This window comes from Massilia scottii (genome assembly GCF_030846495.1).
Taxonomy (GTDB): domain Bacteria; phylum Pseudomonadota; class Gammaproteobacteria; order Burkholderiales; family Burkholderiaceae_D; genus Telluria_A; species Telluria_A violaceinigra.
The window spans coordinates 170411-226447 of the sequence record NZ_JAVCWM010000006.1 but is presented as its reverse complement, the minus strand read 5'-3'; the positions used below and the strand labels follow the sequence as shown (position 1 = coordinate 226447).

At 62.8% G+C, this 56037-nt stretch carries 56 protein-coding genes and 1 pseudogene (2 of these 57 only partly in view); 31 read left to right on the top strand and 26 right to left on the bottom strand.

Annotated features, from left to right (window positions below; genetic code table 11):
- Positions 1–153, top strand: partial view of a TfoX/Sxy family protein gene (locus RBA41_RS10540; protein WP_306623624.1) — the 3' end only. The gene continues 408 nt to the left of window position 1, outside the view; 153 of the gene's 561 nt are visible here — the last part of the coding sequence; the start codon falls outside the window, past its left edge; the stop codon is at positions 151–153.
- A gap of 58 nt (positions 154–211) precedes the next feature.
- Here the strand turns inward: RBA41_RS10540 and RBA41_RS10535 are convergent, their stop codons facing one another.
- From RBA41_RS10535 to RBA41_RS10525, 3 genes are all read right to left on the bottom strand, one after another.
- Complete coding sequence (locus RBA41_RS10535) at positions 212–985, bottom strand: BPSS1780 family membrane protein (RefSeq protein WP_306623623.1); 774 nt, start codon at positions 983–985, stop codon at positions 212–214.
- Positions 982–1941, bottom strand: a complete 960-nt coding sequence (locus RBA41_RS10530; protein WP_306623622.1) for a homoserine kinase — start codon at positions 1939–1941, stop codon at positions 982–984. The genes RBA41_RS10535 and RBA41_RS10530 overlap by 4 nt, the downstream gene beginning before the upstream one ends.
- A 78-nt stretch (positions 1942–2019) precedes the next feature.
- On the bottom strand, positions 2020–2448 hold the full coding sequence (locus tag RBA41_RS10525) for a hypothetical protein (RefSeq protein WP_306623621.1): 429 nt from the start codon (positions 2446–2448) through the stop codon (positions 2020–2022).
- 432 nt (positions 2449–2880) lie between these two features.
- Here RBA41_RS10525 and polA point away from each other — a divergent pair, with 432 nt between their 5' ends.
- From polA to RBA41_RS10495, 6 genes are all read left to right on the top strand, one after another.
- Positions 2881–5625 carry a DNA polymerase I gene (polA, locus tag RBA41_RS10520; RefSeq protein ID WP_306623620.1) on the top strand — a complete coding sequence of 915 codons (2745 nt, stop codon included), beginning with the start codon at positions 2881–2883 and terminating at the stop codon, positions 5623–5625.
- Between the two features lie 34 nt (positions 5626–5659).
- Positions 5660–6916: a DUF4382 domain-containing protein gene (locus RBA41_RS10515; RefSeq protein WP_306623619.1), complete on the top strand. Its 1257-nt coding sequence runs from the start codon at positions 5660–5662 to the stop codon at positions 6914–6916.
- 198 nt (positions 6917–7114) lie between these two features.
- Complete coding sequence (locus tag RBA41_RS10510; protein ID WP_306623822.1) at positions 7115–7864, top strand: ZIP family metal transporter; 750 nt, start codon at positions 7115–7117, stop codon at positions 7862–7864.
- A 219-nt stretch (positions 7865–8083) separates the two neighbouring features.
- A complete protein-coding gene (locus tag RBA41_RS10505) occupies positions 8084–8350 on the top strand; it encodes a beta/gamma crystallin-related protein (protein WP_306623618.1) in 267 nt (88 codons plus the stop codon).
- A gap of 79 nt (positions 8351–8429) precedes the next feature.
- Entirely contained in the window at positions 8430–8702 is a 273-nt protein-coding gene (locus RBA41_RS10500; protein ID WP_306623617.1) for a beta/gamma crystallin-related protein, read from the top strand.
- Between the two features lie 116 nt (positions 8703–8818).
- Positions 8819–9598, top strand: coding sequence for a UCP032817 domain-containing protein (locus tag RBA41_RS10495; RefSeq protein WP_306623616.1), 780 nt, complete (start codon positions 8819–8821; stop codon positions 9596–9598).
- 54 nt (positions 9599–9652) lie between these two features.
- Here RBA41_RS10495 and RBA41_RS10490 read toward each other — a convergent pair whose 3' ends face one another.
- Genes RBA41_RS10490 through RBA41_RS10475 form a run of 4 tightly spaced genes read right to left on the bottom strand, consistent with a single transcriptional unit; the run spans position 9653 to position 13472 of the window.
- Positions 9653–10504, bottom strand: a complete 852-nt coding sequence (locus RBA41_RS10490; protein ID WP_306623615.1) for a sulfurtransferase — start codon at positions 10502–10504, stop codon at positions 9653–9655.
- 8 nt (positions 10505–10512) lie between these two features.
- Positions 10513–11439: a DMT family transporter gene (locus tag RBA41_RS10485; protein ID WP_306623614.1), complete on the bottom strand. Its 927-nt coding sequence runs from the start codon at positions 11437–11439 to the stop codon at positions 10513–10515.
- A 7-nt stretch (positions 11440–11446) separates the two neighbouring features.
- Positions 11447–12361, bottom strand: coding sequence for a DMT family transporter (locus RBA41_RS10480; RefSeq protein WP_306623613.1), 915 nt, complete (start codon positions 12359–12361; stop codon positions 11447–11449).
- Positions 12362–12371: 10 nt separating this feature from the next.
- Entirely contained in the window at positions 12372–13472 is a 1101-nt protein-coding gene (locus RBA41_RS10475) for an aromatic ring-hydroxylating oxygenase subunit alpha (protein ID WP_306623612.1), read from the bottom strand.
- Between the two features lie 314 nt (positions 13473–13786).
- Here RBA41_RS10475 and RBA41_RS10470 point away from each other — a divergent pair, with 314 nt between their 5' ends.
- The 5 genes from RBA41_RS10470 to RBA41_RS10450 all read left to right on the top strand — a co-directional run bounded on the left by RBA41_RS10470 (position 13787) and on the right by RBA41_RS10450 (position 18240).
- The gene (locus tag RBA41_RS10470; RefSeq protein ID WP_054266369.1) at positions 13787–14047 is read left to right on the top strand and encodes an exodeoxyribonuclease VII small subunit; all 261 of its coding nucleotides are present in this window, start codon (positions 13787–13789) and stop codon (positions 14045–14047) included.
- The gene (locus RBA41_RS10465) at positions 14044–14937 is read left to right on the top strand and encodes a polyprenyl synthetase family protein (RefSeq protein ID WP_306623611.1); all 894 of its coding nucleotides are present in this window, start codon (positions 14044–14046) and stop codon (positions 14935–14937) included. Before RBA41_RS10470 ends, RBA41_RS10465 begins: the two co-directional genes overlap by 4 nt.
- Positions 14938–16806 (top strand): 1-deoxy-D-xylulose-5-phosphate synthase, encoded by a 1869-nt coding sequence (dxs, locus tag RBA41_RS10460; RefSeq protein WP_306623610.1) that lies wholly within the window; start codon positions 14938–14940, stop codon positions 16804–16806.
- 217 nt (positions 16807–17023) lie between these two features.
- Positions 17024–17845, top strand: a complete 822-nt coding sequence (locus tag RBA41_RS10455; RefSeq protein ID WP_306623609.1) for an MBL fold metallo-hydrolase — start codon at positions 17024–17026, stop codon at positions 17843–17845.
- Between the two features lie 2 nt (positions 17846–17847).
- On the top strand, positions 17848–18240 hold the full coding sequence (locus tag RBA41_RS10450; protein ID WP_306623607.1) for a nuclear transport factor 2 family protein: 393 nt from the start codon (positions 17848–17850) through the stop codon (positions 18238–18240).
- Between the two features lie 17 nt (positions 18241–18257).
- Here RBA41_RS10450 and RBA41_RS10445 read toward each other — a convergent pair whose 3' ends face one another.
- The 6 genes from RBA41_RS10445 to RBA41_RS10420 form a co-directional block, all read right to left on the bottom strand.
- Positions 18258–18416 (bottom strand): uracil-DNA glycosylase family protein, encoded by a 159-nt coding sequence (locus RBA41_RS10445; RefSeq protein ID WP_306623605.1) that lies wholly within the window; start codon positions 18414–18416, stop codon positions 18258–18260.
- A 44-nt stretch (positions 18417–18460) separates the two neighbouring features.
- Positions 18461–18637, bottom strand: a complete 177-nt coding sequence (locus RBA41_RS10440) for a DUF488 family protein (protein WP_374709529.1) — start codon at positions 18635–18637, stop codon at positions 18461–18463.
- Positions 18638–18739: 102 nt separating this feature from the next.
- A complete protein-coding gene (locus RBA41_RS10435) occupies positions 18740–19672 on the bottom strand; it encodes a hypothetical protein (protein WP_306623603.1) in 933 nt (310 codons plus the stop codon).
- Positions 19673–20035, bottom strand: coding sequence for a DUF5329 family protein (locus RBA41_RS10430; protein ID WP_306623601.1), 363 nt, complete (start codon positions 20033–20035; stop codon positions 19673–19675).
- Positions 20032–20592: a hypothetical protein gene (locus RBA41_RS10425; protein WP_306623599.1), complete on the bottom strand. Its 561-nt coding sequence runs from the start codon at positions 20590–20592 to the stop codon at positions 20032–20034. Before RBA41_RS10425 ends, RBA41_RS10430 begins: the two co-directional genes overlap by 4 nt.
- Positions 20593–20598: 6 nt before the next feature.
- A complete protein-coding gene (locus tag RBA41_RS10420) occupies positions 20599–21153 on the bottom strand; it encodes a cob(I)yrinic acid a,c-diamide adenosyltransferase (RefSeq protein WP_306623597.1) in 555 nt (184 codons plus the stop codon).
- Positions 21154–21226: 73 nt separating this feature from the next.
- On the opposite strand from RBA41_RS10420, the gene RBA41_RS10415 reads away from it, so the two are divergent.
- From RBA41_RS10415 to glcF, 3 genes are read left to right on the top strand one after another with little or no spacing between them, the layout of a single operon-like run.
- Positions 21227–22708, top strand: coding sequence for an FAD-linked oxidase C-terminal domain-containing protein (locus RBA41_RS10415; RefSeq protein ID WP_306623595.1), 1482 nt, complete (start codon positions 21227–21229; stop codon positions 22706–22708).
- Position 22709: 1 nt separating this feature from the next.
- Entirely contained in the window at positions 22710–23777 is a 1068-nt protein-coding gene (gene glcE, locus RBA41_RS10410) for a glycolate oxidase subunit GlcE (RefSeq protein ID WP_374709527.1), read from the top strand.
- Entirely contained in the window at positions 23777–25003 is a 1227-nt protein-coding gene (gene glcF, locus RBA41_RS10405) for a glycolate oxidase subunit GlcF (RefSeq protein ID WP_306623591.1), read from the top strand. The genes glcE and glcF overlap by 1 nt, the downstream gene beginning before the upstream one ends.
- Before the next feature lie 2 nt (positions 25004–25005).
- Here glcF and RBA41_RS10400 read toward each other — a convergent pair whose 3' ends face one another.
- The 4 genes from RBA41_RS10400 to RBA41_RS10385 all read right to left on the bottom strand — a co-directional run bounded on the left by RBA41_RS10400 (position 25006) and on the right by RBA41_RS10385 (position 28171).
- Positions 25006–25227 (bottom strand): hypothetical protein, encoded by a 222-nt coding sequence (locus tag RBA41_RS10400; RefSeq protein WP_306623589.1) that lies wholly within the window; start codon positions 25225–25227, stop codon positions 25006–25008.
- Between the two features lie 265 nt (positions 25228–25492).
- Positions 25493–25978, bottom strand: coding sequence for a glutathione peroxidase (locus RBA41_RS10395; RefSeq protein WP_306623587.1), 486 nt, complete (start codon positions 25976–25978; stop codon positions 25493–25495).
- Positions 25975–27111, bottom strand: a complete 1137-nt coding sequence (locus RBA41_RS10390) for a PilT/PilU family type 4a pilus ATPase (protein ID WP_306623585.1) — start codon at positions 27109–27111, stop codon at positions 25975–25977. Before RBA41_RS10390 ends, RBA41_RS10395 begins: the two co-directional genes overlap by 4 nt.
- 16 nt (positions 27112–27127) lie before the next feature.
- The gene (locus RBA41_RS10385) at positions 27128–28171 is read right to left on the bottom strand and encodes a type IV pilus twitching motility protein PilT (protein WP_099874375.1); all 1044 of its coding nucleotides are present in this window, start codon (positions 28169–28171) and stop codon (positions 27128–27130) included.
- 91 nt (positions 28172–28262) lie between these two features.
- Here RBA41_RS10385 and RBA41_RS10380 point away from each other — a divergent pair, with 91 nt between their 5' ends.
- From RBA41_RS10380 to RBA41_RS10365, 4 genes are all read left to right on the top strand, one after another.
- Complete coding sequence (locus RBA41_RS10380; RefSeq protein WP_306623583.1) at positions 28263–28964, top strand: YggS family pyridoxal phosphate-dependent enzyme; 702 nt, start codon at positions 28263–28265, stop codon at positions 28962–28964.
- A 35-nt stretch (positions 28965–28999) separates the two neighbouring features.
- Positions 29000–29815 carry a pyrroline-5-carboxylate reductase gene (proC, locus tag RBA41_RS10375; protein WP_306623580.1) on the top strand — a complete coding sequence of 272 codons (816 nt, stop codon included), beginning with the start codon at positions 29000–29002 and terminating at the stop codon, positions 29813–29815.
- A gap of 194 nt (positions 29816–30009) precedes the next feature.
- Positions 30010–30597 carry a YdcF family protein gene (locus tag RBA41_RS10370; protein WP_306623578.1) on the top strand — a complete coding sequence of 196 codons (588 nt, stop codon included), beginning with the start codon at positions 30010–30012 and terminating at the stop codon, positions 30595–30597.
- 457 nt (positions 30598–31054) lie between these two features.
- Positions 31055–32020, top strand: coding sequence for a peptidylprolyl isomerase (locus tag RBA41_RS10365; RefSeq protein WP_306623575.1), 966 nt, complete (start codon positions 31055–31057; stop codon positions 32018–32020).
- Positions 32021–32152: 132 nt separating this feature from the next.
- Here the strand turns inward: RBA41_RS10365 and RBA41_RS10360 are convergent, their stop codons facing one another.
- The 7 genes from RBA41_RS10360 to RBA41_RS10330 form a co-directional block, all read right to left on the bottom strand.
- A complete protein-coding gene (locus RBA41_RS10360; RefSeq protein WP_306623574.1) occupies positions 32153–32455 on the bottom strand; it encodes a hypothetical protein in 303 nt (100 codons plus the stop codon).
- Positions 32448–32825, bottom strand: a complete 378-nt coding sequence (locus tag RBA41_RS10355; RefSeq protein WP_306623573.1) for a phage holin family protein — start codon at positions 32823–32825, stop codon at positions 32448–32450. The genes RBA41_RS10360 and RBA41_RS10355 overlap by 8 nt, the downstream gene beginning before the upstream one ends.
- 5 nt (positions 32826–32830) lie before the next feature.
- Positions 32831–33151: an ElaB/YgaM/YqjD family protein gene (locus RBA41_RS10350; RefSeq protein ID WP_306623571.1), complete on the bottom strand. Its 321-nt coding sequence runs from the start codon at positions 33149–33151 to the stop codon at positions 32831–32833.
- A 106-nt stretch (positions 33152–33257) separates the two neighbouring features.
- Positions 33258–34112: a 4-hydroxybenzoate octaprenyltransferase gene (gene ubiA / locus RBA41_RS10345; protein ID WP_306623569.1), complete on the bottom strand. Its 855-nt coding sequence runs from the start codon at positions 34110–34112 to the stop codon at positions 33258–33260.
- Between the two features lie 104 nt (positions 34113–34216).
- A complete protein-coding gene (locus tag RBA41_RS10340) occupies positions 34217–36232 on the bottom strand; it encodes a hybrid sensor histidine kinase/response regulator (RefSeq protein ID WP_306623567.1) in 2016 nt (671 codons plus the stop codon).
- A gap of 7 nt (positions 36233–36239) precedes the next feature.
- Positions 36240–37388, bottom strand: coding sequence for an acyl-CoA dehydrogenase family protein (locus tag RBA41_RS10335; protein ID WP_306623565.1), 1149 nt, complete (start codon positions 37386–37388; stop codon positions 36240–36242).
- Positions 37389–37669: 281 nt separating this feature from the next.
- Entirely contained in the window at positions 37670–38626 is a 957-nt protein-coding gene (locus tag RBA41_RS10330) for a hydrogen peroxide-inducible genes activator (protein WP_306623563.1), read from the bottom strand.
- 153 nt (positions 38627–38779) lie between these two features.
- Between RBA41_RS10330 and RBA41_RS10325 the strand changes: the two genes are divergently transcribed.
- The 7 genes and pseudogenes from RBA41_RS10325 to RBA41_RS10295 all read left to right on the top strand — a co-directional run bounded on the left by RBA41_RS10325 (position 38780) and on the right by RBA41_RS10295 (position 45713).
- A complete protein-coding gene (locus RBA41_RS10325) occupies positions 38780–39958 on the top strand; it encodes a PilT/PilU family type 4a pilus ATPase (RefSeq protein ID WP_306623561.1) in 1179 nt (392 codons plus the stop codon).
- Between the two features lie 144 nt (positions 39959–40102).
- Positions 40103–40576 (top strand): D-glycero-beta-D-manno-heptose 1-phosphate adenylyltransferase, encoded by a 474-nt coding sequence (gene rfaE2 / locus RBA41_RS10320; protein WP_306623559.1) that lies wholly within the window; start codon positions 40103–40105, stop codon positions 40574–40576.
- A 25-nt stretch (positions 40577–40601) separates the two neighbouring features.
- On the top strand, positions 40602–41633 hold the full coding sequence (locus RBA41_RS10315; protein ID WP_306623557.1) for a nucleotidyltransferase family protein: 1032 nt from the start codon (positions 40602–40604) through the stop codon (positions 41631–41633).
- A gap of 161 nt (positions 41634–41794) precedes the next feature.
- Positions 41795–42118 (top strand): HD domain-containing protein, encoded by a 324-nt coding sequence (locus RBA41_RS10310; protein WP_306623555.1) that lies wholly within the window; start codon positions 41795–41797, stop codon positions 42116–42118.
- Positions 42119–42189: 71 nt separating this feature from the next.
- Positions 42190–43605 (top strand): annotated as a pseudogene (locus RBA41_RS10305) (IS1182 family transposase); the annotation flags it as partial.
- Between the two features lie 225 nt (positions 43606–43830).
- The gene (locus tag RBA41_RS10300) at positions 43831–44118 is read left to right on the top strand and encodes a hypothetical protein (protein ID WP_306623553.1); all 288 of its coding nucleotides are present in this window, start codon (positions 43831–43833) and stop codon (positions 44116–44118) included.
- Between the two features lie 170 nt (positions 44119–44288).
- Positions 44289–45713, top strand: coding sequence for an ankyrin repeat domain-containing protein (locus RBA41_RS10295; protein WP_306623551.1), 1425 nt, complete (start codon positions 44289–44291; stop codon positions 45711–45713).
- A 75-nt stretch (positions 45714–45788) separates the two neighbouring features.
- On the opposite strand, the gene RBA41_RS10290 is transcribed toward RBA41_RS10295, so the two are convergent.
- Together RBA41_RS10290 and RBA41_RS10285 are read right to left on the bottom strand one after the other, a co-directional pair.
- Positions 45789–46802: a LacI family DNA-binding transcriptional regulator gene (locus RBA41_RS10290; protein WP_306623549.1), complete on the bottom strand. Its 1014-nt coding sequence runs from the start codon at positions 46800–46802 to the stop codon at positions 45789–45791.
- 10 nt (positions 46803–46812) lie between these two features.
- A complete protein-coding gene (locus RBA41_RS10285; RefSeq protein ID WP_306623547.1) occupies positions 46813–48360 on the bottom strand; it encodes a tryptophan halogenase family protein in 1548 nt (515 codons plus the stop codon).
- A gap of 184 nt (positions 48361–48544) precedes the next feature.
- Here RBA41_RS10285 and RBA41_RS10280 point away from each other — a divergent pair, with 184 nt between their 5' ends.
- The 5 genes from RBA41_RS10280 to RBA41_RS10260 all read left to right on the top strand — a co-directional run.
- Entirely contained in the window at positions 48545–50962 is a 2418-nt protein-coding gene (locus RBA41_RS10280) for a TonB-dependent receptor (RefSeq protein WP_306623545.1), read from the top strand.
- A gap of 104 nt (positions 50963–51066) precedes the next feature.
- Positions 51067–52389, top strand: coding sequence for a GH1 family beta-glucosidase (locus RBA41_RS10275; RefSeq protein WP_306623543.1), 1323 nt, complete (start codon positions 51067–51069; stop codon positions 52387–52389).
- Between the two features lie 26 nt (positions 52390–52415).
- Positions 52416–53486 carry a glucokinase gene (locus tag RBA41_RS10270; RefSeq protein WP_306623541.1) on the top strand — a complete coding sequence of 357 codons (1071 nt, stop codon included), beginning with the start codon at positions 52416–52418 and terminating at the stop codon, positions 53484–53486.
- On the top strand, positions 53473–54807 hold the full coding sequence (locus RBA41_RS10265) for an MFS transporter (protein ID WP_306623539.1): 1335 nt from the start codon (positions 53473–53475) through the stop codon (positions 54805–54807). Before RBA41_RS10270 ends, RBA41_RS10265 begins: the two co-directional genes overlap by 14 nt.
- A protein-coding gene (locus RBA41_RS10260) for a glycoside hydrolase family 9 protein (RefSeq protein ID WP_306623536.1) crosses the window boundary here: on the top strand, positions 54804–56037 show its 5' portion. The gene runs 503 nt beyond the window's last position; 1234 of the gene's 1737 nt are visible here — the first part of the coding sequence; its start codon is at positions 54804–54806; its stop codon lies beyond the right edge, outside the window. Before RBA41_RS10265 ends, RBA41_RS10260 begins: the two co-directional genes overlap by 4 nt.

Here is a 56037-nt window from a genome sequence, read left to right as displayed (position 1 = left end):
GCCAAGCGCTCGGGAGCACGTGTCAGCCTCAATCTCTTGTGGGCAATAGAAGGAGCCTTGACTGGCGAATCCTGGCAAACAGTATCGCGTGAGCACAGGGCCAGCCTTTTGCTGGCGCTCGATTCATATGAGACTGGCGGTCAGCGGCAGTAGCAGCGGCTCCGGCTTTCTTCCTCGCAGCGCCGACTAGCTTGCGTCCGTGTTTGGGTTTCTACTTGAGCGCCGCCTCTTTCGGCAGCAGCGACGGGTCGCCGAAGATCTGCCGGTAGCTGCAGAAAATCGCGCACTGCAGCAGCAGCACGAACTGCAGCATCAGCCAGATGACGGCAATCCGCCCGCCCTGGCTGTCGCCGAGCAGCAGCATGACCCCGATCGAGGCGCCGAAAAACATGGCGCTCCACGCCAGCAGCATCACCATGAACGGGCGGATTGCCCCGAAGATGCCGAAGATGCTGTAAAAGATCGCTTTGCCCGGTGACATCTGCTGCCAGTACGTCAGCGGCGGCGCGAAGCACAGCGCCAGCAGCGCCAGGCTTTGCAGCAGGCCCGTCAGCAGCACCGCCTGCATGTCGGCGGCGCTGATTTTTTGCGCGGCGCGTTCGGCCAGCGGCACGCTCATCTGCTTGATGAATTCGGGCGAAATCATCAGCGCCAGCATCACGCCGAGCAGGATCGACAGACCCAGGTAGATCAGGCCCAGCTTGCACAGGCGGCGCAAGGCCGGCTGGCGAAATCCGGTCAGCAGCACGCCGGGCGTGACCGGCTGGTCCTGCCCGATCAGGTTGCAGGCTTGCAGGATCGCCATGCTGAACGAGGGAACCAGCACCATCGTGATCATCTGTCCGAGCAGCGGAATGGCGCTCAGGGTCAGGCTGAACAGCAGGGTGGCGAACAGCAGCATGGTGAGGATCGCCGGCTGCTTGCGGAACAGGGCGAATCCCTGCTTGATCCAGAGCCATCCGGTGATGGCGGGAAGGCGGCTCATGCGAACAATTCCGGGGCAGGGGTGGCGATGCGCTCGCGCAGGATCCGCTCGAAATGGGTCGGGTCGTGCGGGGTCAGCATTTCGGCTTCGCGCGGCAGGTAGAGGTCGTACAGGCGCGAGAGCCAGAAGCGCAGCGCGGCGGCGCGCAGCATGGGTTGCCAGGCGGCCTGCTCGTCGGCCGTGAACGGGCGTACCGCGTGATAGGCGTCGAGCAGGGCGCGCACGCGGCGCGCATCGAGCACGCCGGTGGCGAGGTCGATGCACCAGTCGTTGACGGTGACGGCCACGTCGAACAGCCAGGTGTCGCAGCCGGCGAAATAGAAATCGAAGAACCCGGTCAGGCGCTCGCCGACGAACATCACATTATTGCGGAACAGGTCCGCATGGACCGGGCCGCGCCCGAGCCGGTGGTAATGGTCGCAGGCCGCAAACGCGCTCTGGAAATGCATCTCGGCGCGCAGCAGGTGGGCGTTGTGCTCGTCGAGGAAGGGCAATACCAGCGGCGTGGTGTCGTTCCACCAGTCCAGGCCGCGCAGATTCGGCTGCTGCAGCGGGAAGTCGCGCGCGGCCAGATGCATCTTCGCCAGCATCGCGCCGACGGCCGCGCAATGGACCGGCTGCGGCGCCATTTGCGAGGTGCCTTCGAGTTTGCTGACGATGGCGGCCGGCTTGCCGTGCAGCGGCACCACCAGCTCGCCCGACTCGTCCGGCACCGGGGCCGGCACCAGCACGCCGCGCTCGGCCAGATGGCGCATCAGCTGCAGATAAAACGGCAACTGCGCAAAACTGAGGTTCTCGAATATCGTCAGCACGTACTCGCCGCGCTCCGTATCGATGAAGAAATTGCTGTTTTCGATGCCGGAACTGATCCCTTTGATGGCGATGGCGTTTCCTAATGGAAACTTCTTCAACAGCAAGGTGAGGTCATCCAGGCTGACCGCGGTAAAAACTGCCATGTGCAAGCGAAGGGTAAGGTGAGTCGATCGATATCGGTGCGCGCGCGCAAGGGGATGCGCGCGGGCGGATGGGGCGGATTACTTGGCTGGAGCGGGCGGTGGCGGCCCCGGGGCCGCCTCGGTGTCGGCGGCGGCCTCGCTGGCGGCTTTTTTCTTCTTGTTCAGGTCGAATTCACCGACCGTCCATTGGGGCGCACGCAGGGTCGAGCCGCTGGCGTCGCCGGTCGAACTGCCGCCGGCGGGATTGGTGCCCTTCATCGTATAGCTGCTCTTGCCGGTTTTGACCTTGACTTCCGTGGTCCGGCCGCCCTCGCGTTTTTCGGTGATCTTGGGCTCGTTCGCACGCGGCGCGGGGGCTGCCGGGGTGACTGGCGCCAGGTTGCCGTCGTCGATGCGTTCGAGCTTCGGCGGCGCGTCGCTCGGTTTGGATTGCTGGGCCCCGGCCAGGGTCGCGTGGGCCAGCAGGCACAGTGCCAGGGTCTTGCAGAGAGAAGAAGTGCGCAGCATGATTGGGTCGCCTTTTGATCGTGTGGACCATTGTAACAAACCCCCGCCCCACCTGTGGAAACACATCGACCAAGTCAGTGCAATTCCTACCGCCCAAGTCCGCCGCCTACAACCGGGGTCAGAGCTCTGATTAGCAACAAATGCCCTTGAACCTCGCAAAACCGCGGTCGGGCCCCGGTTTCTCCGGTTTTGCAAGGAACTGTGCCCCAAAAGTTGCCTAACCGGGGTCAGACCTCCGACTAGCAACAAAAATGTTTCGATTCGGAGGTCTGACCCCGGTTAGGCAATAAAAAAGTTGCGAGTCAGAGCTCTGACCCCGGTGGGGTGATATTTACAGGCGCTTCGCGCTTCGGGCCAGCCGCGCTTTCTGCGATAATGACCGGTACGCTGCCGCGCCCGCTCCTGTCCCGGCTCAACCTCATTTTTGGCACTATGCAAAATACCCTGCTGTTAGTCGACGGTTCCAGTTATCTTTACCGTGCTTTTCACGCCCTGCCCGACCTGCGCAGCCCGGACGGCCATCCCACCGGCGCCATGCACGGCATGGTCAATATGCTGCGCCGCCTGCGCCAGGATTATCCGGCCGCTTTCATCGCTTGCGTGTTCGATGCCAAGGGCAAGACCTTCCGCGACGATATGTACCCGGAATACAAGGCCACGCGCGCGTCCATGCCGGACGACCTGCGCCTGCAGATCGAGCCGATCCACGAAGTGGTGCGCCACATGGGCTGGCCGATCCTGATGGTCGACGGCGTCGAGGCCGACGATGTCATCGGCACCCTGTCGGTCCAGGCGTCAAGCCTGGGCATGAACACCGTCGTTTCCACCGGCGACAAGGACCTGGCGCAGCTGGTCAACGACAAGGTCACCCTGATTAACACGATGAGCAACGAGAAGCTCGATGAAGCCGGCGTGCTGGCCAAGTTCGGCGTGCCGCCCAAGCGCATCATCGATTACCTCACGCTCATCGGCGACACCGTCGACAATATCCCGGGCGTGGCCAAGTGCGGCCCCAAGACCGCCCTCAAGTGGCTGGCGCTGCACGACAGCCTCGATGGCGTGATCGCCAACGCGGCCAGCATCGGCGGCGCGGTCGGCGCGAATCTGCGCCAGGCGCTCGACTGGCTGCCGCAGGGCCGTGCCCTGATCACCGTCAAGACCGATTGCGACCTGGCCGCGCACATGGTGTCGATCGCCGACACCCTGGTGGCCCAGCCGGAAAACAAGGACGGCCTGAAAGCCTTCTTCGAGCGTTACGGCTTCAAGACCTTGCTGCGCGAAGTGATCCAGCGCGACGACGAAGGCGCTCCGCGCGCACTGCTCAATTCCCCCGAGGGCGACCTGTTCCCCGGCGCGGTGGTGCCGGTCATGCGCGGCGAGTACGAGACCGTGGTCACCGAGGCCGACCTGGAACGCTGGCTGGCGCTGGTCGATGCCGCCGAACTGAGCTCGGTCGATACCGAAACCACCTCGCTCGACCCGATGACGGCCCAGATGGTGGGCATTTCGCTGTCGGTCGAAGCAGGCAAGGGCGCTTACATCCCGCTGGCGCACCGCTACGCCGGCGTGCCCGAACAATTGAACCGCGAGGCGGTCCTGGCGCGCATGAAGCCCTGGCTGGAAGATGCGTCCAAGCCGAAGGTCGGCCAGAACCTCAAGTACGACAGCCATATTTTCGCCAACCATGGCGTGACCCTGCGCGGCATCATGCACGACACCCTGCTGCAGTCGTACGTGTTCGAGTCGCACAAGCCGCACGACATGGACAGCATGGCCCTGCGCCACCTGGGCTACACCACGATTCCGTTTACCGAGGTATGCGGCAAGGGCGCCGGCCAGATCTGCTTCGACCAGGTGGAACTGGGGCGCGCGACCGAATACGCGGCCGAGGATTCCGACATCACCCTGCGCCTGCACCAGGCCATGAAGGGCCATGTCGAGAGCGACGAGAAGCTCAATTTCATCTACCGCCAGATCGAGCTGCCGACCTCCGTGGTGCTGCACAAGATCGAACGCAACGGGGTGCTGATCGACGCCGAGCTATTGAACGTGCAGTCGGGCGAACTCGGTGCGCGCATCATGGAGCTCGAGCAAAAAGCCTACGAGCTGGCCGGCGGGCCGTTCAACCTCGGTTCGCCCAAGCAGATCGGCGAGATCTTCTTCGGCAAGCTGCAGCTGCCGGTGATCAAAAAAACCCCGAGCGGGGCGCCGTCGACCGACGAGGAAGTGCTGCAAAAGCTGGCCGAGGACTTCCCGCTGCCGAAAATCCTGCTCGAGTACCGCGGCATGTCCAAGCTCAAGTCGACCTACACCGACAAGCTGCCCAAGATGGTCAACCGCGCGACCGGCCGCGTGCACACCAACTACGCGCAGGCGGTCGCGGTGACGGGGCGCCTGTCGTCGAACGAGCCGAATCTGCAGAACATCCCGATCCGCACCGCCGAAGGACGCCGCATCCGCGAAGCCTTCATCGCCGGGCCGGGCAATGTGATCGTGTCGGCCGACTATTCGCAGATCGAGCTGCGCATCATGGCCCATATTTCGGAAGACGCGGCCATGCTGCGCGCCTTCGCCGAGGGCGAGGATATTCACCGCGCCACCGCCGCCGAAATCTTCGGCCTGCCTCCGGCCGAGGTGCAGGGCGAGCAGCGGCGCTATGCGAAGGTCATCAACTTCGGCCTGATCTACGGCATGAGCGCCTTCGGGCTGGCCGCCAACCTGGGCATCGAGCGCTCGGCGGCGCAAAACTATATCGACAAGTACTTCGCGCGCTTTTCGGGCGTGCGCCAGTACATGGAAGACACGCGCATGCAGGCCAAGGCGCGCGGCTACGTCGAAACCGTGTTCGGACGGCGCCTGTGGCTGCCGGAGATTAATTCGCCGAACGGGCCGCGCCGCCAGGGTGCGGAACGGGCCGCGATCAACGCGCCGATGCAGGGCACGGCGGCGGACCTGATCAAGCTGGCCATGATCGCGGTACAGAACTGGCTGGAGACGGACAAGCTGGGCACGCGCATGATCATGCAGGTGCACGATGAACTGGTACTGGAAGTGCCGCAGGCGGAACTGGAGCTGGTCAAGGCCACGCTGCCGCAATTGATGGCGGGCGTGGCGGCCCTGAAGGTGCCCCTGCTGGCCGAAGTGGGTATTGGCAAAAACTGGGACGAAGCACACTAAAAATTTATATAAATACCTACTGAAAGAGGGAACGATGAAGAGCACATTTATCCGCCTTGGCACGGCATGCACCGTATTCGCCGCACTGGCGCTGACTGCCTGCGGCGGCGGCGGCGGCAACCCCGGCATCAACCGCCCTGGCGGCAGCGGCAACGGCACCACCACCCCGCCGGCGCTGGGCGGCACGTCGGGCACCCTGAACGTGTCGCTGACCGATGCGCCGGCTTGCGGTTTCGATGCCGTCAACGTCACCATCAGCAAGGTGCGCGTGCACCAGAACGCCAGCGCGGCCGATGCCGACGCCGGCTGGTCCGAGGTGGTGCTGGCTCCGCCGCGCAAGATCAATCTGCTCAATCTGACCAACGGCAAGCTCGATCCGCTCGGCTCGACCCCCGTGCCGGCCGGGCGCTACAACCAGGTGCGCCTGGTGCTCGACCCGAACACCGGCGCCGGCATGGCCAACACGGTCACGCCAACCGCGACCAAGGCCGAAACGACCCTGGAAACCCCATCCGCCATCCAGTCCGGCGTGAAGATCGCCAGCAATTTCGAGGTCGTGGCCGGCCAGGCCTACGGCCTGGTGCTCGATTTCGACGCCTGCCGCTCGGTCATCACCAAGGCCGCCGGCGGCTATCTGCTGGCCCCGGTCGTGACCGTCGTGCCCGGCACGGCGAACGGCATCACCGGTTATGTCAGCACCACCTTCGCACGCGATGGCGTGGTGGTCAGCGCGCAGCAGAACGGCAACGTGATCGGCAGCACCGTCGCCGACCCGGCCACCGGCGCGTTTTCGCTCAGCCGCCTGAACCCGGGCGCCTACGATGTGGTCCTGGTCGGCACCGGCCACGCCGCAGCCGTGATCGGCGCCGTGCCTGTGGCCAGTACTTCCGGCACCACGGCGGTCAGCACGGCGGCCGCGCCGATCAACATGCCGGCCAGCCTGATGCGCACCATCAGCGGCACCGTCACCCTGCTGCCGGCGAAAGAGGCCGTGACGCCGTTCGTGAAAATGGTGCAGACGATCTCGGGCGGCAAGAACGTGGTGATCCAGGCGCGCGATACCGGCGCCGGCGGGGGCTACGCGATCAACGCGCTGCCGGTCGCCGCGCCGCAGTACGCCAATTACGGTGCATCCCTGCCGCTGACGTTCAGTCCGGTCACCCCGGTCCAGGGCGTGGGCGGATATCGCGTGGACGCGCTGGCCACCGGTTATGCCACCAAGTCGGTGGCAGTGGTCGATGTGTCGGCCGCCAACCAGGCCAACGTCAACCTGCAGCTGACGACGCCGTAAGGCGACGGCCATCCCGTCCCGCGGCGCGCCATGCCGGCGCCGCGGGCGCGGTGGCGCCTCCGGAGCCGGCCTGCCTGGTTTGGTCCTGATGAGGCCGAACCGGGCGGCTGGCGGCCCGGAGCGGTACAATGCCCGGCTTGCGATCAGCGCAAGTGTCGTTCAAGAGGCTTCAAAATCGATTCAACCCTCATTTCCATCCTGCTGGCAACCACCATCGGGGGTGTGCTCAGCATTTCCGCCGCTGCCGTGTTTTCGTTCGCCCTGCTCTCGAAAATGGTCGAGCGCATGGTCAGCCTGTCGGTCGGGATCATGCTGTCGACCTCGCTCCTGCACGCCTTGCCGGAAGCGTTCGAGTCGGGCGCCGATGTGCGCAGCCTGTTCGCCACCTTGCTGGGCGGCTTGCTTGCATTTTTCATGCTGGAAAAGTTCGCCATCCTGCGCCATTCGCACCATCACGAAGGCGATGGCCACCACCATGCCCACGGGCACGACAAGCGCGAAGCCGGCAAGGCCGGCTGGATGATCCTGCTCGGCGACGGCATGCACAATTTTACCGATGGCATCCTGATCGCCGCGGCCTTCCTGGCCAATCCGGAACTGGGCATCGTCACCGGGCTGGCCATCATCGCCCATGAAATCCCGCAGGAAATCGGCGACTTCATCGTTTTGCTCAACGCCGGCTTTTCGCGCACGCGCGCCTATCTGTTCAACCTGCTGTGCAGCCTGATGGCCGTGGCCGGCGGTTTGCTCGGCTATTTCACCCTGGACCGCGCCAGCGGACTGATTCCGTATGTGCTGGTGTTTGCCTCCTCGGGCTTCCTGTACATTGCCGTCAGCGATTTAATGCCGCAGATGCAACGCCGCGCCACTGTGCGCGAATCCGTTCCGCAAGTATTGCTGATCGGCGTAGGCGTGCTGATCGTGCTGTTTCTCACGCGCGGAACTTAGGCATCGCGGCGGCAATCTTGCCGCTCGCAATAGATATTATTCCGGTCCGGATATTTCATTTCCCTCTGTTATGCACCAGGCGCTGGAATGCGCATGGCATTTAGTCCCCGTCAAACCCGCGCTATTGTTTAGCTCGCCAGCCTCTTTATACTACAAGCCTGAAGCAGGAAAGCGGTGAAGCGAGACCACCTTTTGCCTCGCAACCAGTCTGGAGGATATATGGCTGAAGTCGTGCTATTCCAACATGCCAATTTTCACGGTGCGCATAAACATCTGTTTCGCTCGGAATCGAACCTGAATGCGCCTGATGATAATGCTTTCAATGATCAGGTATCGTCGTTCGTGGTCTTGTCGGGCCGCTGGCAGTTTTTCCGCGATAGCAATTTCCAGGGACCATCGTCCCAGGTATTCGGGCCGGGACTGTATAACTGGGTCGAAGCGGTAAATATTCCGAACGATTCCATTTCGTCGGTGCGGCTGACCTGAGCCGCGGCCGCTAAGGGCGGCGTGCGCGTCGACGCGACATAGGGCGCGCCCGCCGCCTGCAACTCAGTAAGGAGGATATATGGCTGAAGTCGTGCTATACCAACATATCGATTTTCGTGGCCGGGAAAAGCATCTGTACGGCTCGGAACGGAATCTGAACGCTCCCGACGATCATTTTTTCAACGATAAAGTATCGTCGTTTGTCGTGGTATCGGGCCGTTGGAAATTTTACCGCGACAGTGGGTTTCGCGGGCCGGGATCGCGGGTCTTCGGACCCGGGCGTTATCGCTGGGTCGAAGCGGTGGATATTCCGAATGATTCCATTTCGTCGGTGCGCCTGATTGCGGCCTGAGCGGGCCGCGATCCATGACAAGCGCATGCCTGATCATTTCACGCGCTTGTCATCAAGCTGTCACATATCCATGCGAGGCTATGCTCACCATAAAAACAAAAAAGGGGAATATGACCATGCTCAGCAACGTAGTTAATCACATCGACACCTATCGCGCCGCCCGCATCAAGCATCAATCGCCGTACCGGGCCGAAATGGCCGATCTCCCCGCGACGCTGTATCCCTTCTGGAAACGCATCGCGCAGCATGAATTCAAAGGCATCCCCCAGGATGCCTTTTTTTTCGCCCGCGCCGCCGAAGGCTTGATGGCGTTTTTCGACTGCGTGCGCGACAGCGGCATGCCGTGCGGCTTGCCGTCGATGGCGGCCGATTCGGTGTGGCACGCCTGGATGCGCCTCTCGCCCACCGGCCTGAACGCCTTTTGCCGCAAGCACTTCGGGCGCGTCATCCCGCACGTGGAAGCGCTCGACATGGCCGGCGGCATGGAAGGCGCGCTGGCCGCGTGCCTGGTGCGCGCGCGCCGGATCGAGCGCATGCCGGTGGCCGGGCCCAACCTGCCGCGCCTGTTCGCACTGGACCGCATGCTGGCCATGCCCGGCGCTTGCGGCTACCTGCTGTTCAACGGCCAGGTGGCGTCGCTCGCGCTCGACGCGCGCGGGAGCGCCGTCGGCGTGCCGGCCTATGTCGACAGTCTGTGTCCGGAGCGATTGCTGGGGGCTGGCCTGATCAGTGAAGACGAGTACCGCCGCTACGCGCGCAAGGCCGGGCCGGCCGCCAGGGGTGGGCGCGGCACCAGCGAGCGCCATTCCCCCTGCGGCACCGGCGCCTGGGAGGGCCCGAGCGAAGCCGCGGGCGATGCGGGCTGCGGTGGCGGTTGCGGCGGGGGCGGCGATTGAGCGGCGCAGCGCTGGCAATCGCTGCTTCTTGTCAGCCCGCGCCGCGCAGGCGTTTTACGTTCCGGTGGCTACCGGGCGTGCCGGATCGGCGCACCATTCGCTCCACGAGCCCGGGTACAGCGCGGCGCCCGGCAGCCCGGCCACTTCCAGCGCCAGCAGGTTGTGGCAGGCGGTCACGCCCGAGCCGCACTGCATGATGGCATCGGACGGCTTGCCCACCAGCGGCGCCAGTGCCGCCTTGAGCTGGGCGGCATCCTTGAAGCGTCCGTCCGGTCCCAGGTTATCCTTGAAGAAGTGGTTCTTCGCGCCCGGAATATGGCCGCCGACCGGATCGATGGTTTCGTTCTCGCCGCGGAAGCGGTCGGCCGCGCGCGCGTCGAGCACGACGCGCTTGCCGCCGTCGATATTATCGAGGACATCGGCCGCAGAGACGGTCGTCACCAGCGGCGCGCGTTCCGTGATGCCGCCGCTGCGCGATGGCGGCGCGGCCGTCGACAGCGCCAGTCCGGCCGCCTGCCAGGCCGCCAGGCCGCCATCGAGCACCGCTACCGCCGGATGGCCGACCCAGCGCAGCATCCACCACAGGCGCGCCGCGAACATGCCGCCGTGCGCGTCGTAAGCGACCACCTGGCTGTCTTCGTCGATGCCCCAGCTGCGCAGGGTGGCGATCAGGTCGGCGCGCTCCGGCAGCGGATGACGTCCGCGGAAAACGCCGTCGGCGCCGCGCTTGGCGCCCGACAGTTCCGTTTCAATATCGGCAAACAGGGCGTGCGGCAGATGGCCGGCGGCGTAGGCTTCGCGCCCGGCGGAGGGGTTCATCAGGTCGTGGCGGCAGTCGACGATGACCCAGGCCGGGTTGTCGATATGGCCGGCCAGGTCGGCTGCGGAGATCAGTGTCGTGTACATGGGCGTCCTTAAAGTTCGCTTGCGATGGGATCGGTCTTGCTGACGGCGGCGCCGCGCGGTGTGCTTTGCGTATTGTAAAACGTCGCGGCGATACCCGACACAAGAATCACCGCCATCCCAAGCCAGACGTACCAGGTAAATTTGTCTCCCCACAGCAGCATGCCCCACAGGCTGGAAAAGACGATGCCGGTGTACTGCAGGTTGGCCACCACCAGCACCTTGCCGATGCGGTAGGCGCGCGTCATGGCGATCTGCGCGAACAGGGCGGACACGCCAATGGCCAGCAGCAGCGCGGCGCCATGCAGGTTATGCGCGGTGAATAAGGGCGCGCCGGCGCCGCGCCCTTCGAGCAGGGTGCCGGCCAGGCCGGCCGTGGCGGTCATCGCGGAAAAATAGAACACCACGCGGAATTCCGGTTCGCCCAGCTGGCCCAGGCGCCGCACCTGCATGTACGCCATTGCCGACAGCACGCTCGAGAGCAGGCCGACCACGCCGCCGAGCCATTGGTTGGCCGCGATGGCCGGCTGCAGCACCAGCGTGACGCCGACGAAGCTCATGATCACGGCCACCACCAGCGGCCACTCGACGTGGTCCCTGGCGTGCCACCAGCCGGCGCAGAACAGGAAGGCGGCGATCCAGATCGGCGCCATGTAGTTGAGGGTGACGGCGGTGGCCAGCGGCAGTTTGCCGATCGCGAAAAACCACATCCACAGCGACACCACGCCCACGACACTGCGCCACAGATGGTCTTTCACGAACACGGTGCGCAGGCTCAGGCCCTGGTGCTTGACCATGACGAGCAGCATGACGGTACCGATCAGGCCCCGGTACATGACGATTTCGGACGTCGAATACACGCTCGATGCCAGTTTCACGGCCGCGCCCATGGCGGCAAAAGCGAAGCTGGCAAATAACATCCACAGTGCTGCTGCCATGGTTTCCTTAGTGGTCGACGCCGGCCGATGCGGCCGCGGCGGCGCGTTTTTCAGTAACGGTGTTGTAGAACGTGGCGGCGATGCTGGATGCGAGGATCAGCCCCATGCCGAGCCAGACATGCCAGTCGAAGACATCGTGCCAGATCAGGATGCCCCACACGCTGGAGAACACGATGCCGGTGTACTGCAGGTTGGCCACCACCAGCACCTTGCCGGTGCGCCAGGCGCGCGTGAGGGCCATCTGGGCGAACACGCCGGAGGCGCCGATGAACAGCAGCAGGGCCGCGCCGCGCGGCGAATGCGCATGCCAGGCGGCGCCGTCGGGCGAGCCGCCCGGCAGCAGGCTGCCGGCCAGGCCGGCCGCGATGTTGACCGCCAAAAAGTAGAACACCACGCGGTATTCGGGTTCGCCGGCGCGGCTCAGGCGCCGCACCATGGTGTAGGCGACGGCGGCCAGCACGCCGGACAACAGCGCCATCAGCGCGCCGAACCACTGCTGCGCTTCGAAGGCCGGACGCAGGGCCAGTATCACGCCGCCGAAGCTGACGCCGATGGCGGCCAGCAGGGGCAGGGCGATGCGCTGCCTGCCCTGCCACCAGGCGAAGGCGATCACCGCGACCGCGGTCCAGATGGGCGACATGTAATTGAGGGTGACGGCGGTGGCCAGCGGCAGCTTGGTGGCCGCGTAAAACCACATCCAGAGCGACACCACGCCGATCGAACCGCGCCACAGATGCCCGCCCAGGTGTTCGGTGCGCAGCCTGCCGCCCTGGTGGCGTATGAAAAAATACAGGAGGATGATGCCGACCAGGCCGCGGTAGAACACGATTTCGGCCACCGAATACTCGCTCGAGGCCAGCTTCACGGCCGCGCCCATGAGCGAGAACAGGAAGCTCGCTACGAGGATCCAGAGCGCGGCCATCGGTCGGCGCCTACAGCGCCAGGTTGCTGCGGTACCACTCGTGGAAGTGCTGCATGCCGTCTTCCATCGGCGACTGGTACGGCCCCACCTCGTTGACGCCGCGCGCCATCAGGATGCGGCGGCCGGCGTCCATGCGCTGGGCGATTTCATCGTCCTCGATGCAGGTCTCGAAGTAGGCGGCGCGTTCGGCCTCGATGAAGTCGCGCTCGAACAGCACGATCTCTTCGGGGTAGTAGAACTCGACCACGTTGCGCGTCTTTTGCGGGCCGTCCGGCCACAGGGTCGAGACGATCAGCACGTGCGGATACCATTCGACCATGATGTTCGGGTACAGCGTGAACCAGATCGCGCCTTTTTCGGGCGGCACGCCGCCGCGGAACTTGAGCACCTGTTCCTGCCAGCGCTGGTAGATGGGCGAACCGGCCTTGCCCAGGCCGCGGTTCACGCCGACCGTCTGCACGCTGTAATCGCGCCCGAATTCCCAGCGCAGGTCGTCGCAGCTGACAAAGCCGCCCAGGCCCGCGTGGAACGGCTCGACGTGGTAATCCTCCAGGTAGACTTCGATGAAGGTCTTCCAGTTGTAATGACAGGTCTGCACCTCGACGTGGTCGAACATATAGCCCGAAAAATCGAAATCCTTCGTCACCGACAGGGCGGCCAGTTGTTCCATGACGTTGTAGCCGTTCTGCTCGAACAGCAGCCCGTTCCACTCCTGCAGCGCCGTCTTGGACAGGTTCAGGCACGGCGTTTCCGGGAAGTGCGGCGCACCGATCAGCTCACCCTTGAGGTCGTAGGTCCAGCGGTGCAGCGGGCAGACGATATTGTTCGCATTGCCGCGTCCGTTGAACATCAGCGCCTGGCGGTGGCGGCACACATTGGACAGGACTTCGATCCCGTTTGCGTTGCGCACCAGCATGCGGCCCTCATTCTCGGAAGCGAGCGTGGCAAAGTCTCCCGTTTCGGGCACCATCAGCGTATGGCCGACATAGCGCGGGCCATGCTGGAACAATTGCTGCATTTCGCGCTTCAACAGCGCTTCATCAAAGTAAGCATCTACCGGAAGCTGCGCGCATGAGCGCGCCAGCTTGGCGTGGGTAGCCAGATCGGACATCCCAACCCCCCTTTTATATGTGCATCAGCCAAAGAAGAGAAAGAATCCAAAGACCAGTATTTTTAAGTGCGGAATACGGTATTTCGGACAGAACCGGCGATTATAGCGCGGAACGGGCCCTACCGTCTTGGTCCGGCGCGGGAATGTGGTGTGGGCGAATGTAAATGTTGAGGGAAAAACATGGTTTTCATCGATCCAGCCTCAATGCGATAAAATGCCAAATCGCCACCCGTCAGGATGGATTGTTCTAGAATAAGCGATTAGACTGGCCCGCCGCGCAAAAGTTGCATGCTGCGGACTCACATAAAGTAACTATGGCAAAGAAATTAATAGCGGAAAGCGCAGCTGCGCCGGAATCGTTCGAACAGGCCATGGCCGAACTGGCCCAGCTGGTGACCCAGATGGAAGCCGGCCAGTTGCCGCTGGAGGCATCGGTGGCGGCGTACGCGCGCGGCTCGGAGCTGGTGCGCTATTGCGCGGCGCAGCTCGAAAAAGTCGAGTCCCAGGTCAAGGTACTCGAAGGCGACATGCTCAAGCCCTTCGCGGCCGATGGCGCCGGCGAGGGCATGCAATGAGCGGCGCGGCTTTCGGTGACTGGATGAAAACCGTGCAGGCCGGTGTCGAAGAGGCGCTGGGCGCCTTGTTGCCGCCAGCGGGCGCGGTGCCGCACAAGCTGCACGAGGCGATGCGCTACACGGTGCTCGGCGGCGGCAAGCGGGTACGCCCGCTGCTGGTGTTCGCCGCCGGCGCGCTGTATGGCGCCGATGCGCGCGCCCTGGAGCGCGCCGCCGCCGCGGTCGAAATGATCCACGCCTACTCGCTGGTGCATGACGACATGCCCTGCATGGACGACGACGACCTGCGGCGCGGCAAACCGACCGTGCACGTGGCCTACGACGAAGCGACCGCGCTGCTGGTGGGCGATGCGCTGCAGTCGCAAGCTTTCCTGGTGCTGGCCGAAGGCATGGACATTCCAGCGGCGCGCCAGGTGGCGATGCTGCGTTTGCTCGCGCATGCGGCCGGGTCGAGCGGCATGTGCGGCGGCCAGGCGATCGATCTTGACAGCGTCGGCATCAGCCTCACGCTCGAACAGCTCGAACAGATGCACCAGCTCAAAACCGGCGCCCTGCTGCGCGCTTCGGTGGTGCTGGGCGCGCTGGCCGGCGGCGATGTGAGCGATGAGCAGATGACGGCGCTCGACGCCTACGCAAAAGCGATCGGGCTGGCCTTCCAGGTGGTCGACGACGTGCTCGATGCGACCGCCGATTCGGCCACCCTAGGCAAGACCGCGGGCAAGGATGCGGCGGCCAACAAGCCGACCTATGTATCGATTTTGGGCCTGGAGCCATCCAGGGTCTTGGCAGAAAAATTGCGGAACGATGCGCATGTCGCGCTCGCGCCGTTTGGTGAAAAAGCAGATAGGCTGCGCCAGTTGGCGGACCTGATCGTGCAGCGGAAAGCGTAAATGAACTTGCTAGAGACAATCAACGAACCGGCCGAACTGCGCAAGCTGGCACGCGCCCAACTCACGCCCCTGGCGCACGAGTTGCGCCATTTCCTGCTCGATTCCGTGTCCAAGACCGGCGGCCACCTCTCGTCCAACCTGGGCACGGTGGAGCTGACGATTGCGCTGCACTACGTGTTCAACACGCCGCATGACCGCATCGTATGGGACGTGGGCCACCAGACGTATTCGCACAAGATCCTCACCGGCCGGCGCGACCAGATGCACAGCCTGCGCCAGCTGAACGGCATTTCAGGCTTCCCGCGGCGCGACGAAAGCGAATACGACACCTTCGGCACGGCGCACTCGTCGACCTCGATTTCGGCCGCGCTGGGCATGGCGCAGGCGGCCAAGATCAAAGGCGAATCGCGTCACGCGATCGCCGTCATCGGCGACGGCTCCATGACCGCCGGGATGGCCTTCGAGGCGCTCAACAACGCCGGCGTACAGGAAGACATCAACCTGCTGGTGGTATTGAACGATAATGACATGTCGATTTCACCGCCGGTCGGCGCGCTCAATCGCTACCTGGCGCGTTTGATGTCGGGGCAGTTCTACGCGGCCGCCAAGAACGTCGGCAAGTCGGTGCTGCCCGGTCCCGTGCTGGAACTGGCCAAGCGCTTCGAGGAGCATGCCAAGGGCATGGTGGTTCCGGCCACGATGTTCGAGGAATTCGGCTTTAACTACATCGGCCCGATCGACGGCCATGACCTGGACTCGCTCATTCCCACGCTGGAAAACATCAAGAAGCTCAAGGGTCCGCAATTTTTGCACGTGGTGACCAAAAAAGGGCAGGGCTACAAGCTGGCCGAAGCCGATCCGGTGCTGTACCACGGGCCGGGCAAGTTCAATCCGACCGAAGGCATCCTGCCCGCCAAAGCAGGCAAGACCACCTACACGGAAGTCTTCGGCACATGGCTGTGCGACATGGCCGCTGCCGACAAGCGCCTGGTCGGCATCACCCCGGCCATGCGCGAAGGCTCGGGCATGGTGCGCTTCGAAGAGCAGTTCCCGGACCGCTATTTCGACGTCGGCATCGCCGAGCAGCACTCGGTGACCTTCGCCGGCGGCCTGGCGACCGAAGGCCTCAAGCCCGTGGTGGCGATCTACTCCACCTTTTTGCAGCGCGCCTACGACCAGCTGATTCACGACGTGGCGCTGCAAAACCTCGACGTGCTGTTCGCGCTCGACCGCGCGGGCCTGGTCGGCGCCGATGGCGCCACCCACGCCGGCAACTATGACATCCCGTACCTGCGCTGCATTCCGAACATGATCGTCATGGCTGCATCGGACGAAAACGAATGCCGCCAGATGCTCAGCACCGGCTACCAGTACAACGGTCCGGCGGCGGTGCGCTATCCGCGCGGCGCCGGCATTGGTGCGGTCATCGAAAAAGAACTGACAACGCTCCCGATCGGCAAGGGCGAGATCAAACGCGAAGGCCAGAGCGTGGCGATCCTGGCCTTCGGCTCGATGGTGGCGCGCAGTGTCGTGGCGGGCGAGGAGTTGAATGCGACGGTGGCCAATATGCGCTTCATCAAGCCGCTCGACGTGGAGCTGGTCAAGCGGCTGGCGCAGGACCACGACTACCTAGTGACGGTGGAAGAGGGCGCGGTCATGGGCGGCGCCGGTTCCGCCGTGGCCGAAGCGCTGGCGGCCGAAGGCATTCAAAAGCCGCTGCTGATTCTCGGCCTGCCCGACAAATTTATCGACCATGGCGACCCGGCGGCCCTGCTGGCCAGCGTGGGACTCGACGCCAAGGGCATCGCCGCGTCGATCCGCCAGCGCTTCGGCGCCGCCGAACCTCGCCTGGTGGTCAATAACACCTGACACACGATTCGCACGAAACGCTGCGCGACGCCCATCCAACAACAACGCCAACCTTCCGGTTGGCGTTGTTGTTTGGGACGCGATCGGCTCGGAACCCTTGATCGCTCGGCCTATTTGATCGATTCACGAAACAATCTGTTTCATTTACGGTTATATATCCATCAAGTCAAACGGTCTACTCTTCTCTCACGCAATTTAATCCGAGACGAGAGACAATATGACAAGCAATACCAAGCTCACATGGAAGCACTTCCCCGCAGGCCAGAACGGTTTTTTCCGCGCGCCGGTGCTGCTGGAAGGTCCGACTGAAGCACTGCTGATCGACGGCGGCTTTACCCTCTCCGACGGCAAGGCAGTGGCCGACGCCATCGCCGCTGGGGGCAAGTCGCTCAAGACCGTCTACGTCAGCCAGAGCGACCCGGATTACTATTTCAGCCTGGGCGCGCTACGCAGCGCATTTCCCAAGGTGCCCGTGGTTGCGGCGCCTGCCACGGTAGACGCCATCCACGCCAGCGTTCAAAAGAAGCTCGATGTGTGGGGCCCGCAACTGAAGGCCAACGGCCCGCAAACGCTGGCCGATGTCGTGGTGCCCGCCGTATCGGATGCGTCGACCTTGAGCATCGACGGCGAAACCATCGAGATCGTGAATGCCGAAGGGATGAGCAACCGGCGCTACCTGTGGGTGCCTTCGCTCGAAGCCATCTTCGGTGGCGTGCTGGTGTTCTCCGGCGTGCACGTGTGGGTGGCCGATACCGCCGCCCCCGAACTGCGCGCAGCCTGGGTGAAAAACCTGGACGCGATGGCCGCCCGCCAGCCGCGCATCGTGGTACCGGGACACGGAACGGTCGATGCTCCAGCCGATGCATCGGCCATCGCCTACACCCGCGACTACCTGCTCGCGTTCGAGGAAGAAGCCGCAAAGGCCGCCGACAGCGCCGCGCTGATCGCCGCCATGAAGCAGCGCTACCCCGACGCCGGCATGGAAGTGGCCCTGACCACCGGCGCCAAGGTGGTGCTCGGCGAAATGAAGTGGGGTTGATCGTGAGTCCCAATCTGGAGATGCTGCGTTCGACCTACGAAGGCCAGTCCGGCGAGAACGCGACGCGCCTGCTGGACTTGTTGACAAGCGATGCCGAATGGGTCGAAGCGGCCGGCTTTCCGTACGCCGGCACCTTCCGCGGCCCCGACGCGATCGTGGCCAATGTGTTCAAGCGGCTTGCCACCGAGTGGACCGGCTACCGCGCCGAGGCGGAAAGCTACCTTGAACAGGGCGACCAGATCGTCGCCTTCGGTTTTTACTCAGGCACCTACAAGGAAACCGGGCGCGCCATGCGGGCCGCCTTTGCCCATCACTACACCTTCAGGGATGGCAAGATCGCGCGCATGGTGCAGTACGTCGACAGTCACACGGTGCGCCAGGCGATGCAGGCCTGATGCATTCGGCGGGATGGTTATCTGAAGATCGCGTCGATCCGCGCGCGCAGCACCGGCACCAGATCCTGCTCGAACCACGGATTGCGCTGCAGCCAGGGCGTGTTGCGCGGCGCTGGATGCGGCAGGGGGAAATACGCCGGTGCCACATCGCGCCACGCCTGGACTGTCCCGGTCAATGACGGTTTGCGGCGCGGGCCCAGAAAGTGCCGCTGGGTGTCAGTCATCCGCGTTGGGGATTGTGGCGCGAGCGCGGAACCGTGCGCACATCGACCACGCAGCCGATTTCGTTAGTGGCTAGAAGATCGAGAAACGCATCCAGCGGCCGGTTGGAGTGACGGATCGTACAAACGATGATGTCGATTGGCGCGGCGGGACGAACTTTGCTGGGCTTTTCCACGAGTGTGCAAAAAATAGCTGCTTGCTGTCAGGGATGGCGTGAATTGCTACATTCGATGATAGCACCGCCTTTGCGGTGTACGATTGGCGGGACGGCAGGCCTTCAGAGATCGTCCATATCGATGATGGAAGGCAGCGCTTCGATCTCCAGATAATCGACCTGCGCGATCGACTGGCGCCAATCGTCCAGATGCAGCGCAAGTAAGGGCCGCAACGCTTCCTTGAACGCGCACCGGTTTTCCTCGGTGATCAACGGAGCTGCCAGCCTGTCATCGAGCAGAAACGATTCCGACCATTTCGCTTGCGGCGACCGGTCGCCCAGATCGGCAGGGAAGGCACTTCCCGTATCCCAGATCTTCCGTGTCAGGCCGAGCCACAACAATATCTGCGCGCGCCAGTGCGGATCGTCAATCGCAAAGATCGAGTCCACCCAACCCTTGATGTCGCGAGGGTCGAGATACTTCAGGCAGAAGAACAGCGATACCGACAGGTCGCTGCAGACATCCCACCAACCCCACGACTCATAGGGACTGGCGGGCGGACCATTGAAAACATGCTCCAGGATCAGCCGGCCGTCCCGCCAGCGCGACGGTCCCATGATGACCTGTCCCAGCGTCTGCAACACTTCGTCATAGGTCCAATCATGGATGCGGACCGGGTAATGGATAAAGAACGCCGTCGCCAGCATCTCTATGATGGGCCGCTGCGCTGGCGCCTGCTTTATCTCTATCAGCCTGGGAAGCAGGTAAGCGAACCAGTCATCCCATTCGTTCATATGGCCGAAGCTGGACGTCCCGCTGGCGATGTCCCACAGCGTCTCGTCGATCTGACTGTCGGAGAGCTGATCGACGGCCGTGGTGCGCAGATAGTCGTACATCTTGCGGTCACCACTCATGAACCATGCTTCGCCCATCACCACCGATGGTTTGGGCGCCGCCTGGGCCATGCGCGCGAGCGCTTGCGGGTCGGGTCCCGTGCCGGGCTGCCAACTGAAGCCGGGGCTGGACGCCGGCAGGCGCTTGGCGCGCTTGCCCACTTACTTGCGCACGCGTGCCAGTTCGGCCTTGAGCCACTCGGCGCTGTTGACTACCGCCGTGCCGGGGCAGCGCATCTGGTACGGGTTGCCGCTCATGCTGCTGCCGGTCGCGCCACGCTCGATGAAGCTTTCGCTGTTCGTCAACATCTTCTTCTTGTCGAGATAGTCGTACTTCTTTTGCAGGTGCGCGCGCGCCGCCCTGGCGTCGTGCCAGCTGCCGTTGCGGTTGAACTGGCACTGCGATTTTTCGACCGCGTCGAGCAGGCGCGTGACTTCGGTGCGGGTGACGTCGGGCGTGGCGGCGAACGCGCTGCCGGCGCTCCACAGTGCTGCGGTCAACACGCCGGTGATTGCTGTCTTCATTGTGTTTTTTCCTGTGTCTCAGGCTGCAACTTGAGCATGCTCTCTTCCATGTTCCTGCACATCGCGGTATCGTCGTGCGCAGTGTCGTCGATGTATTTCGCGCGCGGCGATGTCGCGTAAATGCGCATGATTTTCTTCTGCTCGTCCAGGCCCACGTGGAACTTGCCCGGTGCGACCGGCAAGAACGAGGGACCCTTGAGCAGATACAAAGCAGGGAGCGCCGGCCCTTCGTGTGCCGACTGCACCTGGCCCAGGCTGTAATGCATGAAGGAGTCCAGCGGCACCAGGACCTGCGGCGGAAATTCCTTGGCGGTCGTGGCGAGTACCTTGTCGATCTTGACGTGCAGGCGGATCGTATTGCCCATGCAAGGCCCCGTCCTGGCCTTGGGGTCGTTGCTGACACGTTCCGATTTATCGATCAGATCGACCTTCACGACGCGGCCGATGGCAATGTGGTCGGCCTTGCGCGCCATTTCGTCGGTCGACATCTGGATCGGGAGCGATGCCGATGCCGCCAGCGGCAGCACGGCAAGCGCCACTGCGAGAAATCGTTTCATGCCGGCTTAGCCCCGCTTGCGCTCATGCTGCCACAGCACGTCGCTGCCGCCCGCGAAGCGGTTCAACACGCGCGAGAGCACGAACATCAGGTCCGACAAGCGGTTCACGTACTGGCGCGGTTGGTCGTTGATGGTTTCGGTTTTGCCGAGCGTGACGATGCTGCGCTCCGCGCGCCTGCACACCGTGCGGCATACGTGCGCAATCGACGCCGCGCGCGAGCCGGCCGGCAGGATGAAATCCTTCAGCGGCGGCAGGTCGGCATTGTATTTTTCGAGCAGGTCGTCCAGCCGCGCCACATGCTCGTCGGTGATCAAGGTGTAGCCGGGGATGCAGATCTCGCCGCCGAGGTCGAACAGGTCGTGCTGGATCGAGACCAGTTCCTCGCGCAGCTCGGCCGGCATGTCTTCGCACAGCAGCAGGCCGACGAAGGAATTGAGTTCGTCGACTTCGCCCAGGGTGTGCACGCGCACGCTGTCTTTTTCGGTGCGGCTGCCGTCACCGAGGCCGGTGGTGCCGTTGTCGCCGGTGCGGGTGGCGATTTTTGAAAGTCGGTTGCCCATGATTGTTTTCCGGTAGCTGAATCATAATCAGGCAGGATACGACAAAAGCGGCGATAACGCATACAATCGATGCATGTCCGCCTCCCTTCCCATCGATCCCGAACGCAGGCAGCAGGTCGCCCAGGCGCTGCTGGCAGTGCTGCCGGAACGCTGCGTGCTGTCCGACCCCGAAGACACCCGCCCTTACGAGTGCGACGGCCTGGCCGCCTACCGCCAGCTGCCGATGATCGTCACCTTGCCCGACGACGAGGAGCAGGTACTGGCCATCCTCAACGTTTGCCGGGAACTGAACGTGCCGATCGTGCCGCGCGGCGCCGGCACCGGCTTGTCGGGCGGGGCGCTGCCGATCGCCGACGGCGTGGTGCTGTCGACTGCGCGCATGAACCGCATCATGCGCATGGAGCCGTATGCGCGGCTGGCGGTGGTGCAGCCGGGCGTGCGCAACCTGGCCATTTCCGACGCGGCCGCGCCGCACGGCCTGTATTACGCCCCCGATCCGTCCTCGCAGATCGCCTGCACCATCGCCGGCAACGTGGCCGAAAATTCGGGCGGCGTGCATTGCCTCAAATACGGACTCACCGTGCATAACGTGCTGCGCGTGCGCGTGGCCACCATCGATGGCGACATCATCGAACTTGGCGGCGAGGCGCTCGATGCACCGGGCCTGGACCTGCTGGCCGTATTCATCGGCTCCGAGGGCATGCTGGGCATTGTGACCGAAGTGACGGTCAGGCTCATTCCCAAGCCGGCCACCGCGCGCGTGATCATGGCCTCGTTCGACAACGTTGTCACCGGCGGCAATGCGGTGGCCAGCGTGATTGCCGCCGGCATCATCCCGGCCGGGCTGGAGATGATGGACCAGACCTCCGCGCGCATGGTCGAACCGTTCGTGCGCGCCGGCTACGACACCGATGCCGCAGCGATTCTGCTGTGCGAAGCGGACGGCACCCAGCTGGAGGTGGACGAGGAAATCGGGCGCATGTCGGCGGTGCTGCAGGCTGCCGGCGCAAGCGCCATCGCCGTGTCGCAGAGCGAGGCCGAACGCCTGCGCTTCTGGTCGGGCCGCAAGAATGCCTTTCCCGCGGCGGGCCGCATCTCGCCCGACTACTACTGCATGGACGGCACCATCCCGCGCAAGAACCTGGCGCAGGTGCTGACCGGGATCGCGCAGATGGAAGTGACCTACGGCCTGCGCTGCGCCAACGTGTTTCACGCCGGCGACGGCAACCTGCATCCGCTGATCCTTTTCGACGCCAACCAGCCGGGCGAATTCGATCGCGCCGAAGCGTTTGGCGCAGCCATCCTGGCGCTGTGCGTCGACGTGGGCGGCACCATCACCGGCGAGCATGGCGTGGGCATGGAGAAGATCAATTCGATGTGCGTGCAGTTCACGCGAGCCGAACTCGATGCCTTCTTTGCCGTCAAGCGCGCCTTCGATGCGCCGCACCTGCTCAATCCCGACAAGGCCATCCCCACGCTGAACCGCTGCGCCGAATTCGGCAAGATGCGCGTCAGTGGCGGCGTGCTGCCTTTCGCCGGCCTGCCGCGTTTCTGACATGGGAGACAATGTGCAGCAGATCGAACAATTCAGGGAACAGGTGCTGGCGGCGGCGCGCGCTGGCCGCGCCCTGCGCATTCGCGGTGGCGGCACCAAGGACTGGTACGGCCAGGCCAGCGATGGCGATATTCTCGACACGCGTAGCTTCAGCGGCATCGTCGACTACGAGCCGACGGAGCTGGTCATCACCGCGCGCTGCGGTACGCCGCTGGCCGAGATCGAGGCGGCGCTGGCCGAACGTAAGCAGATGCTGGCGTTCGAGCCACCGCACTTCGGCGCCGGCGCCACCATCGGCGGCGTGGTCGCCAGCGGCCTGTCCGGCCCGCGCCGCGCCAGCAGCGGTGCGCTGCGCGACTTCGTGCTCGGCGCCGTCCTCATGGACGGCAAGGGCGAGGTGCTCACCTTCGGCGGCCAGGTCATGAAGAACGTGGCCGGCTACGACGTATCGCGCCTGCTGGCCGGTTCCATGGGCACGCTGGGGCTGATGCTGCAGCATTCCATCAAGGTGCTGCCGCGCGCGCTGTGCGACATCACCTTGCGCTTTGCGATGGACGAAATCGAAGCGCTGCGGCGCCTGAACGAATGGGCCGGCCTGCCGCTGCCGATATCGGCCAGTTGCTGGCATGCCGGCGTGCTCACCTTGCGCCTGTCGGGCGCCCAGGCGGCGGTGGATGCTGCCGCGCGCACGCTGGGCGGGCAGCCGGTCGATGACGGCGCCGCCTTCTGGGCTGCGCTGCGCGAGCAGCGGCATGCGTTCTTCGATGGCGATGCCAGCCTGTGGCGCCTGTCGGTGCCCTCTAGCACGGGCGCCATCATCCTGCGTGGCGCGCAGTTGATCGAGTGGGGCGGCGCGCAGCGCTGGCTCAAGGTCGATGCCGACGCGGCGATGGCGCACAATATGCGGCGCGCGGTGACGGCGGTGGGCGGCCATGCGACGCTGTTCCGGGGCGGCGACAAGCGCATCGGCGTGTTCCAGCCGCTGGCGCCCGGCGTCGCCAGGATTCATCAACGCCTGAAGGCGGCCTTCGATCCGTCGCAGGTTTTCAATCCCGGACGGATGTACTGATGCAAACCAACCTTGCCGATTTCATCAAGGGCACGCTAGAGGGCGACGAAGCCGAGGCGATCCTGCGCGCCTGCGTTCACTGCGGCTTCTGCACCGCCACCTGTCCCACTTACCAGCTGCTGGGAGATGAACTCGACGGCCCGCGCGGACGCATCTACCTGATCAAGCAGGTGCTGGAAGGTGCGCCGGTCACCGTCAAGACCCAGACCCACCTTGACCGCTGCCTGACTTGCCGCAACTGCGAGACGACCTGTCCGTCGGGTGTGCGCTATGGGCGGTTGGCCGACATCGGCCGCAGGGTGGTCGAAGAGCGCGTCCAGCGTCCGCTCGGTGAACGCATCAAGCGCGCGGTGCTCAAGGAAGCGCTGCCGCGCGCCTGGATCTTCAGGCCGACGTTCAAGATGGGACAGCTATTCCGGCCGCTGCTCGCGCCCGCGCTGCAGGACAAGCTGCCCAAAACGCGCAGTGCCGGCCACTGGCCGGCGCGCGAACATGCGCGCAAGATGCTGGTGCTGCAAGGCTGCGTGCAAAGCACCATGGCGCCCGATATCAACGCCGCCACGGCGCGCGTGCTCGACGCCTTCGGCGTGCAGCTGCTGGCCGCGCCCAAGGCGGGCTGCTGCGGCGCGCTACGCTACCATCTGAACGACCAGGAAGGCGGCCTCGATGACATGCGCCGCAATGTCGACGCCTGGTGGCCGCTGGTCGAGGGCGGGCATATCGAGGCGATCGTGATGACTGCGTCGGGCTGCGGCGTCACGGTCAAGGAATACGGGCACCTGCTGGCGCACGACAGCGCCTACGCCGCCAAGGCCGCGCGCATTGCGATGCTGACGCGCGACCTGAGCGAAATCATGCCGCAGTTCGAGGCCGAACTGGGAGTGAAGCTGAAAGGGAGAGGAGCGAAGCGGGTGGCGTTTCATCCGCCTTGCACCCTGCAGCACGGACAGCAGATCCGCGGCAAGGTGGAAGGGGTGTTGCGTGCTGCCGGCATCGATGTGACGCTGTGCGCCGACAGCCATCTGTGCTGCGGTTCGGCCGGCACCTATTCGGTGCTGCAGCCTGCGCTGGCGACTGAACTACGGGACCGCAAGCTGGCCAGTTTGCAGGCCACCAACCCGGAGGTGATTGTGTCGGCCAATATCGGCTGCCAGACTCACCTCCAATCGGGCACGGAGACGCCCGTTGCGCACTGGATCGAGTTGATCGATCAGGCGCTGGCCTGAGATTACGCGGCCAGTTTTGCTTTTTCCGCCGCGGTCAGGCGCTTGCCGGTGACGACGATGGTGGTCATGTCGGCCTTGGCTTCGGCATCGGCCTTGGCGGCAGCGGCCGGCGACGTCGGTGCGGCGCTGCGGGCGCGCGGTGCTTCAGCGGAGGCCATGGCGGTGACAAAGGTCAGTGCAACTGCGGCGATGACGACGGCTTCCATGTTCTTCACGATGTTCATATCGATCCTTTTTCAATGTGTTTGTTTGGTATGTACACATTATGCGGCATCGCAACATATAACTCCAATTTCAAATTAGAATGTTCGTCATTCACGGCTTGAATGATGTAAGCACATTATTTGATGAAGGTTATTTGGTTTGTGAATGCAGAAGGCGGCCGTTGTTTCCGCCAATGGCAGGAACGACGGCGGTGGCAGGCATGCGAGGGAGGTTGTCGGCGTGCGACGGAGGTGGCGAGCAGGCGAGGACTGGGAAAAGCTGTGCCTATTCAGCCAGCAGCTTTTCGATATCCCCGACCAGCTCTTCCGGCTTGGTCATTGTTGCGTAGCGCTTGTACACGCTGCCGTCTTTCCTGATCAGGAACTTGGTGAAGTTCCACTTGATCCGCTCGGTGCCCAGCAAACCGGGCGCCGCTTTCTTCAAGTGCTGGAACAGCGGATGCGCGTTTTCGCCATTGACATCGATCTTGGCAAACAGCGGAAACGTGACGCCGTAGTTCTTCTCGCAGAACGCGCCGATCTCGCTTTCGCTGCCCGGTTCCTGTCCGCCGAACTGATTGCACGGAAAACCGAGCACCGCCACGCCCTTGTTCCTGAACTGCTGGTACACGACTTCAAGGCCCTTGTACTGCGGCGTGTAGCCGCAGGCGCTGGCCGTGTTCACGACCAGCACAACCTGGCCCTTGTACATGGCCAGGTCCACCGGCGTGCCCGAAATATCAGCCGCCTTGAAATCGAGTGCGCCCGTCACACGATGCCCAGATGCTCGGTGCCGTGCGAGAGGTCGCGGTTCTTGGCTTCCTTGCCGTTCAACTTGATGTTCAGGCGCAGGTCATTGACCGAGTCGGCGTTGCGCAACGCGTCTTCGTAGGTGATCTTGTCCAATTCGTGCAGGTCGAACAGCGCCTGGTCGAAAGTCTGCATGCCCAGTTCGCGCGACTTTTTCATGATCTCCTTGATCTCGTGCACATCGCCCTTGAAGATCAGGTCCGAAATGAGCGGGGAGTTGAGCATGATTTCGATCGCCACGCAGCGGCCCTTGGCTTCCTTCATCGGAATCAGTCGCTGCGACACCATGCCCTTCAAGTTCAGCGACAAGTCCATCAGCAGCTGCTGGCGGCGCTCTTCGGGGAAGAAGTTGATGATGCGGTCGAGCGCCTGGTTGGCGCTGTTGGCGTGCAGGGTGGCCATGCACAGGTGACCGGTTTCGGCGAAGGCGATCGCGTGTTCCATCGTTTCGCGGTCGCGGATCTCGCCGATCTGGATCACGTCCGGCGCCTGGCGCAGCGAGTTTTTCAGCGCGACTTCAAACGACTCGGTATCGACGCCCACTTCGCGTTGCGTGATCACGCAGTTCTTGTGCGGGTGAACGTATTCGACCGGGTCTTCGATCGTGATGATATGTCCATAGCTGTTTTCGTTGCGGTGCCCGACCATGGCCGCCAGCGTCGTCGATTTACCCGAACCGGTTGCGCCGACCATGATCACCAGGCCACGCTTGGTCATCACGATCTCTTTCAGGATTTCCGGCAGGCCCAGATCGTCCAGGCGCGGAATGGCGGTGGTGATGGTACGCAGCACCATGCCGACAGAACTCATCTGGATAAAGGCCGACACCCGGAACCGTCCCAGGTCGCCCGGGCTGATCGCGAAGTTCGATTCCTTGGTCAGCTCGAAGCCGGCGGTCTGCTTGTCGTTCATGATCGCACGCGCCAGGTCGGCGGTGTGCGACGGCGTGAGCGGCTGGGCCGACACCGGGGTGATCTTGCCGTCGATCTTGATCGCCGGCGGAAAACCGGCCGTGATGAACAGGTCGGAGCCGCCCTTGCTGGTCATCAGACGCAGAAGGTCGAACATGAATTTTGAGGCCTGGTCGCGTTCCATTAATGTGTCCTAAAAATTAGCCGGGGAAGTTTTCCGGCGTTTTGGCGGCCGAACGCGCAGCAGCGCCGGAAATGACGTTGCGGCGAACCAGATCGGTCAGGTTCTGGTCCAGCGTCTGCATGCCGACCGAGCTGCCGGTCTGGATCGCGGAGTACATCTGCGCGATCTTCGCTTCGCGAATCAGGTTGCGGATCGCCGGCGTGCCGATCATGATTTCGTGCGCGGCGATACGGCCGGAGCCGTCCTTGGTCTTGAGCAGCGTCTGCGAAACGACGGCCTGCAGCGATTCGGACAACATCGCGCGGACCATCTCTTTTTCTTCGGACGGGAACACGTCGACGATACGGTCGATGGTTTTCGCGGCCGAGGAGGTGTGCAGCGTGCCGAAGACAAGGTGGCCCGTTTCCGCGGCCGACAGGGCCAGGCGGATGGTTTCCAGGTCGCGCAGCTCGCCCACCAGGATGCAGTCCGGGTCTTCGCGCAGCGCCGAGCGCAGTGCGTTATTGAACGAGAGCGTGTGCGGGCCGACTTCGCGCTGGTTGATCAGGCACTTCTTCGAGTCGTGCACGAATTCGATCGGGTCTTCGATGGTCAGGATGTGGCCATACTCGTTTTCGTTGAGGTGGTTGACCATCGCCGCCAGGGTCGTCGACTTGCCCGAACCGGTCGGGCCGGTGACCAGCACCAGGCCGCGCGGACGCATTGCCAGTTCGGCGAAAATGCGCGGGGCATTCAAGTCTTCCAGGCTCAGGATTTTTGAAGGAATGGTCCGCAGTACCGCCGACGCGCCGCGCTCCTGATTGAAGGCGTTGACGCGGAAGCGCGCCAGGCCCGGAATCGCAAACGAGAAATCGCATTCGAGCATTTCTTCGTACTGCTTGCGCTGGCCGTCATTCATGATGTCATAGATCATGCCGTGCACATCCTTGTGCTCCAGCGGCGGCAGATTGATGCGGCGAACGTCGCCGTGCACGCGTATCATCGGCGGCAAGCCGGATGAGAGGTGCAAATCGGATGCCTTGTTCTTGACGGAGAATGCGAGTAATTCGGAGATGTCCATTTATAATCCCTGTGCCGTGAATGGGCGCGTGCCGATGGTGTGCGCATTTCGCAACGACCGACCTGCATTGAATTGCCCGCCGAAAATGATTATGTCCACAATCGTCCAGAACTTGCAAGCTGTCGATGCGAGTATTGTTGCTGCGGCCGACGCCGCAGGCCGCTCCCGGAACGACGTGCAATTGCTCGCCGTTTCCAAGACTTTTCCTGCCGAGGCTGTACTTGAAGCCGCTGCCGCCGGGCAGTATGCGTTCGGAGAGAATTACTTGCAAGAAGCATTGGATAAAATTGCCGCGGTTTCGCACGCGCTGCCTGCTTCGCCGATGGAATGGCACTTCATCGGCCCTATACAGAGCAACAAGACGCGCCCGATCGCGGCCAGCTTCGCATGGGTGCATACCGTCGAACGGCTCAAGATAGCGCAGCGCTTATCGGAACAACGCCCGCCCGAACTGGGGCCCCTGAATGTTTGTCTGCAGGTTAACATCAGTGGTGAGGCTAGCAAGAGTGGTGTCACACCGGAAGCATTGCCGGAATTGGCACGCGCAGTGGCGCAACTGCCACACTTGCGCCTGCGCGGGCTGATGGCGATCCCGGAAGCGCAGGCGCAGGTCGACCGGCAGCGCGCCGCCTTTCGCCAGTTGCGGGTGCTGTACGACCGGCTGCGCGCGGACGGACTGGCGCTCGATACGCTGTCGATGGGCATGTCGGCCGACCTGGGCGCGGCGATTGCGGAAGGCGCGACCATTGTGCGGGTCGGCAGCGCGATTTTCGGATCGCGGCAATACGAGTAACAACATCAACGAAGAGCGGACTAATAAGGGTGGCTATGAAGATTGCGTTTATCGGTGGTGGAAACATGGCGTCGGCGCTGATCGCCGGCCTGGCCGGCAAGCTGGCCGCGGGTGCGGATATTCACGTGGTCGATCCGAATGCCGATGCGCTGGCGCGGCTCAAGGCGCAGCATGGCGTGAGCACCAGCGGTGCGATCGATGGCGCGCTGGCTGGGTGCGATGCGATCGTGCTGGCGGTCAAACCGCAGCAGATGCGCGAGGTGGCGGCGGCGCTGCTGCCGCAGTTGACCGGGGCGCCATTGATTTTATCGATTGCGGCGGGCATCCGGGCGGCGGATTTGTCGCGCTGGCTCGGTGGTTATGGCGCGATTGTGCGGACCATGCCGAATACCCCGGCGCTGATCGGGCTTGGCATCACCGGCATAGTGGCCACGGCGGGCGTGAGCGAAGCGCAGAAGGCGGCGGCGGACGGCATCATGAAGGCCGTGGGCCAGACCGTGTGGCTCGATGGCGAGGATATGATCGATCCGGTGACGGCGGTGTCGGGCAGCGGGCCGGCGTATGTGTTTTACTTTATCGAGGCGATGCAGCAGGCGGCCGAGGAGATGGGCTTGTCGGCGCAGCAGGGCAAGCAGCTGGCGCTGGCCACGTTCACCGGGGCGGCGCAGCTGGCGGCGCAGTCCGATGAGGCGGTGTCGGTGCTCAGGGAGCGCGTGACGTCGAAGGGCGGCACGACCTATGCGGCCTTGAGCAGCATGGAGGACAGTGGCGTGAAGGAGAAGGTAGTTGCCGCGATCAAGGCGGCCGCGGCGCGCGGCAGGGAGTTGGGGGATGAGTTGGGGGCGGGTTGAGTGGCCGTCGTTTCTGGCACTGCCTGAAACGACTTCCCGCGGCTTGGCGCCGGAACGACGCACTAGTTTATACCCTTGGTGTTAGCCCTGATCCGATACAACTCTTGCTTCGTCAAGGTTGAGAATGCCGGGTCTTCGCGTCATGGGGTTATCCTTTGTAGCGTCAAGATTGATGCCCACTTCACGGTAATTGCATGCAAAGCCGCTTCATTAAACCGAAACTTTTGTTGCTTGCGCTGGCTAGTCTTTGGATATGCTGGTGCGTGTATGCAATCGCTTCATTCAAGGACCGCGATCTTCCAGCCCGGTCGGATTGTGCAATCGTTCTTGGCGCTGCCGCATATGGGTCAAAGCCTTCACCGGTGTTTGAAGAACGTATCCGGCATGCCCTCGACCTTTATCGACGCGGCCTTGTCCGCAAACTCATCTTTACTGGAGGAGCTGGTCCGGGAGCCCATATTGCCGAAAGTACCGTTGCTTCCAAGTACGCTGCCCAGGCCGGCGTCCCCTTGTCCGACATTTACACGGAAACCCGGTCACACACGACGCACCAAAATCTTGGCGAGGCCCTCGGCATCATGCGTCAAAGCGGTCTTCGCAGTGCCATTATCGTCAGTGACCCGCTCCATCTCCGAAGAGCCAAGAAAATGGCTAATGATCTTGGTATCGAGGCTGTCACGTCCGCAACTCCAACCACACGGTATCGAAGCTTTTCGACTCGTGCGCCGTTTCTTCTTCGCGAGCTCTACTTCTATCATCACTATCTTGTGATGGGGCACTAGTTGTAGCGGCTTGCGTTTGAAAACGGACGTGCTCGCATTTAACGCCATTTTCGGCTCGAATTGACTGCAAACGAACGGGTGTACGTGCTCACGGTATCTGCAGACTTGCAATCGACGGCGTCAGCTCGCGTCCGGCGGCTGCATGCTCACGCTTAGTGCAAATACCGCCAGCATGGGTATCGTCTCGTTAGGGTCTAGACCATGTGGCGATGGTGTCTCGAATGCATCGTATGAACTCATGTGAAACGGAAAAAACGTCTCGGTAGGACAGCCTCACATAGGTGTACCTGTACGGTACAATCGCCCGCAGGAACTTCGGCTTTCGTTAAGGGTTGTCCGATGCCGGCCGCCGCTGACGAACACGACGAGAATTTGAATGATAGTTAATTGAGGAAACGCACGCACTACGGGCGTAAGGTCTTCGCTATTAAAGTTTTAATGAAAGGATGTCCCACCTATGCCGAAATCTGTTCTGGTCGTGGCTGCACTTGTTTTCGCAATACATGTCTCGGCGTCGGCGCAGCATGTCGCCGCTGTCAACGGCAAGCCGATCACCCAGACTAAGGCCGACCTGAAGCTCGCACAAGCCCTTGCCGAAGGAGCCCCCGCCGATACTGCTCAATTACGGGAATCGATCAAGTTAACCCTGATCGCCACCGAAGTGCTGCGCCAAGAAGCTGACAAACAAGGATTTGCACGACGCCCGGACATCTTGGCCCGCTTGGACCAGATCGCGCAGCGCATCAGTACGAACATCCTGGCCGAGACTATCAAGAATCATCCGACTAAGGAAACCGATGTCCGGGCCGACTTCGAGCGAATCAAGGCCGACATGGCTGGCAGTGCATCTGCGCTGGTGCCGTCAGACGTGGATGATCGATTCGCCATGCGCACGAAAATCCAATTCGCCTTGGACAACGCCACCGAGTTGATCATCGTAAACGCCATGCTGGGCGAGTACGTGCGCCAGAATCCCGTTACGGACGCCGAGATCCAGGCTGAATATGTGCGCATGAAGACGCGCAAGGGAGATACCGAATACCAGGTGCGCCATATCTTGGTCCCCAGCGAGTCCGATGCCACGGCGCTGCTCGCTAGCATCCGCGGCGGCGCCCAGTTTGCGGACTTGGCGCGAGCCCATTCGAAGGATGTGTCCGCCACCAAGGGCGGCCAGCTCGGTTGGACGAGTCCTGTAAGTCTTGTGGCCGAGTTCGCGCAGGCGCTGGTTGCGCTGCGCAAGGGCGAAATGACGCCGCATCCCGTCAGGACGCAATACGGCTACCACCTCATCCAGCTCGAGGACATCCGTCCCGCCATGATTCCAACCCTGGAGGAAACCAAGGCCCCGATCGTGGAAGCGCTGGAATTGCGCAAGCTGCGGGATTTTCGCGAGGCGTTAGTGCGCCGGGCTACTATCGGCTAGCTTGGCGAGAATGCCAACTGCTGTGACTGGCGCAGCGCAGACGGCCACGTGAGTTCGATCAGGCCCATCCATCCCTTATTGCTGAGATGGTTTTGTTTTAGTCTGCAAAGAACTACTGAGCTATCCTCGATTTCAGGTATGTTTTTTACGCACCAGCCCCATCACACTGCGCGCAGCCTTGATCAGCGACAGACCCATGGTCAGCATCGGCAGCACCTTGCCCGATTTGGCCATGACCAATCCAGCCACCGTCCCGATAATCCCCAGCGGCAGCTTCATTCCGCCGCCGCCGAACAGTTTGCCGATCCCGCCTGTCGGATGACTCAAGGGGGTCATCAGCGCGCCAATCTCGCGCGCCGCATCGCGCCGCTGCATCGAACACTGCACAATCAGCGCCTCGCGCCGTTCGGCCAGCGACAGCTTATCGTTACTCATCGGCGTGCCCCGCATTCCTGATGAAATTGACGTCCTTGTTCAGTTCAGCCACGGTCGCTCCCAGCAGACGCGGCCGCGCGTCGAAACTGCGCTTGACCTGCATCGCAATCAGGCCGCCGGCGACGCCGAACAGCGCCGCCATGGCGCCAATGGCTTCGAGCCGGTAGCTGTCCCAGAAAATGACGACCACCAGCAGCACCACCAGCAAGGCGGCGATGCCGAACAGGATCAGCGACGCCAGCGCAAGCACGACATACCCAAGAAAGCGTTGCAGCTCCTCCTGCACCTCGACGGCGGCCAGTTCCAGCCGCGTTTGCACCATGGCGACCAGAGTCGCCCCGATCCGCCCCACCGATTCGGCGATCGCCATGCGCCTTACCTGCGCGAAATGAGCATGCCGATGATGCAGCCGGCTGCAGCACCGATCCCGACCGCTTTCCACGGGTTTTCTTGCACGTACTCGTCAGTCGCCTTGGCCGCGACCTTGGTTTTATGGACCACCGCTTCTTCCAGGCGAATCAGGTCCGCCTTGGCGCTCGTCAGGGTGCGCTCGAACTTGGCCTTGGCCGCCTGCAGTTCGTCGCCGGTCAGCTGGCTGCCGTGGCGCAGCCACTGTTCGGCATCCTGGATCACGGATTTCAGGTCGTTCATCAACTGGTCGCGCGCGCCTGGTTTGGTTGGGATGGATTCGATCATGTTTGTTACCTCGTAAGTGAATTTATAGGAAAGCCCAGTGTACCGTACGCGTCGATGTCGATCTTGCACGTTAGCAACATTGACTTTCTGTGTTATCGGAACAACATCAGCTGAAAGCGTAGTCTAACGCCACACCGGCAAAAAGGGCCGCACCCAACCAATTGTTGTGGCGAAAAGCGGCAAAACAAGCCATGCGTTCGCGTCCACGGATCAAAGTGTAGTGATAAAGCGCCACCGCGGCGGCCACGGCGACGCCGCCGACGAACCAGCCGCGCAAGCCTTCGAGCCAGCCGCACACGAGGATGATGGCCAGCGCGGCGCCGTAGCACAGCATGACGGCGGCCACGTCGAAGCGGCCGAAGGTGATGGCCGAAGTGCGGATGCCGATCTTGAGGTCATCGTCGCGGTCGACCATGGCGTATTCGGTGTCGTAGGCCACGGCCCAGAACACATTGGCCACCAGCAGCCACCAGGCCACGGCCGGCACCCGGTCCTGCACGGCGGCAAAACCCATCGGGATGCCGAAGCCGAAGGCAATGCCCAGGTAGGCCTGGGGAATGGCGAAAAAGCGCTTGAAGTAGGGATAGCTGCCGGCGATGATGACCGCGGCCACGGAGAGCTGCTTGGTCAGGGTGTTGAGCGGCAGGATCAGCAGGAAGGAAATGATGGCCAGGGTGGCGGCGACGGCCAGCGCTTCCCAGCTCTTGATGCGCCCGCTCGTGAGGGGACGTTCGGCGGTGCGCTTGACGTGCTTGTCGATGTCGCGGTCGGCGTAATCGTTGATGGCGCAGCCGGCCGAACGCATCAGGACGGTGCCGAGGGTGAAGATGACAACGACGGCGGGGTCGGGCCTGCCGCGGGCGGCAATCCAGAGGGCGATCAGCGTGGGCCAGAGCAGCAGCAGGATGCCGATCGGCTTGTCCAGCCGGACCAGGCGGAAGTACAGCGACAACTTGTTCATGGTTGGGTCGCTGGCGCGACTGTCGTGGGCGAGCCTTGGATTTTACTGTGTTTGGATGGAGGCGTGAACGCCGCGTTGCACAGGCAAGCCACGCGCACCCTCGCTCAGCGAACCGGCTGGTCCTGGCGCGCCAGAAGCGCTGTCAGCGTGGCCACCAGTTCCGTCACGATATATGGCTTTGCCACATGGGCCTGAAAACCGGCATCGAACGCCCTCTGGCGATCGAGGGGGCCGGCGAAGGCGGTCAGGGCGACCGCCGGCAGCGTGTCGCCCGCAAAGCCGCGCCGGCGTATCTCGCCGATCAGCTGGTAGCCATCCATCTGCGGCATGCCGATATCGCTAACGACCATGTCGAGCGCCTCGCTCCCGAGCAAATCGAGCGCAATGAGCGCCGATGCTGCCGTGAGCACGTGCGCGCCATGTGCGCTGAGCACGTCCTTAACCAGCTCGCGCGTATCGGCGGCGTCTTCCACGAGGAGAATGCGGCGCTGTGCAAGCATGCGCGACTGCGCCGCCGGCAACGCCGGGTGCTGGCGGGCAGGCCCTGTGCCGTCTCCCGCGCAGGCAACAGGAAAGCGCAGCGTAAAGCTGGTGCCGAGGCCGCGCCCCGGACTGGTCACCGCAATGGTTCCTGCATGCAGTTCGGCGAGCTGTTTCGCAATCGACAGGCCGATTCCCAGGCCGCCAAAGCGGCGCGTGCTCGAGGCGTCTTCCTGGCCGAATTTGTCGAACACATACGGCAGGAATTCGGCAGCGATGCCGCACCCGGTGTCTTCGATGACGATCTGCACGAGGCTGTGCGGGACGAGGGACGCGCGCACGTGAACCGTGCCTCCTTCCGGCGTGAACTTGATTGCATTACTCAGGATATTGTAGAGCACCTGCTGGAGCCGGTGCACGTCGCCCGCGATCGTCACCGCGCCGACTGCATATTGCGTCACCAGCTTGAGCTGCCTGGCGCCGGTCATCGCCTGCACCGAATCGGTGGCCGCGCGCAGCAGGTCGACCACCGCGATGTCGTGCAGCTCCAGGGTGAGCTTGCCGGTGACGATCGCGGACACATCCAGCAGATCCTCGATCAGCTTGGCCTGCAGTTTGGCATTGCGTTCGATAATATCCAGCGAGTACTGCAGGTCGGGCGCGTCGCGGTGCTGTATGCGCAGGAGTTGAGTCCGACCGATGACAGCACTGAGCGGCGTGCGCAGCTCATGCGAGAGCAGGGCAAGGAACTCGTCCTTGAGGCGCCCGAGGCGCTCGGCATTGTGGCGCCCCGCGCGTTCCGTTTCGATGGCGCGCACGACGTCGGAGACATCGCGCGCCGAGATCGAGGTACCGATAAACGTGTGGTGTTCATCCTGCACCCGCGCCAGCGACACTTCCAGGTGCAGCGTTTGCGCATCGATGACGGTGCTCATTTTCGCTGTCAATGGCGATGCGCCGGCATGGATACGCGCCAGTAGCGCATCGAGCATGGCTGACCAGAACGGCAGCTCGGCAGCCTGCTGATTGTGCCGCGGGCGGCACTGGAACAGCCGCTCCGCCCCCGTGCTCCAATACAGGACGTTATCGTGCGGGCCCAGCGAGAAAATCGCATCCGACGAGTGCTGCAGCAAACTGGCCAGGTAATGCTCCGAAATCACCGATTGGCGATAGGCGACGCTATCGACCGGTTTGGGTTCCGCCAGACGGACGTTGGCGCGGTCCAGGGTGGTCCGCAGGCGCGAACGCTGGCGGCTTGCCTGCACTGCGCGCATCAACTTCTCGCCCAGGCGCGGATCGCCCAGCGCCACCAGGGACCAGTTCGGACCGAGCATGGGCACATACCGCAATTCGGTTTGCACCGCCTCGAACTGTTCCCCGGCAGGTACGAAGAGAATTTGTCCGACCGGCCAGACAGTGCGGATCTGCCGGGCGACCGAGGCGGCATTGCCTATGCCCGGCCCGACCAGAACGACAGACGGTTCGCGGCCCTGGCCGATCAGTTCCTGGATGGACTCGACGGCGTTGGCCGGCGCAGCCAGAACCGCGTCGAGTTGCTGCTCCTTGAGCGGCTGCGCGAGCGCGCCATCGATGTCCGCGTGCGGGTCCGGGACGACGAGAAAGATGAGTTTATAGTTCACGGCGCGCTTACAGTAGCGGCAAGCCCAGCAAAGAGCGCCCGGTCCAGATTTTCAGCATATCGGTCGTGGGAGACATCACATGCCCGGCGCGTGCATCGCGCAGCATCTGGCTCACCCGGCTGTTCTCGCGGTAGGCGATCCCGCCGCACATCGTCATCGCTTCATTGGTGACCGCCACGGCGGTCTCGGCGGCATCGGCCTTGCAGGACAAGATGAACGGGAGCGCGTCCGGGTCGCCGCGGTCGCCGCGCTCTCCGGCTGCGTACAGCAGCTGCCGTGTCTTTTCGATGGACCTCCACAGGTCGGCGTACTTCATCTGCAACTGCTCTATGTGGCGCAACGATTCGCCGGTATGGTTGTAGCGCCGCGTGCGCAGATGCTCGCCAACGGCCTCGAGTGCGGATTGCGCGATGCCGAGGTAACTGCCCGCCATTGCCATGAGAAAGTAGGGCGCGATGACTTCAAACACGTACCAGATCTGGTCGCCAGTATCGCCCAACAGATTGGTGAGCGGTACACGCGCATCGGTGAGGCGCATGCCGCGTGAAGAGTTTCCGCGCATGCCGAAGCCGTGCCAAGGTTCGAGCCATTCGACCCCGGCAGCGTCGCTGTCGACGATCAGGCAGCTCAAGTCGCCAATTTCGCCGGAATCCGGACTCAGTGCCGAGATCACGTACGAGTCGGCGCGCCCGCCGTTGGTGACGAACTGCTTGGTTCCATTGACCAGGAACTGGCCTCCGGCGAGGGTGATCAGCGTTTCGGAAAGATAGAAATTGGCGCCGGTCCCGCTTTCGGACAGGGCCAGGGTGGTGATATGCTCCCCGCGCGCAATCTTGCTCAGGTAATTCTCGGATTGGTAGGATGTCGCCTTGGCGGCGATCACTGCCGTCCCCACGCAATGCATGCCGAAGCACAGCGCGGACGACGGGCAGGCCTTGCCCAGCGTTTCGGTCAGCACCGCCAGCGCGAGAAGGCCCTGGCCATGGCCGCCGAGTTGTTCAGGCACTTGCAGCCCCATCAGCCCGGCCTTCGACAGCGCGGCCATCGAACGGGCAGGCCAGGCGGCCTCGCTGTCGACCGCGGAAGCGAAAGGAGCGATCTCGCTGGCGACGGTCGCCGCGGTATCTTTCAGGCTGAGTAGTTTGGTCGCAAACATGTGGGCATCCAGTCCTGTCGAAAAAGCGAGCTCCGCGGCAGATCCGGGAAGGTGGCGCCAGACGCGATATGTGTCGCTTAGGTAAATACGATTGTAGCGTTTTTGCTATCGGAACATATTTTCAATGGACGCAATCGAACGGTCCGGGGCGGACCTCGTTTTCCCGCCGCGTGGGGTTGGGGCGCGACCTTGCCAAGCCTGCCGCAGGCATGCTGGCGATGGCCAAGAGTGCGCCGAGGAGGCGCTCCCGGACCCGGGCCTGGCCGGCCCAGGCGTGCCGATCATGATGCCTCGGGTTGCATATTCCGGTCGGGCACGAACATGTCGACGCCCGGCAGGTCGCAGGCGGCAACCGCCTCGCACACCGCTTCGATCGCGGCGCGGCGGGTGAAACTCTTGCGCCAGACGATGACCACGCGGCGCTCGGGCACCGGCGCCTCGAACGGCACGAAGGCCAGCATGCTGCTGCGCGACTGCATGTCGGGCACCGAGGCGCGCGGCAGCACGGTCAGGCCGATGCCGCTGGCTACCATGTGGCGGATCGTTTCCAGCGACGAGCCTTCAAAGGTACGCTGCATGCCGTTGCCCGGCGACGAGAAGCGCGCCATTTCCGGACACACTTCCAGCACCTGGTCGCGGAAACAGTGACCGTTGCCTAATAACAACATCGTTTCGGATTTCAAATCCTGGGCCGAGATAGCGCTGCGCTTGGCCCACGGATGGTTTTGCGGCACGGCCACGACGAACGGTTCGTCGTACAGGGTTTGCATCGACATGCCATGGTCCGGCAGCGGCAGCGCCATGATGGCCGCGTCCAGTTCGCCCTGGCGCAGCAGTTCGAGCAGGCGCACGGTGAAGTTTTCCTGCAAGATCAGCGGCATCTGCGGCACCCGCTCGATGATGTTCTTCACCAGCGGCGGCAGCAGGTACGGGCCGATGGTGTAGATCACGCCCAGGCGCAGGGGCCCGGCCAGCGGGTCCTTGTTCTGCTTGGCGAGTTCCTTGATGGCGGCCGTCTGTTCCAGCACGCGTTCGGCCTGCGCGATGATCTGCGCCCCGAGCGGGGTGACGGAAATTTCCGCGCCCCCGCGCTCGAACAGCACCACGCCGAGCTCGTCTTCGAGCTTTTTGATAGCGACCGACAACGTGGGTTGGGCGACGTAACACGCTTCGGCGGCGTGTCCGAAATGTCTCGCACGCGCGACGGCAACGATATATTTCAGTTCAGTCAGGGTCATAAGGGTGCGGGCAGGAAGAAGACAGGCGCGGCGCGACTGTCGTGACACGAAGTTGCTTATGCGTCAGCAAAGAAATTATATTCTACCGGAATGCAGTCGATATAATTGTGCCGCAGGCGGATTTTCGCCCTGCCGACCATTTGAAAGGCGAGCATGTCCACCACTTTTGGCCCTCTGGAAGCGCAGGCCTACATCCATAAATTACTGACCGTGATGCACCATCAGGGCGGCTCCGACCTGTTCATCTCGGCCGATTTTCCTCCGAGCATGAAGTTTCAGGGCTCCATGAAACCGATGAGCCAGCAAAAGCTCACCGGCGAAGTCACGCGTGCGCTGGCCCTGTCGTTAATGAACGACAAGCAACGCAATGAGTTCGAGAAGGAAATGGAATGTAATTTTGCAATTTCTTTGCCGAATGTGTGTCGTTTCCGCGTCAATGTCTACGTGCAGCAGCAGTGCGTGGCGATGGTGGTGCGGACAATCGCGTCCGAAATCCCGAATTTCGAGAAACTCGACCTGCCGGAAGTGCTGAAAGAGGTCGTGATGACCAAGCGCGGCCTGGTGCTGGTGGTAGGCGGCACGGGCTCGGGCAAGTCGACCACCCTGGCGGCGATGATCGATTACCGCAATGCCAATTCGGCGGGGCACATCATCACGGTGGAAGACCCGGTCGAGTACGTCCACAGGAACAAGAGCTGCCTGATCACCCACCGCGAAGTGGGGGTGGACACCCATTCGTGGCACGCGGCGCTGAAAAACACCCTGCGCCAGGCGCCGGACGTGATCCTGATCGGCGAGATCCGCGATACCGAGACGATGGAGCACGCGATCGCGTTCGCCGAGACGGGCCATCTGTGCCTGGGCACCCTGCACGCGAATAACTCGAACCAGACCATGGACCGGATCATCAACTTCTTCCCGGAAGAGCGGCGCAACCAGTTGCTGATGGACCTGTCGTCGAACCTGCGCGCGATCGTCTCGCAGCGGCTGGTGCGCACGGAAGACGGCAAGGGGCGCAAGGCGGCGATCGAGATCTTGCTCAATACGGCCACGATCAGCGAGATGATCCTGAAGGGGAATTTCCAGTCGATCAAGGAGATCATGCACAAGTCGCGCGAGCTGGGCATGTGCACCTTCGACCAGGCGCTGTACGAGTTGTACAACCGCGGGCAGATCGGCTACGACGAAGCGATCCGCAACGCCGACTCGGCCAACGGCCTGCGCCTGCAGATCAAACTGCGCGGCGACCGCAAGGAACCCGGCACCGCCACCGCATCGCGCTCGAACGATTTGTCGATGGCGGTCGATGAGGATGAGGAAGAGGCAGAGTAAGCTCTTCATCGTTACCGCTACCCCTCCGTCGTTCCCGCCGAGTGCTGCCTTGGCGCGGGAAGTCGTTTCTGCCAATGGCAGGAACGACGAGGTGGTGAAGCTCTTCGCAAACTGCACTCCGAACCGATCAAATTCGACCTTCCCATGCCCGACTTCGAAAACAAAATCTGCACCCGCACCGACCTTGCCGCCCGCGTCGCCGCCCTGCCCAAACCGGTAGTGCTGACCAATGGCGTGTTCGACATCCTGCACCGCGGCCACGTGACCTACCTCGCGCAAGCGCGCGCCCTGGGCGCCTCGCTGGTGGTCGCGGCCAACACCGACGCCTCGGTCAAACGCCTCGGCAAGGGCGACGACCGTCCGCTCAACACCGCCGGTGACCGCATGGCCGTGCTGGCCGCGCTCGAATCGGTCAGCCTGGTCGTCGACTTCGACGAAGACACCGCGCTCGAAGTGGTCCTCGAAGCGCGGCCGGACATCTACGCCAAGGGCGGCGACTACGACATGCAGGCCATTCCCGAAGGCCAGGCCGTGCTGGCCTACGGCGGCCAGGCCATCGCCATCGATTTCGAACACGACCGCTCGACCACCAAGCTGCTGTCGAAAATCCGCACATAAGGAGTCTGCCATGGGTGGAAACGCCATGAAACACGTCGGCGTCACCCGCCAGTCGGCCGCCGATTACGCCGCCATCACCGCCACCACGATCGACAAGCTGCGCGCGCTGTTCCCCGCGATTCGCTGCCAGCCGATCCTCGCCTACGGCCAAAAGGAAACCTTCGGCGACAGCGACATCCTGATCGAATCGACCCACCTGCCAGCCGACTGGATCGACAAGGTCAAAGCCGCCTTCGCGCCGCAGGACCTGATCGTCAATGGCGACGTGGTCTCCTTCGATTTCCGCTCGATGCAGATCGACCTGATCACCACCCCGGCCGAAGAAATGGAATTCGCCGCGTCGTACTACGCCTTCAACGACCTGGGTAACCTGATGGGCCGGATCGCCCACAAGATGGGCCTCAAGTACGGCCATGACGGCCTGTGGAAACTCCTGCGCGACAACGACCAGGTGTTCGCCGAGATCCTCATCACGCGCGACGTCGCCAAAACGTTCGCCCTGCTCGGCTACGACCACGCGCGCTATCTGGCCGGCTACGAGACGCTCGACGACGTGTTCCGCTTCGCCGCCTCGACCCCGTATTTCCATCGCCAGATTTACCTGCTCGACAACCGCAACGCCGCCAGCCGCGTGCGCGACGCCAAGCGCCCGTCGTACACCGCGTTCTTGACATGGATCGAAGACAAACCGGAACTCGACCGCTATACCTGGTCAGCCTGGGATGGCGGCAGAAGCTCGCCCGAGCGCGATGCCGAACGGGCCGACTGGGAACAGCGCATCTTCAACGACATCTTCACCGAGGCGCGCCCGCACTACCTGGCGGCCATCGACGAGCATGAAACCCACAAGCGCGCCAAACTGGTCTGGAACGGCACGCTGGTCGCCGCGCACACCGGCTACCAGGGCAGGGAACTGGGCGACTTCATGGCCGCGTGCCGCGCCAATTTCCTGAACGCGCCGCACGACCCGGCGCTGTCGTTCGAGCGGTGGGTGCTGACCCTCGCGCCGGAAGATATCGTGAGCCACGTCCACGCTTTCCGGCAAACCTGGCGCTAAGCCGTCGACCGGTTGTTTTCTGGCGACGTGAATTTGCGGCGCAGTTTCTTTGCATTGATCGGATGGTGAGTGAGCCGGCTGATTGTCGGATCCCGCAGATTGGCAGCGCGGGACATCCCATGCATCCGTGAGCCGATATATATATAGCGCAGGATAGACCCATGTTGCTTGACCGTTCCGATGCCGATGCCTTGCTCCGCGCTCTCGGCGCAAACGAGCGGCTGCTGCGTCACCTGCAACTGGTCGGCGAAGCCGCCGATGAACTCATGAATGCCTACACCGGCCTGGAGGTCCGCTTCGACGCCAGCCTGATCGAGCTGGGGGTGGCAGTGCACGATGCCGGCAAAATCACCTATCCCGAGGAACTCGACGGTCCAGGTTCGCGCCATGAACCGGAAGGCCAGGCCATGATGTTGGCTAATGGCGTGGCAACAACATCGTACACTGAGCCATTGCTACGGTCCGTTTCGGCCCAGACCGTGTAAAAACGTAGATCGCTGTAAACGAAACCTGACCGGTAAACGTTGATTCAGTATCTCATTACTTGGGGTGCCAAATGAAGCGATTTATCGACGGTGCAGCCCGCGGCCAGTCCACCATGCTTCCCGAGTTCCTGGACGACTATGTCGACGACGATAACCAGGTCCGGATTGTTGATGTGTTCGTCGACCAGCTGGATCTTGCTGCGCTCGGATTCGAGCGTGTGCGGCCGGCAGCGACGGGTCGGCCTGCCTATCATCCAGCAGTACTTCTCAAGCTGTACATTTATGGCTACCTCAATCGCATTCAATCAAGCCGGCGCCTCGAACGTGAAGCGCAGCGTAACGTTGAGTTGATGTGGTTGACGGGCCGTCTAAAGCCCGACTTCAAGACGATTGCCAACTTTAGAAAGGACAACGGCAAACCGATCCGTAATGTGTGCCGTCAGTTCGTGGTTCTTTGTCAGCAGCTCGACCTCTTTTCGGATGCCGTCGTCGCCATCGGTGGCAGCAAATTCAAGGCCGTCAACAGCAGCGATCGCAATTTCACCGACGCCAAGCTCAAGCGAAGGATGGACGAGATCGAGGCGAACATTGGTCGTTACATGGCCGAGCTCGATAGCGCCGACCGGCAGGAACCGGTTGCAGCAAAGACGAAGCGAGTGCGGCTGGAAGAAAAAATCGAGGCATTGAAATTGCAGATGGCCTCACTCAAAGAAATTGAAGCGAAGCTTGTAGAGACTGGCGAAACACAGATTTCGCTTACGGATCCCGACGCCCGATCCATGATGACACGCGGCAGCGGCATCGTCGGTTACAACGTGCAAACCGCCGTCGATGCAAAGCACCATTTGATCGTCGAGCACGAGGTGACCAACAGCGGCAGCGGCCGCGACCAGTTGTCCGCAATGGCCAAGAAAGCGCGCACGGCGATCGGCACGACCGAACTCATCGCGCTCGCCGACCGAGGCTACTTCAACGGTAAGGAAATACTTGCGTGCCACGAAGCTGGTATCTCCACTCTGGTGCCCGCAACGAAGACATCAAATGCCAAAGCCGACGGACGTTTCGATAAAGCCGACTTTGTTTATGACCCGCAGAAAAATGAATACCGTTGCCCGGCAGGTCAATCACTCATCTGGCGCTTTGCTACGATCGAGAAAGAAATGACGAATCATCGGTATTGGAGCTCGAACTGCAAGGGCTGTTCGCTTAAAGCAAAGTGCACTCCGAGCCCGCAACGGCGCGTCACTCGTTGGGAACATCAGGACATGCAGGCACGTCTCGAGCAAGCGCCGGATGCAATGCGAACTCGCCGCTGCACCGTTGAACACCCGTACGGCACCATCAAAGCCTGGATGGGTGCGACGCATTTCCTGACCAAGGGGATCGAGCGCGTGAAGACCGAGATGAGCCTGCACGTCCTCGCGTACAATCTTAGACGACTGATCGCTATCATCGGCGTCGCGGATATGATGAAGGCCATCAAGGCATTTATCCATTTGCGAGGCTTAACAGCGGCGCTTCTGGCGGTTGCGGTGGCCGCCCGGTGTGGAAGTTGTACAAAAAACGCCGTGGTGCAGTAAAACGCGCGTTAACCCCTCCAAACATAGCTTGATGGCACGACAACGGCAACGGCATAGATAGGATTGCGTTTTTACACGGCCTGGACCAAATGCGGACATTTCGATTTGTACACGAAATTATCAGGACTTATCATGGACAAACGTTCTCTAGTAGTGCGACTTGAAGTGCCGCTTGCGCAGTACCGCGCGGATGATGCCGCTGTCCGTGATGTACTTCTTGCGGGGTTGCGCTGGCCCGCCGACACGCCTACCGGGTATTGGCAGAGCCTTGCCGTGGGCTGGATTGAGCAGGGAGCGGCAATAGATACTGAAATAATCGAGTTCGTGAAACTAATTTCGACAACAGCAGTGCTTCCGCAGGAACTTCGGCACAAAGCGCATGCAATCGTGTGTCATTGGCAGCGCGCCTCGCGGCTATGATAACGGCGCGAACCGGCCAGTTGCTGTTGGTCAGCTTCTTCAACAGCGAACGCTCAGTTGCAGGTTAAAGGGGCTCTGCGACTCAGTCCTCCGCCAATTAACGTTCCCTATCAATGGTGCTAAAAACCGAGTTGGCATGCTTTTAACACGAAATTCCTTCCAAGAAAACAATGAATAATACTGCTCCCTCCTTGGACCATGGTCGAAATGAACAGCTAATCTCTGCCGCTAAATCAGGAAGCAAGGCAGCAGTAGTGACGGCCTTGGCAGGAGTAACGGATATTGATTATCGTGATCAAACAGGTTGGACGGCGTTAATGTGGGCCGCTCGTTTTCATCATCATGAGATTGTGACGTTGCTTGCACAGAAAGGGGCATCGCTTTCGCGTCGAGATGGAATTAATCATGATGCATGGGATATTTCAGCGCGTCACTATCTTGAGAATGATAGTGCATCTGGCTTAGTTAGAAATTTCATCGGAGGACATGCCCAATACAAGGTCGATCAAGAAAAAATGGCAGAGGCTGCCAAGGCGTTTGCAAAAGGATTGGCCAAGCTATTTGGAGGACGCACTAGAGCGCAAGGTGTCGCGTACACCCATGCAGAGTATGAGGTAAGAGCTACGTACAGGAATATGCAATGCCGTTTTATGGTATTCGATGGAGGTTTTGATCTTTGGGTGCAGAATTTCCGTGCCGGTGATTTTATGGTTTCACTTAATCTTGAAGGCCGCGATAACGCCACGCATCCTTCGGAATACTATGGGCTCGACGCATTCGGTGAAGTTTTTAGTGAATCATTCCCTGCCTATATTCCTAGCGTATCAAACGAAGACTCAAAAAATTTCTTTAGAAATGAAGAGATTCGAAAAGGGCTGGAAAAGCTGAAAGTCGGAAAATTTGAATGGCTGATTATTGGTCCAGGTCAGCTGCGCTTTCGAAATCAAACCACGGATATGGAAGTTGTCAATGAGCGAATTGAAAGTCTCGCCAATATATTCGCAAAGACCAATCGCACACCGCGCCCCCCTGTTTTGGCGCAACAGTTCGCCATGAAGATCGGCGCTGCCAAGGCTGAAATACAGCCTCACATCTTCGGTGGGACGACAGCCACTCCAATTTCCTGCCCAAACTGCGATGAGATTTTTGGCCAAATTGCCTTGTTTGACGCGCAATCTCCAGAGTTTTCTGAGGTACGTTGGAAACATGAAAAAATTGAGGTTGCATGCTGCTTTAGCTGTGCATTGCCTGAGACATCAAGCTTAACTTGCATCAGTTATGCATCCGACGTGCCGGTAGTGCTTCGCTATCCTGAAGAAGGAGGCATGACTGAATCGGAAAAGTTTCTTCATCGTCCATTGAAGCTTGTTCCTATTGACCCAAAAAAACATCAGACGATTAGTCGGGTTGGAGGACGGGCTAATTGGATTCAAGCCGATAACACGCCGGTTTGTCCGTCATGCGAAAATACGATGCATTTCCTTGCACAGTTCGTTAGTACGAACCGAATCATGTTTGGTGCCGACATGGGAATCGCTTACGTATTCTTATGCCCTTCATGTGACGTGGTTGGCATTGCCATTCAATCTCATTGAAGCAGCTGCGCACACAAGGACGCGACTGTCCGCTATCGAGAATTTTTGGGAATGGCCGCTACGGGGCGATACCACCTAAGTCAGCCGCCTGACGGACTCCCTTACCACCAGGCTCAGTGCCGGCAACGGCACCTTCACCTGTTGATGCCCGATCATCCCCAGCATCATGGTCCCGATGCACGAACCGACGTCGTACAGCGGCTGGCGCACTGTGGTCAGGGGCGGGGTGGTGTACATCGAACTATGCAAGTCGTCGAAGCCGATGATCGACACGTCTTCCGGCACGCGGATGCTGCGCCGGTACAGCGCCAGGCGCGCGCCATACGCACTCAAGTCATTGGCCGCGAAAATGGCGGAAAAGCGCGCCCCCGACGTGAGCAGCTGGTTGACCGCCTGCAGCCCGCCGGACTCCTGGAAGTCGCCCGCCACGATCAGTCCCGGATCGGGCTCGATGCGGTGCCGCGCCAGGGTGTCGCGGTAGCCGGCCAGGCGCGCGTGCGCATCTTCCTGGTCGTCGGAACCGCGGATGAACGCGATGCGCCGGTGGCCCTGCTCGATCAGCAGTTCCATGGCTTCGCAGGCCGCGCCGTAATTGTCGAGGACGAAACCGAATACGCGCTCTCCTTCGAGCTTGCGCCCGAACGCCACGATCGGCACGCGCTGCGAAAAATCGAGAATCTGGGTGTCGCTCATGTTCCCGGTCAGGATCACCACGCCGTCCACGCGCCGCCCGATCAGCAGTTCGACCCGCTCGGCTTCCTCGGTCGCGTGCCAGTGCCCGCTCATGATCAGGAGCGCATAGCCGGCCGCCTTGACCGCATCTTCGATGCCGACCATGGCGTCGTTGAAGTAACCGCTCACCAGCGACTGCGTCAGCACGCCGATGGTGCGGGTGCTGCCCATTTTCAGGCCCTGCGCCACCAGGTTCGGCTTGTAGTTCAGGCGTTCGATGGCTTCTTCGATGCTGCGCCGCTTGGCGTCCGACACCCTGGCGGTGCCGTTCATGAAGCGCGACGCGGTGGCTGGCGAAACGCCGGCGGCATGCGCCACCTGGTGCAGGGTCACGGGACTGTTGTCGTTATTGATCATTGCTTGTTTCTCATCGTCGTTGGCACAAGTGCTCGACCAGCGCGCGGTGCGGCGGCAGGTCGGCCAGCGCATGCCCGGCCAGTTTGGCGATCATGGCAAATTCGGCGGCCGCCTCGTCGCGCCGCGCCGGCTGGCAGGCGCTCGCATGCAGGCCGGTGGCGAACTCCATCCCGTACAGCACGTACTGCCAGCTCGATGTCGGATACATCTCGACGTCGGCCACGAAGTCGAGCCGGTGCGGCGGCCGGCAGCGCCACATGGCCAGCTTGTCGCGCAGCGAAGCGGGAATCGAACGCGGGTCGGTGTTGTCGGTCCAGAAGGCCGAATCGGTGCGCTGGGAGAGGCAGTAGTGCAGCTTGATGAAGTCCACCACGCGCTCGTAGCGTTCGCGCATCAGGCGGTTGAACTGGGCCGCCACCGGCGCCGTGTCGCCGTTGAACGGGAACAGGTGGCCGATCAGGTAGGCCGCCGTTTCGATCAGGCCGATGCCGGACGATTCGAGCGGCTCCAGAAACCCGCCCGACAGGCCGACCGCCACGCAGTTTTTCACCCACTGCACGTCGCGGTAGCCGATGTTGAGTTTCAGCTGGCGCGGCGTGAGTCCGTCCGCGCCCGCGCCAATGTACTGGCGCAGCACCTCTTCGGCGCGTTCATCGGTCGTGTGGCGGCTCGAATACACGTAGCCGATCCCGCGCCGCTGCTGCAGGCCGATGTCCCAGGTCCACCCGGCTTCGTGCGCGGTGGAGATGGTGTACGAGGGGATCGGCGTATCGGGCGAGGGGTAGGGCACCTGCATGGCCAGCGCGCGGTCGACGAACAGCACGTCGTCCATCTTGCGAAACGGTGAGCCGAGCGCGTCGCCGATCAGCGCCGCCCTGAAACCGGTGCAGTCCACGAACAGGTCCGCGCCAAGCGCGCCGTGCTCGCGCGTGTGCACGCAGGCGATCGCACCGCCGGCGTCGAGTTCGACCCGTTCCACGGTGGCCTGCACGTGGCGCACGCCGAGCGAGCGCCCATGCTCGGCCAGAAGGGCCGCGAAGCGCCCGGCGTCGAAGTGGTAGGCGTAATTCATCGGCCCCGCATAGTCGGCGTCGGCCAGGCGTTTGGGCCCGTGCGCGGCATCGGCCACGCGTTTTTGCATGGTCGCCGCTTCGGCGAAGGGGATGCCGGCGCCAGCGGTGCCCTGCAGCCAGTGCGGCAGCAATTCGGGTCCGCCTTGGCGCTGGCTCGGCTGGCTGAAGGGATGGAAGTAGTGGTCGGCGCCGGGCGCGCCGGCCGGGCGCACCCAGTGGTTGAAGCGCACGCCCTGCTTGAAGGTGGCCTGGCATTCGCGCACGAAGCGCGCTTCGTCGATGCCGATCGCCGCCAGGGTCGAGCGGATCGAGGGGAAGGTGCCTTCGCCCACGCCGATGATGCCGATCTCGGGCGACTCGACCAGGGTGATGCTCACGCCGGCCGCGCCCGCTCCGGCCGTGCCGAGGGTGCGTGCCAGGTAGCAGGCGGTGAGCCAGCCGGCGGTGCCGCCGCCGACGATCAACACGTTATGAAACGCTTTCATGAATTGCCCCTTTTTGTGGCCATGTGTGGCGAATATGACAAATCCGGTCGCACCAGAATATTTCGTTTGACTTTGGAATGCACCGAAATGTACCATGAAATCGTTTTCACGTATTCTGAAAACGTTTTCTCGCCCAGCCAAAGTGTTGAACAACAAAAATCGGTCAATTCCGAATGGAGACTGCATGAAATCTACCGCCACCAAGGCGTTTCGCCGCGTTCGCGCCCCAATTCAACTTGCCATCCTGACTTTGCTCGCAGGCATCAATGCGGCGCATGCCCAGGATGTGGCGCAAGCTCCGGCAGCGCCTGCGGTCAGCAACAGCAGCGCCAGCGCCGACTCGAACGTGATTCCCGAAGTCGTCGTCACCGCCACCAAGCGTTCGACGCCGCTGCAAAAAACCCCGATCGCGATCACCGCGATCAACGCCGCCGCGCTGCAGGACAACCACGTGCAAACCATCCAGGACGTCGTCAACCTGGTGCCGGGTTTCCAGGCCACCGGCCAGGGCGACCATGGCGTCATCACCATGACCCTGCGCGGCATCGGCAACGACAGCGCCAAGACCGAATACGCCGATCCCGAAGTGGCCAGCTTCATCGACGGCGTCTACTCGCCGCGTCCGGAAGGCGCCACCTCGCTGCTGTTCGACCTGGAAGCGATCGAAGTGCTGCGCGGCCCGCAAGGCACGCTGTGGGGCCGCAACTCCACCGTCGGCGCGGTCAACATGCAGACCACGAAACCGGTCATCGGCGAGCGTTCCGGCAGCATCGAAGCGGGCATGGGCAACTACAAGCGCCTCGGTTCGCGCGGCGCCTTCAACATTCCGCTCGGCGAAACGGCGGCCCTGCGCATCGCCGCGGTGCACGAACAGCACGACGGCTACATCGATTACCAGAAACTGCCGGCCATTGCGCTGGCGGACCAGCGCGCGGCCTTCAAGGCCGGCGGCGGCAAGGATGCCGATTTCCGTCCGATCAATCCGAACCTGTTCGTCGCCAACGGCCCGCAATACGGCGCCCAGGACCAGACCGCGGTGCGCCTGTCCCTGCTGTGGAACATCACGCCATCGGTGAAGTGGAACGTCGCGTACGAAAAATACGCCGACCGCGGCACCCCGAGCATGAACCTGCTGCAAACCCCGCGCGCCGGCACCGACCTCTGGTCGACCCTGTCCGACGTGGCGCCAACGCTCAAGCGCGATTCCGACGCGATCCGCTCGCGCCTGGAATACACCATCAACGACTCGCTGGCGCTGCACTACATCGCCGGCGTGTCGCGCTTTTCTGGCTCGTCCACCTTCGACCAGGACGGCGGCGTGGCGATACCGACCAGTTTCGCCACCGGCGCGACCTACCAGGCCAACAACACCGTGGCCTCGCACTACAAGAACCACAGCCACGAACTGGAACTGCAATCGCTCGGCAAAAAAGAGATCGACTGGCAGCTCGGCCTGTACTACGCGGCCGAAAAGAACGACATGCGCTTCGATATTCCGATTTTCAACGGCACGCAGGAGGGCACGGTCAACTGGCAGGGTTCCTTCATCCAGCCGAAACAGACGGTCGACTCGACCGCCGCCTTCGGCCAGGCCACCTGGAACATGAGCGACAAGCTGCACCTGACCGCCGGCCTGCGCTACACCAAGGACAAGCGCACCAACCAGGGCGGCAACGGCTACACCTGGGACAAGACCCAGGACGTGGCCCAGGTACCGGTCAGCCCATCGATCGACCCGCGCATTCCCGGCCAGGGCTATGTGCCGAACAATCCGTCGAACGACGGCGTCTACCACGGCAGCAAGACCACCGGCCTGGTACGCGTGAACTACGAAATCGACCGCAGCAACATGGTCTACGCCAGCGTCTCGACCGGCTACAAATCGGGCGGCCTGCAGGATGGCGGCCGTCCGTACGGCGCCGAAACCCTGACCAACTATGAACTCGGCAGCAAGAGCACCCTGATGGGCGGCATGATCAAGGTGAACAACGCCTTGTTCTACTCGGACTTCAAGGACTTCCAGTTCAGCGCCCCGATCACCAATCCGGACGGCACGCGCGGCCTGGCCACCAACAATGCAGACGGCGCCACCGTGTGGGGCCTGGAGTCGGAAATCGCGGCCAAGCTCACGCGCGACGACAAGCTGCAGCTGACCATGGCCTACACCCGCGCCAAGCTGGGCAAACTGATCGGCGGCACCAACGACTACCTGCTGCCAAAGTGCGACATCCCCGGCATCAGCAACTGCCTGGACGTGAGCGGCAACACCATGCCGCACGCGCCGAAGTTCTCGATGCAGCTGCAGTACCAGCACACGTTCGAGCTGGCCGGCGGCGCCACGGTGATCCCGCGCATCTCGACCCACTACGAAACCGCATCCTGGCTGAGCGTCTTCAACCTGGGCGAGGGCGACCGCCAGAAAGCCTACACCCGCACCGACCTTGGCCTGCGCTACACGGCCAACAAGTGGTGGGTCGATGCCTTCGTGCGTAACGTGGCCGACAAAAACATCAAGACCAGCGCCGCCAATGCCTTCGGCCCGTGGGTGGCGCAGTACCTGCCGCCGCGCACCATCGGCTTCAACACCGGCGTCGACTTCTAAGTCTGCCGCCTTGTCCGCTTCCCCCGGGGGAGCGGACCACGGCGCGGCGTGCCCGGACGGGCGCCGCGCGTCCCGTCATCGCCCCACCGATATCGAGCTCTACAATGAACCAATCCAATCACTACCCTGCCGACTTTACGTGGGGAGTCGCGACCAGCGCTTTCCAGATCGAGGGCGGCGCCAACGCTGACGGCAAGGGGCCGTCGATCTGGGACACCTTCTGCCTGAACCCGAACAACATCAAGGACCAGAGCGACGGCACCGTCGCCTGCGACCATTACAACCGCTATCGCGAAGACGTGGGCCTGATCTCGTCGCTGGGCGTGGATGCCTACCGCTTCTCGATGGCCTGGGCGCGCGTCCAGCCGAGCGGCAAGGGTGCCTGGAACGAAGCCGGTTTCGGTTTCTACGACCGCCTGCTCGACGAACTGGCGGCGAAAGACGTCAAGGCGCACCTGACCCTGTACCACTGGGACCTGCCGCAAGGCTTGCAGGACGACGGCGGCTGGCTCAATCGCGACACCGCGCACCGCTTCGCCGACTACGCGCACGAAGTGGCGCGCCGCTTCGGCAACCGCATCGATGCCATCGCCACCCATAACGAGCCATGGTGCAGCGCCAACCTCGGTTACGGCAATGCGCAGTTCGCGCCCGGCGTGGCGGATGCCAGGCAGGCGATCCAGGTCTCGCACCATCTGCTGCTCTCGCACGGGCTGGCGATGACGTCGATGCGCGCGGCCGCTAGCTCGGCGCAGCTGGGCATTGTGCTGAACCAGTGGACGGCCGATCCGGCCACCGGTTCCGAGCTTGATCGCGCCATGGCCGAACTCGAATATGCGCGTTCGGTGCAGTGGTTCATGGACCCGATCTTCAAGGGCCGCTATCCGGAACTGGCGCTGCGCGCGCACGGCGAGAACGCACCGGTGGTGCACGACGGCGACATGGCCGCCATCGCCCAGCCGATCGACTTCCTCGGCGTGAACTACTACTTCCGCTCTTTCTGCAGCGCCGAAACGCCGCCGCGCACCCCGCCCGGCAAGCTCGGTTTCACCGACATGGGCTGGGAGATCTACCCGCAGGGGCTGACCGAACTGCTGGTCAAGCTCAATGCCGAATACATGCTGCCGCCGATTTACATCACCGAGAACGGCATGGCCAATCCGGATGCGGTCAGCGACGGCAAGGTGAGCGACCCGGCGCGCATCGCCTACGTACAGATGCACCTGGACGCGCTCAAGGCGGCCATGGAGCAGGGCGTCGACGTGCGCGGCTACTTCCTCTGGAGTTTGCTCGACAACTTTGAATGGAACTCCGGCTACGCCAAGCGCTTCGGCATCGTCCATGTCGATTACGAGACGCAGGCGCGTACCCTCAAGGACAGCGCCATCTGGTACCGCGATTTCCTGTCCGCCCAGCGCCAGCGCTGATCGACCGTTCTTCCATTGGAGGCAACATGGTTCATGATTCCTATGCCGATGGTGCGCGCCTGCTGGCCGACATCGGCGGCACCAACGCGCGCTTCGCGCTCGAATACGGCCCCGGGCGGGTGGGCGACGTGCACACCCTGGCCTGCGCCGACTACGCGCAGTTCGACGATGCGGTGCGCGCCTATTTAAACCGCCTGCCGGCGCGGCGCGTGCGCCACGCGGTCATCGCGATCGCCAATCCGGTCGACGGCGACGCCGTCAAGATGACCAATCACCACTGGGCGTTTTCGATCGCCGCCTCGCGCCAGGCGCTCTGTCTCGATACGCTGCTGGTGGTGAACGACTTCGCCGCGCTGGCGATGGCGCTGCCGGCCCTGGGACCGTCGGACCTGGACCAGATCGGCGCCGGCCGGGCCGTCGCCACCGGCGTGATCGGGCTGGTGGGCGCCGGCACGGGCCTGGGCGTGGCCGGCCTGGTGCCGGTCGACGGGCGCTGGGTGGCGGTGCAGAGCGAAGGCGGGCATGTCGCCTTTTCGCCGTTCGACGAACGCGAAGTGACAGTCCTGCAGCATTGCTGGCAGCGTTACGAGCACGTCTCGGCCGAGCGCATCGTTTCCGGACCGGGCATCGTGCTCGTTCGCGAAGCGCTGGCCGCCAGGGCCGGCCTGCAGGTCGACGCCAGCCTCTCCACGGCCGATATCGTCGAGCGCGGCCTGGCCGGCAGCGACCCCCTGTGCCGCGAAACGCTGGACTGCTTTTCGGGTATGCTGGGCACCGTCGCAGCCAACCTGGCGATCACCCTGTGCGCGCGCGGCGGCCTGTATATCGGCGGCGGCGTGGTGCCGCGGCTGGGCGCGTATTTCGCCCGGTCGCCGTTTCGCGCGCGCTTCGAGAACAAGGGACGTTTCAGCGCCTTCATCGCGCAGATTCCGACGCTGGTGATCACCGCCCAATATCCTGCCATGCTGGGCGCGGCCGCGATTTTGTCGGAGCACCTGGCCGGCCTGGCGCTCAGCGGCCCCGCGCCGCGCGCTGTGTCGCCGGCATCCCTGCCGCTGACCCCTCTTGAAATGGAAAACGACCATGCACGCTTCTAAACCGTCCGTCTCGCCCCTGCTGTGGGTGCCGACCGGTTACTTCATGATGGCGCTCGGCTACGTGATGCTGACCACCGTCACCGCCATCATGTTCAAGAATCTCGGCATGGACAACGGCAAGGCGGCCCAGTATTCGAGCCTCCTGATCCTGGCGTACACGGTCAAGCCGCTGTTCGCGCCCTTCGTTGAAATGTACCGCACCAAGAAGTTCTTCGTGCTGTGCGCGCAGGTCCTGATCGGCCTCGGTTTCATCGGCATCGCGCTGGTCATGGCGCTGCCGAACTACATGGCGATCCTGATGGCGCTGTTCTGGGCCCTGTCCTTCGTCGGCGCGACCCTCGATATCGCCAGCGACGGCGTGTACGTCACCTCGCTCGATTCGCGCGCGCAGTCGCTGTACTGCGGCATCCAGAGCCTGAGCTGGAATGTCGGCCCGATCGTCGCCGCCGGCGGCATGGTGTACCTGAGCGGCTGGCTGCACGTGAACGTGTTCCACCACGACGCCGCCGTGTTCGGCCCGGACTGGATCGAATCGTGGCGCATCATTTTCTTCCTGGTCGCCGGCCTGACCCTGGTGCTGGCACTGTGGCATGCGCGCTTCATGCCGGACGGCGCGCGCGCCGAGAACACGCCGTCGAGCGTCAAGGCGGCCGGGCATATCCTGATGGATTCCTTCGTCACCCTGTTCCAGAAGCGCGGCATCTGGCGCATGATCGCCTTTGCCTTCCTGTTCCGCCTCAGTATCGGCTTCCTGGAAAAGATCGGTCCGTTTTTCATGGTCGATCCGGTCGCCAAGGGCGGGCTGGGACTGAACAACGAAATGCTGGGCCTCATCTACGGCACCTACGGCCTGGCGGCGGTGCTGCTCGGGTCCCTGCTCGGTGGCCTGTACGTGGCCAGGCGCGGGCTCAGGGAAACCCTGTTCGTGCTGTGCTGCGCGGTGAACATCCCGAACGTGACGTTCCTGATCATGGCCATTTACCTGCCAACGAGCCTGTCGCTGATCACGGCCGGCGTGATGATCGAGAAATTCTTCTTCGGCTTCGGCGCGGTCGGCTTCATGATCTACCTGATGCAGCAGCTCGCGCCGGGCAAGTACACCACCACCCACTACGCCTTCGGCACCGGCATCATGGGCCTGTGCGGCATGGTCACGGGCGCCATCAGCGGTCACCTGCAGGAGTGGATGGGCTACATCACCTACTTCATCTTCGTGATGGTCGCCACCATTCCATCGTTCATCGCCACCTGGTTCGCGCCGTTCTATATTGACGAAGCGGCCGGCGAAGATCCGAAGAGCACGCAGGCGGTGCCGGCATGACGCGCGCGCCTGCCTGCCTGTTATCCATTCTGCTGGCGGCCGGCGCACATGCCCATGCCGCTGCCGCTTCTGTTCCCGGCGCCATCCGCGTCAACCAGCTCGGTTTCCTGCCGCAGGCGCACAAGGTGGCCGTGCTGCCGGCCGGCGCGGCCGGCGAGGTCGAGGTGATCGACGCCGCCAGCGGGGCGGTCGCCTGGCGCGGCCGCGCCGGGCCGGCCGCTGTTTGGAGCGAGTCGGGCGAAACGGTCATGCTGGCCGATTTTTCGGCCCTGACGCGTCCCGGCGACTATCGCATCCGCGCCGCCGGCGCCGCGGCCTCCGAGCCGTTCGCGGTGCGCGCCGGCGTGTACGCTGACCTGAACCGCGCCGCGCTCAAGGCGTTTTATTTCAACCGTTCCGGCATGGCGCTCGACGCCGCCCACGCCGGCGTGTATGCGCGGGCGGCCGGGCATCCCGACATGCGCGTGCTGGTGCATGCCTCGGCCGCATCGAAGGCGCGGCCGGAAGGCACCGTCATCGCCAGCCCCAAGGGCTGGTACGACGCCGGCGACTATAACAAGTACATCGTCAATTCGGGCATATCGACCTACACGCTGCTGGCCGCGTTCGAGCACTTTCCGGACTATTTCGCGCGCCAGCGCAGCGCCATTCCGGAGAGCGGCAACACGCTGCCCGACATCCTCGACGAGGCGCTGTGGAACCTGGAGTGGATGCTGACCATGCAGGACCCGCATGACGGCGGGGTATACAACAAGTTGACCAACCAGCGTTTCGACGGCATCGTCATGCCGGCCCAGGCCAGCAGCGAGGCACGCTACGTGGTGCAGAAGGGGACCGCCGCGGCGCTCGACTTCGCGGCCACCATGGCGGCCGCCAGCCGCGTGCTCAAACCCTACGAGCAGCAGCGGCCCGGCCTGTCGGCGAAGATGCTGCGCGCGGCCGAAGCTGCATGGGAATGGGCGCGCGCCAATCCGGCCGTGGCGTTTCGCAATCCGCCGGGCGTGGTCACGGGCGAATACGGCGACGCCACTTTCGAGGACGAATTCGCGTGGGCCGCGGCCGAACTGTATATCAGCAGCGGCAAGGACAGCTACTATGCGGCCATGAAGCCGGCCGGCGTGACCGCCAGCGTGCCCGAATGGGCCGACGTGCGCGGCCTGGCCTGGATTTCGCTCGCGCACCACCGCAACAGCCTGAGCGCGGTGGCCGACCAGTCCCTGATCGCCGCGC

Excerpts from the sequence above, each read along its gene's own strand:
- RBA41_RS10535 (WP_306623623.1), bottom strand. The coding sequence starts at position 985 with ATGAGCCGCCTTCCCGCCATCACCGGATGGCTCTGGATCAAGCAGGGA.
- RBA41_RS10530 (WP_306623622.1), bottom strand. The coding sequence starts at position 1,941 with ATGGCAGTTTTTACCGCGGTCAGCCTGGATGACCTCACCTTGCTGTTG.
- RBA41_RS10525 (WP_306623621.1), bottom strand. The coding sequence starts at position 2,448 with ATGCTGCGCACTTCTTCTCTCTGCAAGACCCTGGCACTGTGCCTGCTG.
- polA (WP_306623620.1), top strand. The coding sequence starts at position 2,881 with ATGCAAAATACCCTGCTGTTAGTCGACGGTTCCAGTTATCTTTACCGT.
- RBA41_RS10515 (WP_306623619.1), top strand. The coding sequence starts at position 5,660 with ATGAAGAGCACATTTATCCGCCTTGGCACGGCATGCACCGTATTCGCC.
- RBA41_RS10505 (WP_306623618.1), top strand. The coding sequence starts at position 8,084 with ATGGCTGAAGTCGTGCTATTCCAACATGCCAATTTTCACGGTGCGCAT.
- RBA41_RS10500 (WP_306623617.1), top strand. The coding sequence starts at position 8,430 with ATGGCTGAAGTCGTGCTATACCAACATATCGATTTTCGTGGCCGGGAA.
- RBA41_RS10495 (WP_306623616.1), top strand. The coding sequence starts at position 8,819 with ATGCTCAGCAACGTAGTTAATCACATCGACACCTATCGCGCCGCCCGC.
- RBA41_RS10490 (WP_306623615.1), bottom strand. The coding sequence starts at position 10,504 with ATGTACACGACACTGATCTCCGCAGCCGACCTGGCCGGCCATATCGAC.
- RBA41_RS10485 (WP_306623614.1), bottom strand. The coding sequence starts at position 11,439 with ATGGCAGCAGCACTGTGGATGTTATTTGCCAGCTTCGCTTTTGCCGCC.
- RBA41_RS10480 (WP_306623613.1), bottom strand. The coding sequence starts at position 12,361 with ATGGCCGCGCTCTGGATCCTCGTAGCGAGCTTCCTGTTCTCGCTCATG.
- RBA41_RS10475 (WP_306623612.1), bottom strand. The coding sequence starts at position 13,472 with ATGTCCGATCTGGCTACCCACGCCAAGCTGGCGCGCTCATGCGCGCAG.
- RBA41_RS10470 (WP_054266369.1), top strand. The coding sequence starts at position 13,787 with ATGGCAAAGAAATTAATAGCGGAAAGCGCAGCTGCGCCGGAATCGTTC.
- RBA41_RS10465 (WP_306623611.1), top strand. The coding sequence starts at position 14,044 with ATGAGCGGCGCGGCTTTCGGTGACTGGATGAAAACCGTGCAGGCCGGT.
- dxs (WP_306623610.1), top strand. The coding sequence starts at position 14,938 with ATGAACTTGCTAGAGACAATCAACGAACCGGCCGAACTGCGCAAGCTG.
- RBA41_RS10455 (WP_306623609.1), top strand. The coding sequence starts at position 17,024 with ATGACAAGCAATACCAAGCTCACATGGAAGCACTTCCCCGCAGGCCAG.
- RBA41_RS10430 (WP_306623601.1), bottom strand. The coding sequence starts at position 20,035 with ATGAAGACAGCAATCACCGGCGTGTTGACCGCAGCACTGTGGAGCGCC.
- RBA41_RS10425 (WP_306623599.1), bottom strand. The coding sequence starts at position 20,592 with ATGAAACGATTTCTCGCAGTGGCGCTTGCCGTGCTGCCGCTGGCGGCA.
- RBA41_RS10420 (WP_306623597.1), bottom strand. The coding sequence starts at position 21,153 with ATGGGCAACCGACTTTCAAAAATCGCCACCCGCACCGGCGACAACGGC.
- RBA41_RS10415 (WP_306623595.1), top strand. The coding sequence starts at position 21,227 with ATGTCCGCCTCCCTTCCCATCGATCCCGAACGCAGGCAGCAGGTCGCC.
- glcE (WP_374709527.1), top strand. The coding sequence starts at position 22,710 with ATGGGAGACAATGTGCAGCAGATCGAACAATTCAGGGAACAGGTGCTG.
- glcF (WP_306623591.1), top strand. The coding sequence starts at position 23,777 with ATGCAAACCAACCTTGCCGATTTCATCAAGGGCACGCTAGAGGGCGAC.
- RBA41_RS10400 (WP_306623589.1), bottom strand. The coding sequence starts at position 25,227 with ATGAACATCGTGAAGAACATGGAAGCCGTCGTCATCGCCGCAGTTGCA.
- RBA41_RS10390 (WP_306623585.1), bottom strand. The coding sequence starts at position 27,111 with ATGGAACGCGACCAGGCCTCAAAATTCATGTTCGACCTTCTGCGTCTG.
- RBA41_RS10385 (WP_099874375.1), bottom strand. The coding sequence starts at position 28,171 with ATGGACATCTCCGAATTACTCGCATTCTCCGTCAAGAACAAGGCATCC.
- RBA41_RS10380 (WP_306623583.1), top strand. The coding sequence starts at position 28,263 with ATGTCCACAATCGTCCAGAACTTGCAAGCTGTCGATGCGAGTATTGTT.
- proC (WP_306623580.1), top strand. The coding sequence starts at position 29,000 with ATGAAGATTGCGTTTATCGGTGGTGGAAACATGGCGTCGGCGCTGATC.
- RBA41_RS10370 (WP_306623578.1), top strand. The coding sequence starts at position 30,010 with ATGCAAAGCCGCTTCATTAAACCGAAACTTTTGTTGCTTGCGCTGGCT.
- RBA41_RS10365 (WP_306623575.1), top strand. The coding sequence starts at position 31,055 with ATGCCGAAATCTGTTCTGGTCGTGGCTGCACTTGTTTTCGCAATACAT.
- RBA41_RS10360 (WP_306623574.1), bottom strand. The coding sequence starts at position 32,455 with ATGAGTAACGATAAGCTGTCGCTGGCCGAACGGCGCGAGGCGCTGATT.
- RBA41_RS10355 (WP_306623573.1), bottom strand. The coding sequence starts at position 32,825 with ATGGCGATCGCCGAATCGGTGGGGCGGATCGGGGCGACTCTGGTCGCC.
- RBA41_RS10350 (WP_306623571.1), bottom strand. The coding sequence starts at position 33,151 with ATGATCGAATCCATCCCAACCAAACCAGGCGCGCGCGACCAGTTGATG.
- ubiA (WP_306623569.1), bottom strand. The coding sequence starts at position 34,112 with ATGAACAAGTTGTCGCTGTACTTCCGCCTGGTCCGGCTGGACAAGCCG.
- RBA41_RS10335 (WP_306623565.1), bottom strand. The coding sequence starts at position 37,388 with ATGTTTGCGACCAAACTACTCAGCCTGAAAGATACCGCGGCGACCGTC.
- RBA41_RS10330 (WP_306623563.1), bottom strand. The coding sequence starts at position 38,626 with ATGACCCTGACTGAACTGAAATATATCGTTGCCGTCGCGCGTGCGAGA.
- RBA41_RS10325 (WP_306623561.1), top strand. The coding sequence starts at position 38,780 with ATGTCCACCACTTTTGGCCCTCTGGAAGCGCAGGCCTACATCCATAAA.
- rfaE2 (WP_306623559.1), top strand. The coding sequence starts at position 40,103 with ATGCCCGACTTCGAAAACAAAATCTGCACCCGCACCGACCTTGCCGCC.
- RBA41_RS10315 (WP_306623557.1), top strand. The coding sequence starts at position 40,602 with ATGAAACACGTCGGCGTCACCCGCCAGTCGGCCGCCGATTACGCCGCC.
- RBA41_RS10310 (WP_306623555.1), top strand. The coding sequence starts at position 41,795 with ATGTTGCTTGACCGTTCCGATGCCGATGCCTTGCTCCGCGCTCTCGGC.
- RBA41_RS10300 (WP_306623553.1), top strand. The coding sequence starts at position 43,831 with ATGGACAAACGTTCTCTAGTAGTGCGACTTGAAGTGCCGCTTGCGCAG.
- RBA41_RS10295 (WP_306623551.1), top strand. The coding sequence starts at position 44,289 with ATGAATAATACTGCTCCCTCCTTGGACCATGGTCGAAATGAACAGCTA.
- RBA41_RS10290 (WP_306623549.1), bottom strand. The coding sequence starts at position 46,802 with ATGATCAATAACGACAACAGTCCCGTGACCCTGCACCAGGTGGCGCAT.
- RBA41_RS10285 (WP_306623547.1), bottom strand. The coding sequence starts at position 48,360 with ATGAAAGCGTTTCATAACGTGTTGATCGTCGGCGGCGGCACCGCCGGC.
- RBA41_RS10280 (WP_306623545.1), top strand. The coding sequence starts at position 48,545 with ATGAAATCTACCGCCACCAAGGCGTTTCGCCGCGTTCGCGCCCCAATT.
- RBA41_RS10275 (WP_306623543.1), top strand. The coding sequence starts at position 51,067 with ATGAACCAATCCAATCACTACCCTGCCGACTTTACGTGGGGAGTCGCG.
- RBA41_RS10270 (WP_306623541.1), top strand. The coding sequence starts at position 52,416 with ATGGTTCATGATTCCTATGCCGATGGTGCGCGCCTGCTGGCCGACATC.
- RBA41_RS10265 (WP_306623539.1), top strand. The coding sequence starts at position 53,473 with ATGCACGCTTCTAAACCGTCCGTCTCGCCCCTGCTGTGGGTGCCGACC.